At 35.9% G+C, this 57,671-nt stretch carries 60 protein-coding genes, 4 tRNA genes and 4 pseudogenes (2 of these 68 only partly in view); 33 read left to right on the plus strand and 35 right to left on the minus strand.

Annotated features, from left to right (window positions below; all coding sequences use genetic code 11):
- From R0F62_RS02385 to R0F62_RS02425, 6 genes and pseudogenes are all read left to right on the plus strand, one after another.
- Positions 1–300, plus strand: the 3' portion of a protein-coding gene (locus R0F62_RS02385; protein ID WP_274979247.1) for a hypothetical protein. It extends 66 nt beyond the left edge of the window; 300 of the gene's 366 nt are visible here — the last part of the coding sequence; its start codon lies off the left edge, out of view; the stop codon is at positions 298–300.
- A 397-nt stretch (positions 301–697) separates the two neighbouring features.
- Positions 698–1,342 carry an alpha/beta hydrolase gene (locus tag R0F62_RS02390; RefSeq protein ID WP_316660070.1) on the plus strand — a complete coding sequence of 215 codons (645 nt, stop codon included), beginning with the start codon at positions 698–700 and terminating at the stop codon, positions 1,340–1,342.
- 5 nt (positions 1,343–1,347) lie between these two features.
- Positions 1,348–2,154 (plus strand): SDR family oxidoreductase, encoded by an 807-nt coding sequence (locus R0F62_RS02395; protein WP_274979249.1) that lies wholly within the window; start codon positions 1,348–1,350, stop codon positions 2,152–2,154.
- A gap of 232 nt (positions 2,155–2,386) precedes the next feature.
- A pseudogene (locus tag R0F62_RS06745) lies at positions 2,387–3,473 on the plus strand (IS3 family transposase).
- Positions 3,474–3,644: 171 nt separating this feature from the next.
- On the plus strand, positions 3,645–6,221 hold the full coding sequence (gene polA, locus R0F62_RS02420; protein ID WP_274979127.1) for a DNA polymerase I: 2,577 nt from the start codon (positions 3,645–3,647) through the stop codon (positions 6,219–6,221).
- Between the two features lie 50 nt (positions 6,222–6,271).
- Positions 6,272–7,291, plus strand: coding sequence for a hypothetical protein (locus tag R0F62_RS02425; RefSeq protein WP_274979126.1), 1,020 nt, complete (start codon positions 6,272–6,274; stop codon positions 7,289–7,291).
- Positions 7,292–7,317: 26 nt separating this feature from the next.
- On the opposite strand, the gene R0F62_RS02430 is transcribed toward R0F62_RS02425, so the two are convergent.
- From R0F62_RS02430 to R0F62_RS02445, 4 genes are all read right to left on the minus strand, one after another.
- The gene (locus tag R0F62_RS02430; protein WP_010962977.1) at positions 7,318–8,097 is read right to left on the minus strand and encodes an exodeoxyribonuclease III; all 780 of its coding nucleotides are present in this window, start codon (positions 8,095–8,097) and stop codon (positions 7,318–7,320) included.
- The gene (locus R0F62_RS02435) at positions 8,097–8,804 is read right to left on the minus strand and encodes a uroporphyrinogen-III synthase (RefSeq protein ID WP_010962976.1); all 708 of its coding nucleotides are present in this window, start codon (positions 8,802–8,804) and stop codon (positions 8,097–8,099) included. The genes R0F62_RS02430 and R0F62_RS02435 overlap by 1 nt, the downstream gene beginning before the upstream one ends.
- Positions 8,805–9,057: 253 nt before the next feature.
- Positions 9,058–9,555, minus strand: a complete 498-nt coding sequence (locus tag R0F62_RS02440; RefSeq protein ID WP_010962975.1) for a hypothetical protein — start codon at positions 9,553–9,555, stop codon at positions 9,058–9,060.
- Between the two features lie 70 nt (positions 9,556–9,625).
- A tRNA-Leu gene (locus tag R0F62_RS02445) sits at positions 9,626–9,710 on the minus strand.
- 62 nt (positions 9,711–9,772) lie between these two features.
- Between R0F62_RS02445 and tldD the strand changes: the two genes are divergently transcribed.
- The 3 genes from tldD (at position 9,773) to R0F62_RS02460 (ending at position 12,725) form a co-directional block, all read left to right on the plus strand.
- Complete coding sequence (gene tldD, locus R0F62_RS02450; protein ID WP_010962974.1) at positions 9,773–11,191, plus strand: metalloprotease TldD; 1,419 nt, start codon at positions 9,773–9,775, stop codon at positions 11,189–11,191.
- 55 nt (positions 11,192–11,246) lie between these two features.
- Entirely contained in the window at positions 11,247–11,387 is a 141-nt protein-coding gene (locus tag R0F62_RS02455) for a hypothetical protein (protein ID WP_153296798.1), read from the plus strand.
- Positions 11,388–11,477: 90 nt separating this feature from the next.
- The gene (locus tag R0F62_RS02460; protein ID WP_010081919.1) at positions 11,478–12,725 is read left to right on the plus strand and encodes an IscS subfamily cysteine desulfurase; all 1,248 of its coding nucleotides are present in this window, start codon (positions 11,478–11,480) and stop codon (positions 12,723–12,725) included.
- Positions 12,726–12,759: 34 nt separating this feature from the next.
- On the opposite strand, the gene R0F62_RS02465 is transcribed toward R0F62_RS02460, so the two are convergent.
- From R0F62_RS02465 to R0F62_RS02505, 9 genes and pseudogenes are all read right to left on the minus strand, one after another.
- Entirely contained in the window at positions 12,760–13,560 is an 801-nt protein-coding gene (locus R0F62_RS02465; RefSeq protein WP_317051404.1) for an Rpn family recombination-promoting nuclease/putative transposase, read from the minus strand.
- On the minus strand, positions 13,557–13,742 hold the full coding sequence (locus R0F62_RS02470; RefSeq protein ID WP_084741732.1) for a hypothetical protein: 186 nt from the start codon (positions 13,740–13,742) through the stop codon (positions 13,557–13,559). Before R0F62_RS02470 ends, R0F62_RS02465 begins: the two co-directional genes overlap by 4 nt.
- A 15-nt stretch (positions 13,743–13,757) precedes the next feature.
- Positions 13,758–15,104 (minus strand): group II intron reverse transcriptase/maturase, encoded by a 1,347-nt coding sequence (ltrA, locus tag R0F62_RS02475; protein ID WP_316659861.1) that lies wholly within the window; start codon positions 15,102–15,104, stop codon positions 13,758–13,760.
- Positions 15,105–15,141: 37 nt separating this feature from the next.
- Positions 15,142–15,285, minus strand: a complete 144-nt coding sequence (locus R0F62_RS02480) for a hypothetical protein (protein WP_173862902.1) — start codon at positions 15,283–15,285, stop codon at positions 15,142–15,144.
- 454 nt (positions 15,286–15,739) lie between these two features.
- Positions 15,740–15,985 (minus strand): annotated as a pseudogene (locus R0F62_RS02485) (PD-(D/E)XK nuclease family transposase); the annotation flags it as partial.
- Between the two features lie 279 nt (positions 15,986–16,264).
- Positions 16,265–17,428 (minus strand): 1-deoxy-D-xylulose-5-phosphate reductoisomerase, encoded by a 1,164-nt coding sequence (dxr, locus tag R0F62_RS02490; protein ID WP_070356952.1) that lies wholly within the window; start codon positions 17,426–17,428, stop codon positions 16,265–16,267.
- Positions 17,429–17,500: 72 nt separating this feature from the next.
- Positions 17,501–17,998, minus strand: a complete 498-nt coding sequence (locus R0F62_RS02495; protein WP_010082318.1) for a hypothetical protein — start codon at positions 17,996–17,998, stop codon at positions 17,501–17,503.
- A 320-nt stretch (positions 17,999–18,318) separates the two neighbouring features.
- Entirely contained in the window at positions 18,319–19,020 is a 702-nt protein-coding gene (locus tag R0F62_RS02500; RefSeq protein ID WP_015589314.1) for an ABC transporter ATP-binding protein, read from the minus strand.
- A complete protein-coding gene (locus R0F62_RS02505) occupies positions 19,013–19,795 on the minus strand; it encodes an MlaE family ABC transporter permease (protein WP_038199265.1) in 783 nt (260 codons plus the stop codon). The genes R0F62_RS02500 and R0F62_RS02505 overlap by 8 nt, the downstream gene beginning before the upstream one ends.
- A 910-nt stretch (positions 19,796–20,705) precedes the next feature.
- Between R0F62_RS02505 and rpmF the strand changes: the two genes are divergently transcribed.
- The 4 genes from rpmF (at position 20,706) to R0F62_RS02525 (ending at position 23,167) form a co-directional block, all read left to right on the plus strand.
- Positions 20,706–20,888 carry a 50S ribosomal protein L32 gene (rpmF, locus tag R0F62_RS02510; RefSeq protein ID WP_010962967.1) on the plus strand — a complete coding sequence of 61 codons (183 nt, stop codon included), beginning with the start codon at positions 20,706–20,708 and terminating at the stop codon, positions 20,886–20,888.
- 10 nt (positions 20,889–20,898) lie between these two features.
- A complete protein-coding gene (gene plsX / locus R0F62_RS02515) occupies positions 20,899–21,936 on the plus strand; it encodes a phosphate acyltransferase PlsX (protein WP_038199264.1) in 1,038 nt (345 codons plus the stop codon).
- Complete coding sequence (locus R0F62_RS02520; protein ID WP_274978972.1) at positions 21,929–22,885, plus strand: beta-ketoacyl-ACP synthase III; 957 nt, start codon at positions 21,929–21,931, stop codon at positions 22,883–22,885. Before plsX ends, R0F62_RS02520 begins: the two co-directional genes overlap by 8 nt.
- Positions 22,886–22,996: 111 nt before the next feature.
- Positions 22,997–23,167 (plus strand): hypothetical protein, encoded by a 171-nt coding sequence (locus R0F62_RS02525; protein WP_010082311.1) that lies wholly within the window; start codon positions 22,997–22,999, stop codon positions 23,165–23,167.
- Positions 23,168–23,727: 560 nt separating this feature from the next.
- Here R0F62_RS02525 and R0F62_RS02530 read toward each other — a convergent pair.
- From R0F62_RS02530 to mnmE, 3 genes are all read right to left on the minus strand, one after another.
- A complete protein-coding gene (locus R0F62_RS02530; RefSeq protein ID WP_274979260.1) occupies positions 23,728–24,744 on the minus strand; it encodes an NAD(P)/FAD-dependent oxidoreductase in 1,017 nt (338 codons plus the stop codon).
- A gap of 168 nt (positions 24,745–24,912) precedes the next feature.
- Positions 24,913–25,000 (minus strand) — tRNA-Ser (locus R0F62_RS02535).
- A gap of 47 nt (positions 25,001–25,047) precedes the next feature.
- Positions 25,048–26,574 (minus strand): tRNA uridine-5-carboxymethylaminomethyl(34) synthesis GTPase MnmE, encoded by a 1,527-nt coding sequence (gene mnmE, locus R0F62_RS02540; RefSeq protein WP_274979259.1) that lies wholly within the window; start codon positions 26,572–26,574, stop codon positions 25,048–25,050.
- A 131-nt stretch (positions 26,575–26,705) separates the two neighbouring features.
- Between mnmE and nuoI the strand changes: the two genes are divergently transcribed.
- The 5 genes from nuoI to infC are packed head-to-tail and all read left to right on the plus strand — an operon-like array spanning position 26,706 to position 30,016.
- A complete protein-coding gene (gene nuoI / locus R0F62_RS02545) occupies positions 26,706–27,188 on the plus strand; it encodes an NADH-quinone oxidoreductase subunit NuoI (RefSeq protein ID WP_274979258.1) in 483 nt (160 codons plus the stop codon).
- Positions 27,188–27,310 (plus strand): hypothetical protein, encoded by a 123-nt coding sequence (locus R0F62_RS02550; RefSeq protein WP_255322257.1) that lies wholly within the window; start codon positions 27,188–27,190, stop codon positions 27,308–27,310. Before nuoI ends, R0F62_RS02550 begins: the two co-directional genes overlap by 1 nt.
- Positions 27,304–27,591 carry a hypothetical protein gene (locus R0F62_RS02555; protein ID WP_010962961.1) on the plus strand — a complete coding sequence of 96 codons (288 nt, stop codon included), beginning with the start codon at positions 27,304–27,306 and terminating at the stop codon, positions 27,589–27,591. The genes R0F62_RS02550 and R0F62_RS02555 overlap by 7 nt, the downstream gene beginning before the upstream one ends.
- Entirely contained in the window at positions 27,584–29,485 is a 1,902-nt protein-coding gene (gene thrS / locus R0F62_RS02560) for a threonine--tRNA ligase (RefSeq protein WP_010962960.1), read from the plus strand. The genes R0F62_RS02555 and thrS overlap by 8 nt, the downstream gene beginning before the upstream one ends.
- Before the next feature lie 12 nt (positions 29,486–29,497).
- Positions 29,498–30,016: a translation initiation factor IF-3 gene (gene infC, locus R0F62_RS02565; protein WP_006279610.1), complete on the plus strand. Its 519-nt coding sequence runs from the start codon at positions 29,498–29,500 to the stop codon at positions 30,014–30,016.
- A gap of 28 nt (positions 30,017–30,044) precedes the next feature.
- Here the strand turns inward: infC and nuoF are convergent, their stop codons facing one another.
- Positions 30,045–31,298, minus strand: coding sequence for an NADH-quinone oxidoreductase subunit NuoF (gene nuoF / locus R0F62_RS02570; protein ID WP_010962959.1), 1,254 nt, complete (start codon positions 31,296–31,298; stop codon positions 30,045–30,047).
- A gap of 19 nt (positions 31,299–31,317) precedes the next feature.
- Positions 31,318–31,390 (minus strand) — tRNA-Lys (locus R0F62_RS02575).
- Between the two features lie 341 nt (positions 31,391–31,731).
- On the opposite strand from R0F62_RS02575, the gene R0F62_RS02580 reads away from it, so the two are divergent.
- From R0F62_RS02580 to R0F62_RS02595, 4 genes are all read left to right on the plus strand, one after another.
- Positions 31,732–31,807 (plus strand) — tRNA-Ala (locus tag R0F62_RS02580).
- Between the two features lie 212 nt (positions 31,808–32,019).
- Entirely contained in the window at positions 32,020–33,495 is a 1,476-nt protein-coding gene (locus R0F62_RS02585; protein ID WP_274979256.1) for a magnesium transporter MgtE N-terminal domain-containing protein, read from the plus strand.
- Between the two features lie 41 nt (positions 33,496–33,536).
- On the plus strand, positions 33,537–34,022 hold the full coding sequence (locus R0F62_RS02590; protein WP_274979255.1) for a hypothetical protein: 486 nt from the start codon (positions 33,537–33,539) through the stop codon (positions 34,020–34,022).
- Between the two features lie 97 nt (positions 34,023–34,119).
- Entirely contained in the window at positions 34,120–34,494 is a 375-nt protein-coding gene (locus tag R0F62_RS02595; RefSeq protein WP_010082372.1) for a hypothetical protein, read from the plus strand.
- Positions 34,495–34,566: 72 nt separating this feature from the next.
- On the opposite strand, the gene ccmE is transcribed toward R0F62_RS02595, so the two are convergent.
- The 8 genes from ccmE to R0F62_RS02635 are packed head-to-tail and all read right to left on the minus strand — an operon-like array spanning position 34,567 to position 41,683.
- On the minus strand, positions 34,567–34,959 hold the full coding sequence (gene ccmE, locus R0F62_RS02600) for a cytochrome c maturation protein CcmE (RefSeq protein WP_010082373.1): 393 nt from the start codon (positions 34,957–34,959) through the stop codon (positions 34,567–34,569).
- Positions 34,943–35,080: a CcmD-like small membrane protein gene (locus R0F62_RS02605; protein ID WP_010962957.1), complete on the minus strand. Its 138-nt coding sequence runs from the start codon at positions 35,078–35,080 to the stop codon at positions 34,943–34,945. The genes ccmE and R0F62_RS02605 overlap by 17 nt, the downstream gene beginning before the upstream one ends.
- Complete coding sequence (locus R0F62_RS02610) at positions 35,077–36,120, minus strand: biotin--[acetyl-CoA-carboxylase] ligase (RefSeq protein ID WP_010082374.1); 1,044 nt, start codon at positions 36,118–36,120, stop codon at positions 35,077–35,079. Before R0F62_RS02610 ends, R0F62_RS02605 begins: the two co-directional genes overlap by 4 nt.
- Before the next feature lie 17 nt (positions 36,121–36,137).
- Positions 36,138–37,502, minus strand: coding sequence for an NADH-quinone oxidoreductase subunit N (locus tag R0F62_RS02615; protein WP_095742783.1), 1,365 nt, complete (start codon positions 37,500–37,502; stop codon positions 36,138–36,140).
- Entirely contained in the window at positions 37,499–38,941 is a 1,443-nt protein-coding gene (locus R0F62_RS02620; RefSeq protein WP_010962955.1) for a complex I subunit 4 family protein, read from the minus strand. Before R0F62_RS02620 ends, R0F62_RS02615 begins: the two co-directional genes overlap by 4 nt.
- A 3-nt stretch (positions 38,942–38,944) precedes the next feature.
- The gene (gene nuoL, locus R0F62_RS02625) at positions 38,945–40,792 is read right to left on the minus strand and encodes an NADH-quinone oxidoreductase subunit L (protein WP_022626390.1); all 1,848 of its coding nucleotides are present in this window, start codon (positions 40,790–40,792) and stop codon (positions 38,945–38,947) included.
- 4 nt (positions 40,793–40,796) lie between these two features.
- A complete protein-coding gene (nuoK, locus tag R0F62_RS02630; RefSeq protein ID WP_010962953.1) occupies positions 40,797–41,105 on the minus strand; it encodes an NADH-quinone oxidoreductase subunit NuoK in 309 nt (102 codons plus the stop codon).
- Positions 41,096–41,683, minus strand: a complete 588-nt coding sequence (locus R0F62_RS02635) for an NADH-quinone oxidoreductase subunit J (protein WP_010962952.1) — start codon at positions 41,681–41,683, stop codon at positions 41,096–41,098. The genes nuoK and R0F62_RS02635 overlap by 10 nt, the downstream gene beginning before the upstream one ends.
- Positions 41,684–41,895: 212 nt before the next feature.
- Here R0F62_RS02635 and R0F62_RS02640 point away from each other — a divergent pair, with 212 nt between their 5' ends.
- Both R0F62_RS02640 and R0F62_RS02645 read left to right on the plus strand, forming a co-directional pair.
- A complete protein-coding gene (locus tag R0F62_RS02640; RefSeq protein WP_274979253.1) occupies positions 41,896–42,324 on the plus strand; it encodes a WD_0964 family protein in 429 nt (142 codons plus the stop codon).
- Positions 42,325–42,451: 127 nt separating this feature from the next.
- Complete coding sequence (locus R0F62_RS02645; RefSeq protein ID WP_264338041.1) at positions 42,452–44,368, plus strand: ATP-dependent helicase; 1,917 nt, start codon at positions 42,452–42,454, stop codon at positions 44,366–44,368.
- 223 nt (positions 44,369–44,591) lie between these two features.
- Here the strand turns inward: R0F62_RS02645 and R0F62_RS02650 are convergent, their stop codons facing one another.
- Complete coding sequence (locus R0F62_RS02650) at positions 44,592–44,735, minus strand: Putative reverse transcriptase (protein ID WP_022626389.1); 144 nt, start codon at positions 44,733–44,735, stop codon at positions 44,592–44,594.
- A gap of 4 nt (positions 44,736–44,739) precedes the next feature.
- On the opposite strand from R0F62_RS02650, the gene R0F62_RS02655 reads away from it, so the two are divergent.
- Complete coding sequence (locus tag R0F62_RS02655) at positions 44,740–44,901, plus strand: hypothetical protein (protein WP_237357334.1); 162 nt, start codon at positions 44,740–44,742, stop codon at positions 44,899–44,901.
- Here R0F62_RS02655 and R0F62_RS06570 read toward each other — a convergent pair.
- The 4 genes from R0F62_RS06570 to R0F62_RS02670 form a co-directional block, all read right to left on the minus strand.
- The gene (locus R0F62_RS06570) at positions 44,898–45,209 is read right to left on the minus strand and encodes a transposase (protein WP_081420825.1); all 312 of its coding nucleotides are present in this window, start codon (positions 45,207–45,209) and stop codon (positions 44,898–44,900) included. The genes R0F62_RS02655 and R0F62_RS06570 overlap by 4 nt on opposite strands.
- Entirely contained in the window at positions 45,152–45,280 is a 129-nt protein-coding gene (locus tag R0F62_RS02660; RefSeq protein ID WP_255317429.1) for a hypothetical protein, read from the minus strand. Before R0F62_RS02660 ends, R0F62_RS06570 begins: the two co-directional genes overlap by 58 nt.
- 33 nt (positions 45,281–45,313) lie before the next feature.
- Positions 45,314–45,517 carry an IS5 family transposase gene (locus R0F62_RS02665; protein WP_007549940.1) on the minus strand — a complete coding sequence of 68 codons (204 nt, stop codon included), beginning with the start codon at positions 45,515–45,517 and terminating at the stop codon, positions 45,314–45,316.
- 91 nt (positions 45,518–45,608) lie between these two features.
- Positions 45,609–46,775 carry an aspartate kinase gene (locus R0F62_RS02670; RefSeq protein ID WP_010962950.1) on the minus strand — a complete coding sequence of 389 codons (1,167 nt, stop codon included), beginning with the start codon at positions 46,773–46,775 and terminating at the stop codon, positions 45,609–45,611.
- A gap of 135 nt (positions 46,776–46,910) precedes the next feature.
- Here R0F62_RS02670 and R0F62_RS06750 point away from each other — a divergent pair.
- A pseudogene (locus R0F62_RS06750) lies at positions 46,911–47,087 on the plus strand (WPE palindromic element domain-containing protein); the annotation flags it as partial.
- A 114-nt stretch (positions 47,088–47,201) separates the two neighbouring features.
- On the opposite strand, the gene R0F62_RS02680 reads toward R0F62_RS06750, so the two are convergent.
- On the minus strand, positions 47,202–48,668 hold the full coding sequence (locus R0F62_RS02680; protein WP_274979252.1) for a hypothetical protein: 1,467 nt from the start codon (positions 48,666–48,668) through the stop codon (positions 47,202–47,204).
- A 135-nt stretch (positions 48,669–48,803) separates the two neighbouring features.
- Here R0F62_RS02680 and R0F62_RS02685 point away from each other — a divergent pair, with 135 nt between their 5' ends.
- Entirely contained in the window at positions 48,804–50,078 is a 1,275-nt protein-coding gene (locus R0F62_RS02685) for an APC family permease (RefSeq protein ID WP_316659847.1), read from the plus strand.
- A gap of 213 nt (positions 50,079–50,291) precedes the next feature.
- Here the strand turns inward: R0F62_RS02685 and R0F62_RS02690 are convergent.
- A pseudogene (locus R0F62_RS02690) lies at positions 50,292–51,252 on the minus strand (IS110 family transposase).
- Between the two features lie 320 nt (positions 51,253–51,572).
- Positions 51,573–52,025, minus strand: a complete 453-nt coding sequence (locus R0F62_RS02695; protein WP_015589289.1) for a hypothetical protein — start codon at positions 52,023–52,025, stop codon at positions 51,573–51,575.
- Positions 52,026–52,165: 140 nt separating this feature from the next.
- Here R0F62_RS02695 and R0F62_RS02700 point away from each other — a divergent pair, with 140 nt between their 5' ends.
- Positions 52,166–53,200 (plus strand): aspartate-semialdehyde dehydrogenase, encoded by a 1,035-nt coding sequence (locus R0F62_RS02700; RefSeq protein ID WP_010962945.1) that lies wholly within the window; start codon positions 52,166–52,168, stop codon positions 53,198–53,200.
- Between the two features lie 402 nt (positions 53,201–53,602).
- Positions 53,603–53,734: a hypothetical protein gene (locus R0F62_RS02705; RefSeq protein ID WP_010962944.1), complete on the plus strand. Its 132-nt coding sequence runs from the start codon at positions 53,603–53,605 to the stop codon at positions 53,732–53,734.
- A gap of 348 nt (positions 53,735–54,082) precedes the next feature.
- Here the strand turns inward: R0F62_RS02705 and R0F62_RS02710 are convergent, their stop codons facing one another.
- A complete protein-coding gene (locus tag R0F62_RS02710) occupies positions 54,083–54,583 on the minus strand; it encodes a Smr/MutS family protein (RefSeq protein ID WP_010082340.1) in 501 nt (166 codons plus the stop codon).
- A gap of 92 nt (positions 54,584–54,675) precedes the next feature.
- Between R0F62_RS02710 and rlmB the strand changes: the two genes are divergently transcribed.
- The 4 genes from rlmB to R0F62_RS02730 all read left to right on the plus strand — a co-directional run.
- A complete protein-coding gene (gene rlmB / locus R0F62_RS02715) occupies positions 54,676–55,440 on the plus strand; it encodes a 23S rRNA (guanosine(2251)-2'-O)-methyltransferase RlmB (protein WP_038199241.1) in 765 nt (254 codons plus the stop codon).
- A gap of 79 nt (positions 55,441–55,519) precedes the next feature.
- Positions 55,520–56,242, plus strand: coding sequence for a Bax inhibitor-1/YccA family protein (locus tag R0F62_RS02720; RefSeq protein ID WP_010962942.1), 723 nt, complete (start codon positions 55,520–55,522; stop codon positions 56,240–56,242).
- Positions 56,243–56,779: a cytochrome c oxidase assembly protein gene (locus tag R0F62_RS02725; protein WP_274979226.1), complete on the plus strand. Its 537-nt coding sequence runs from the start codon at positions 56,243–56,245 to the stop codon at positions 56,777–56,779.
- A gap of 170 nt (positions 56,780–56,949) precedes the next feature.
- A protein-coding gene (locus R0F62_RS02730; protein WP_038199239.1) for a quinone oxidoreductase family protein crosses the window boundary here: on the plus strand, positions 56,950–57,671 show its 5' portion. Its footprint extends 256 nt past the window's final position; 722 of the gene's 978 nt are visible here — the first part of the coding sequence; the start codon lies at positions 56,950–56,952; its stop codon lies beyond the right edge, outside the window.

Genomic DNA, 57,671 nt, shown 5'->3' on the forward strand with positions numbered 1-57,671 from the left:
GAAAAATTAGCCAAGGATCCTGAATTGCTTAATCAGACTTTAAAACCATTTATGCAAATATCTCAGCAGCTTATGGCTGGCGGTATGTTAGAAGGCGCTATGCCTAACATGATACCTGATTTGGACAGCATGGATGCTAACAAGATGATTGCTCAGATGAAGGAAATGATTGACTACATAAGAGGTAACTATAAGGAACTAATGAAAGAGCGCAGCTCGCAAATTCAAGAGCTTGATGAATCCAGTAAGAAGCTAAGAGGTTTAGTTAAAAAATTGATAGAAAAGATCGAAAGTAAGTAAATAACATCTGGATTTCTGTCATTCTATATACAACTTTCTAGTTGGACGGTAAGTCGAGGTCAATTGTTGATGTCATGCAAGTAGTGTAGCTACTTGCATAGCGTTTATACCAGTTTTCGTAAATAAATAAGGTACGTTGCTTAAGGCTGCAGTTATAGTGAGGTATTTTTTCTAGTTTGTTTTCTTATTTCTGAGGTTTATAGCTAAGGTTTTCCCTACGTCATACCGCGATTCATTCGCGGTATCTCAGCCGCTAACGAGTAGCGGAATGACGGTTTTTCAAATCGTCGATGAACCTAAGTCACTTTATCTGTAGTATCGGGAACGTAATTGCACATTGGTTTTACAAATTTGAAAATTAGTGTTAAATAAAAATATAAACGCAAAAGGAAAAGAAATGATTGAACTTAAAGGCCCAGAAATTTGTGCAGGCGGAAATAAGAAAAATTTGATTATTTTTTTACATGGTTGGGGCTCAAGTGGCGATAATTTCATTCACCTTGCTAAAGTTATGAGCAAGTTTTTACTGGGTTCATATTTTACAGTACCCAATGCTCCGTTTGAAAGAGAAATAGGTGATGGTTATCAGTGGTTCAGCTTGGAAGATCGTAGTGAGGAAGCGCTATATAATGGAGTAAAAAATGCTACATCAATTGTAAATCATTTCATTGATACAAAATTAAAGGAGCTTAATTTAAAAGATACGCAACTTTCTTTAGTTGGATTTTCTCAAGGAGCAATGCTTGCAATACATACAGCTCTCACCCGCTCTCAATCCTGTGCATCAGTTGTTGCATACTCTGGTAAGTTTCTTTCACCTTCAAAAACTGCACCAGAGGTCAAATCAAAACCTAACATATGTGTTATCCATGGTGATGCTGACGACGTGGTACCTTTTTCGTCCCTCGACTTAGCGGTTAAAGCTCTGAAAGAAAATGGAGTAAATGTTGAAGGACACCCAATTCATGCATTAGGGCATATTATTAATGAAGAGGGAATAAAATTAGGAGTAGAATTTATCAAGAAGAATTTTAAAAATTAATTTTCATGCACTTGTTTTGCTTTGGTTATGGATATGTAGCTAAATTTTTATCGAAAAAATTACTGAACTTAGGTTGGAAAGTCAGTGGCACATCAAGAAGTAAAAATATACAAGATGTAATCCTCTTTAATTATGAGAAAGTTAGTCAAGATCTGCTTAAAAGCGCAACGCACGTTTTAATTTCTATTCCTCCAGATGGCGATGATGTTGTGGAGAGATACGGTGATTGCCTGCAAAATGTAAAATGGTTCGGTTATTTGTCTGCAACTAGCGTCTATGGTGATCACTCTGGTAATTGGGTGAATGAGGAATCTGAAACAAAACCTATAGAAATCAGAGGAGAAAAGCGCCTTAGATCTGAAAAGAGGTGGCTGAATAGCAGATTGCCTGTACATATTTTTCGTTTAGCTGGAATATACGGTCCTGGTAGGAACGTGTTAATTGACTTGCAGCTTTGCAAAGCAAGGAATGTGAAAAAAGAAGGGCATTTTTTTTCTCGTATTCACGTTGAAGATATATCAAATATTTTATTTTCTTCCATGCAAAACATAAAACCTGGTGAAATATACAATTGTGCAGACGATTTACCCACTACACAATCTGAAGTGGTAATATATGCGACCAAACTTCTCAATGTTAGCCCTCCAGAACCAATTGAGTTACCAGATTATGCACAGAGTTTTTATTTAGGATCAAAGAGAGTAAGTAATGTTAAAATTAAAAAAGATCTTAATGTCTCTCTAATTTATCCTAACTACAAGGTGGGATTAGAGAGTTTGCACGTAAACAAAACTGAAATCACATCAGAATGATAGATAGGCTTATTGTCACTGCCATTAAGTTAAGGAAAGAATGGTTAAAAACTGAACTAAAAAGTCAGAAATAATTAAGGATTTATGACAAATGCTGAAACAGAATAGAGTAAACTTTAAAGCAGATAAACTCTGAAGTGTAAATTACTTAAGAAATAGTGACCTTACCCAGAAAAAGTGGAGAGAAAGAAAAGAGTTTTTTTGGGTAAAATAAAATTTTGGAGGATTAGAAATGGTAAGAGAATATACAGCAGAATTCAAATTGGAAGCTGTTAAACTGGCAAATGAACAAAGAAAGGCAGGTCAAACAATTACAAAAACAGCAAAGGATTTAGGAATAAAGGGTGGTTTATTAGGAAAATGGATAAAGAAACACAACGAAAAAAAGTCGGCAGCAGATGCATTTCCAGGTAGAGGTAACATGGCTCCTTACGACAAAGAGAGGTTTGATTTACAAAGCAAGAGTAACAAGGGAAAGAGACATTTAAAAAAAAGCCCTGGCCAGTCAAAAAGAGTAAAATATTTTTTTATATAGTAACTGCTATAAAGTACAGGAATTATGTAGGATTTTCTGCTAGTGGCTACTATAAGTGGACCACAAGAAAAATAAGCAGTAGAGAATCAGCAAATAAAGAGCTACTCGCAGCTATTCAAAAAATATATCAAGTTTCTAAATGTAGATATGGAGCTCCTAAAATTCATGCTGAATTGAAGGCTTTGGGTAAAAGTTGCAATTTGAAAACGGTGCAAAGTATTATGCAGAAAAATGACATCAGGGCTATACTGAGAAGAAAGTTTAAAATTAAAAAACAACAAACAGATAATAGAGCTGTAGCTCCCAATATACTAGATCAAAACTTTATTGTTGATCAACCAAATAAAGTATGGGATTACTTACATCAAAACCAAGGAGGGATGGCTATATTTGGCAGCAATAATTCTCACGTATGGTAGTTAATGAGTAGTGCAATAAATAAACAATTGGTTATGAACTCTTTATTAATGGCCATTAATAGGCGTAAACCTGTTAAAAATCTACTGCTGCACAGTGACCAAGGTTCACAATATACTGCGCAAGGGTATCAATATCTCTTAGCTGTAAAGAATATAGATGAGTAATAAAGGCTGTTGTTACGACAATTCTGTTGCAGAAAGCTTCTTTAGCTCATTGAAAAGAGAAATACTTATTGATACTTCACAACACTCTGCTCAACAAACTAGAACTGCAATATTTGAATACATAGAAATTTTTTATAACAAACAACGTCACTATTAACTATTGCATTCCAGAACAATTTGATGCATCATTCTTTTTGTAAAAAACATTCCAAACTTTCTCTCCACTTTTTCTGGGTAAGGTCATATGTGTACATCCCCATCATGAATGCTATTTTCGGTAAAATCTCTTACAACGCTCAAAAGCAGAAAAACAAAAACTTGATTTTCTCAGCTAAATAGTGGACCATCAAAAGCACGCATAAATATCTACAATGAAAGAAAAAACTTTCACAATCATCGATGGCTATGGTTTTCTTTTCAGAGCTTACTATGTACTACCTCACTTAATTACCACAACAGGAATGCCAATAGGTGGTGTATATGGCTTTCTGAATATGGTTCTTAAGTACATTGCCCATTCGGACTACTTAACTATAGCACTTGATGCAGGGAAAAAGAATTTTAGGCACAATTTATATCCTGAGTACAAAGCGAACAGAGTAACGCCTCCTGAGGATCTAACTCCACAGTTCACCATACTGAGGGAAGCGGTAGAAGCTTTTAACCTCAGCTATGAAGAGATTGAAGGTTATGAAGCAGATGATATAATTGCAACACTAGCTGCAAAATACGCCAACCACCAAGACTTTAAAGTGGTAGTCGTTTCATCAGATAAAGATTTATTTCAACTCTTGAACCACAATATTTTAATATTCGACCCCATTAAAAATATATATATAGATGAAAAACAAGTAATAGAAAAATTTGGCGTAAACTCACACAAGCTTCTTGATTTATTTTCTCTAACTGGTGATGCATCTGACAACATTCCAGGCGTTCCGGGAATAGGTCCGAAGACTGCAGCTAAATTACTAGATGAATTTGATTCATTGAATAATATTATAGAGAACATTGATAACATCGAGCAAACGAGGATTCGTAATATTCTTGCTGAACATAAGGAAAAAGCGCTAATTTCAAGAGAACTTTTATCACTATGCGAAAAAGTAGACCTTCAACATGATATTGCAAAATGTGAAGTTCGCCCTCCAAATATGGAAAAACTATTATCCTTTTTAAAGAAGTATGAATTCAATTCCTTGATAGGGAAAGTGGAAAAGCTTTTTTCCTATAGTGGGTCTAGCACAGAAGAAAAAATAGAGTATAGTAGTGAAGAGTTAGAGAAATTTTTAGAGCATTGTAGATATGAAGGCAAAATTGCAATTCATTACCACCTTGAAAACAATGTATTAAGTCTATCTTATAGCGAAAGTAATATTTTTTATATAGAGCAAGACAGCATACAAGATGCACTCATTATAATTAACTTAACTTTGCTCTCAAATGGAGTGCTTAAAATAATACATAACATTAAAGAGATCAGGAAAATCTTCCCTGCAATAGAGAAGATGTTAGATTCAGTTGATGATTTGATGATAATGTCATATAGCTTGGATACAGGAAAGCATGATCACAGTATTCCAAACATAGTTGCGCATAATTTGAGTGAAAATGCAGAAATTTTCTCGGCAAAAACTTTAATAGCAATTCATGAAAAGCTAAAGCAAAGGTTATTTCAGGAAAAATTGCTCACAATTTACGAGCGCTTCGATAAGCCACTTATGAAAGTAATATTTGATATGGAGAAAAATGGGATATTACTGAACATACAAAAATTACAGGAGCTGTCCGATAAATTTCAGCAGGTAATTGCTGTGCTTGAAGATGAGATATATAATTTGGCAGGAGAAAGATTTAATATTGCTTCGCCAAAACAATTAAGTGATGTTTTATTCAACAAAATGGGGCTTAATAAAAAGAAAAAGTCAAAAAAATCTGGATCGTATAGCACCAATTATGAAGTTCTAGAGGCACTCGAAGAAGAAGGGGTAGAAATCGCAAGTAAAATCTTAAATTGGCGACATTTAAGTAAATTAAAAGGCACCTACACTGATGCATTAATAAAGCAAGTTGATCCACTTGATGGTAGAATACACACAAGCTTTTCAACGACTGCAACTGCAACTGGAAGGCTGAGCTCCAGCAATCCTAATTTACAGAATATTCCTATCAGAAGCGAAGAGGGAAATCTTATCAGACAAGCATTTATTGCGCCAAAAGGGCATAAGATAATTTCTGCTGACTATTCGCAAATAGAATTAAGACTCCTGGCACACGTTGCAAACGTTGCAGCATTTAAAGAAGCTTTTGCAAACGGACAAGATATTCATGAGATCACCACAAGGCAAGTTTTTGGAGTGCAAGAAATAGATGAGCAATTAAGACGCAAAGCAAAATCCATCAATTTTGGAATTATATATGGCATTAGCCCATTTGGTCTTGCAAAGCGGCTTGGAATTACCATTGCGGAAGCTGCTGAATACATTAATTACTATTTTTCCTGTTACCCAGAAATAAAGGCCTATATGGAAAAAGCAGTGTCTATCGCAAGATTGCATGGTTATGTAGAAACTTTGTTTGGCAGGAGATGCTTTGTAAGAGACATAAACAATACAATTCCTTATATAAGACAATTTGCAGAAAGGGCAGCAATAAACGCACCACTGCAAGGAACCGCTGCTGATATAATAAAACGTGCGACAATTCAGCTTTTTGACCAATTGAAAGTAGGTAAAATAATCCTCCAGGTTCACGATGAACTACTGGTTGAAGTAGAAGACGAAAAGGTGCAAGAAACAGCAAAACTTATAAAAGATATAATGGAAAATGCAATAGAAATTTCTATACCACTTGAAGTAGAAATAAAAATTGGCGACAACTGGGGTCTAAATTCCCTTAATTATGACTTAAACATCGTGAATTCTAGGAGTATAGATTATTTGAATTAATATGAAAAATATGCTACAATTGAAGTATAGTAAATGTGAGTAACTCAGTTATGACAAAAATATTAACTCCACAAACAAAGAATTTGGAACCTTCAAATCAGGTAACTAACAAAGATGAGAAAATTTTTGAAAAAGAGGAACATCAGGTAATCTATGATTACTTTGTAAAAGTATTAGAAGGTAAAGCCGAATTAAAGGAGAACAAAGAAATAACTGATTATTTTATATCAGCTTATAAGGACATACTACTTAATAATGTCAATCCAAAAGATATAAAACCACTCAGTGAAGAGAATTTTTCTCAGTTTTTACTTTCTATGTTTAAAGAAATTAGAGAGCAAGGCTTAGCTAGAGAAGAGAAATTAAATAATGATAAAATACAACAAATAATAACCAAGTGTGTAGCTGATATACGTGGTACAGAAGCTAAAGATTCATCCATAAAGTTTGTATTGGAAATGCTGCTGCTGCTAATTGGAGGGATCAAAATAGACCCGAAAAATATTTCTGGCTCCTTTATGGATGGGATGAAAGAAAAAATACCATTCTTAGGTAAAGACAAGAAAGAAGAGGATGAACCACCACTCAGTGATGAAGAGATGGTAACAACGTTCTTAAGCAAGATCTTTTTTCCTGTCCTTCTTTCCACTATTCCAATGTTAATTTTTGGTCCTACTACACTCGGAGTAGTTCTTACTGCTATCGGCACAATATTTGCCATAAAAGGAGGAGTGGAGGTTCTTTTTTCAAATAACAAAAAAGGTACTTTGTATGACCCTAGCTCACAAGATAAAGATGATACAGAAAAGAGAGCAAAACTGAATGGAAAAATTCTCGAGGGCATTGATGATATTTTAAAAACCCCAGTTACAGAAGTTGAGAAAGGCACCTCTGTTTCTGAACAAAATTCCCAAGGAAAAGAAAAGAGTGAACAACAGCCTGTTCCTGAGCAAATTTCCCAGGTGGGAAACGAAAAAAGTGAGCAGCACGATCAATCTTGGACAGGAAAGGAAAACAAACGAAGGGAAAAACCACAGAGCAGCAAAGGTAAGACTACTCAGGTTTGCTAAAAGTGAATTGTGTAAGAGATCTGCTATTATTCTATAGCACATACAACAGGAGTATGGTCAGACGGATTTTCTAGCTTACGCAATCTATCATCTATGTAGCATGTTTCCAATTTATCTACAGCTTGTGGTGATAACAGCATATAATCTATTCGCATTCCTTGATTATTTCTGAGTGAATTGCCTTGATAATGCCACCAAGTGAATTGTTGCAAATTTGGGTGAGATATTCTAAACGCATCTTTAAACCCAAGATTCAAGATCGCTCTTAACTTCTCACGTTCTCTTATATGAAAGCACACTTGGCCATTCAATAAGTTTGAATCAAAAACATCAATTTCATCCGGTGCAATATTATAATCGCCAGCTATAATAGTTAACTCTTCATTCTTCAACAAAGTGCTCATCCTTTCATATAGGTTATCAAAAAACTTGAGTTTATATTCAAATGCGTGAGAGTCCGGGCTTTGACCGTTTGGCACGTATACACTTCCTACCCTTATCTTACTATTGGTATACTTTATCACGCACTCTATATAACGTGCTTCTTGATGACTTTCCACAATGTCAATTTTAAACTTCTCCAGTATCGGATATTTAGATAAAACACAAACGCCATTTCTTGCAACTTGTCCATAGATAGCATATTCATATCCTAACTTTTCTATCTCCGCATAAGGAAATTGCTCTTCCGTACATTTTATCTCTTGCAGCAAAACTATATCTATCTGACTATCAACTATAAAACTACAAAGTTGGTTAACTCTTTTACGTATGGAGTTTACATTCCAAGTTGCAATCTTTAGCATCAGCAATCCTTATTAATTATATCAATTAAACTCTCCCCAGTAGGCAACCTCGATGTTATAATTTTTTTCCACTTGATTAACTTTAAACTATCAGCAATGTTTTTACTCATGGTATATGCAACTGTATTATTCATCACATGAGATAGCCCACTTTTTAGAACTAATGAACAAAATACCCTTGCTGTCTGTGAGGAAAAAAAAGCAACACTACCAATTTTACCATCCAACAGTAAATTTTTACACCTATTAGTTAGACTCCTTTTAATGATTGTTTTATAGAGTACAACTTCTCTTACGTTAAAATCTTCTTCAGATAATCTCTTTTTTAGGTCACATGATACTTCTTGTCCTCTTATATATAAGAACTTTATTGCACTTGAATAGTGAGCTTTTATGAATGATATCAGACCATCAACGTTGCTGTCTGCTGAGATTATATCAGAAAATCCCAAATTTTTTGCAGCCTGCATGGTTGAATTACCAACTGTAATAATCGGAAAGTCATCCACTTTGCATATTTGACTAAAAGCCTTTACACTGTTTTTACTTGTGGATATTACAACGTCAAATTCGTGTGCAGATATATCAGGATTTAAGTACTTTATTGTGAATACTGGTTCTATATAAACTTTGTATCCATACTTTCTCAATATATTTCTTGTATTGAACGAATCCAATAAAGGCCTCGTTAATAAAATAGACTTCATTCTGATTTATTTCACTACTAGTAAAATAGTACCCTTTATACACAAATTACTGAATAAAAACTTTTATTTTGATAGCTTGAGCAATTATTCAAGTAATTTATGTGGAAGTAGGAGTACTAAGCGCTCCTACCCCAATAAGCCCACAATTTCTGCTTACACTTTTTTGACGCTAATTACATCGAACTCTTTTGAATGGCTTCCTTCAGTGGAATTATATAGCTAATATTCCTGTATAAGTTAAATAAGTTAATACTTAAGCTTGTACTCTTGCAGTATTTGAAGAGAGATTCTCAAGGACGTTTTTTGTCTGTGGTTCACTAATCATAGTTTGAACGATATTAGCTGCCATAATAACACAGCCTAGAATAAAAAAAGGCGTAGAAACAAAATAAATAACAGAAGACTCAAAAAGCGACATAGATGCAATACCTCCTATTAGAAATGAAGCACTGGATGCTATATCAAGATAGATCTTTGTTAACTTTTTTTGTCCTGGAGTGTTTTTTATGCCAGATTTCTTATTAAGATTCTGTTGTCGGGAATGATCATTTAGTGACCATATATTTAAAGCAAACGAAAGTGCACTGAATATAGTGCCGGCAATACTAAAATACAGACTTAAGACAGGAATATTCAAGACCAATGCCGCTATGTATCCAATGAAAGAGATAGTAGATAGTGTAGTAACTAAGCGTTTCGAGTAAGTTCGTACCTTCTTTCTGTAGGCTAACTTATCTTTTTCGCCATACATAGCATAAATATTACCTAATATGTTATATTATAACATTAATTAATTCAATAAGCAATATGGAAGCTAAGAGTGCCCGAGAGAAGACTTGAACTTCCACAACTTAAAAAGTTACTAGCACCTGAAGCTAGCGCGTCTACCAATTCCGCCACCCGGGCTTTTTATAGTTTACTATGTTAAAGTTAAATAGTATACTTAAACAATTTTTAGTTCAAAGGTAATGCCAAACCTAGATCAAATATTTTTTGCTCAAAACAATGTTAATATTAATAACGTATATAAAATAGTCAATAACGCTTTGAGCAATAGCGATGGTGGTGAGCTGTTTCTAGAATTTTGCCAGTCGGAGTCCCTGGTTTTTGAGGATAACATATTAAAACACATGGACTTGAATACTAGAAGGGGATTTGGTTTAAGGTCTTTTTGTGAAGATAGTACATCTTTCGTTTGTTCTTCTGAGATCAGCGAAAAAGAAATTAGTAATGCTGCTTCTATGGTAAAAAGCTCAGTGTCTTTAAACAAGACAAATTCAATAAATTTAAACGAAGAGACAAAAAGCCTATATTCGAGGATTAACCCTATAAATGAAATGGATCTGAATTCAAAGATTAAGCTACTCAATGAGGTTAATGAGTATGTAAGGTCCAAAAATAACTGCGTGAAGCAAGTAAAAATAACTCTAAGTGGAGAATGGCAAGTTGTACAAATAATAAAGGGTGATCACAGATTAAGCGATATCAGGCCTCTGGTACGTTTTAATGTGCTAGTCATTGTAGAAAAAGATGGCCGTACCGAAAGAGGTTCTGCAGGGCATGGTGGAAGGGACTCTTATAGTAAGTTTATTTCTGAGAAAAAGTGGAAAGAAGTTGCAAACCAAGCGTTAGAACAAGCACTGGTAAATCTTGAAGCAATTCCAACTCCAGCCGGAGAAATGACAGTCGTTTTAGGTCCAGGCTGGCCAGGAATATTGTTACACGAAGCCGTGGGTCATGGACTTGAGGGCGACTTCAATCGCAAAAAAGTTTCAGCATTTTCAAATTCTGTGGGTAAACAAGTAGCAGCTAGTGACATCACAGTAGTTGATGACGGAACTCTGCCCAATTTGCGCGGCTCTATCAGCGTAGACGATGAAGGCACTCCACCCAGTTATAATATATTGATAGAGGATGGGATCCTAAAAGGATACATGCAGGATCATATGAACGCTAAACTCATGGGTGTAAGCCCAACTGGTAATGGTAGAAGAGAAAGTTATAAAGAAGTTATTATGCCGCGCATGACAAACACCTATATGTTGCCCGGAAAGTATACACCGAAGGAAATAATATCTAGCGTAAAGAAAGGTCTATATGCAGTAAATTTCGGTGGTGGGCAGGTTGATATAACGTCAGGAAAATTTGTTTTTTCATCTTCGGAAGCTTACCTAATAGAAAATGGCAAAATTACACAGCCAGTAAAAGGAGCAACACTAATTGGTGACGGTCCAACAGTGTTGAAAAAAGTATCTATGGTTGGTAATGACTTAAAGTTAGATCCTGGTGTTGGCACATGCTCGAAAGATGGACAAAATGTGCCCGTTGGAGTTGGTCAGCCGACACTCAAAGTCGACGCAATAACTGTTGGTGGAACTGAGATATAGATAAGGGCTAAAACGGATTCCAGCGCACGGCGCACAGCTGTACAAACATTATGATTTGGAAGCAATTGCCACCAATAGGGTGTCATCCCAGTGTCTGGGCACTGCCTTTGTGTTTGAGGCAAAACTGGCTATAACATTTAACACACTGCTTTCGCAAATAAATGTTCGTACAGTTATGTGTCAGCTACTTGGATGACACTTTTGTACTTGATGCAAGATTATATCTTGAAAAAATTAAGTTTTAATGCTATAAAATAATTGTAAATTTTGTCTCCGTGGTAGCTTTATGAATGTTGAAAGTAAAAAAATACACGATGCTAAAATAAAATTACCAATATTTCTTGATTATCAATCTACTACTAAAGTAGATCCCCGTGTTTTAGAGGTGATGATACCTTACTTTGGTGAGTTCAGCAATGCACACTCTCGCAGCCATTCATTTGGTTGGACTGCTGAAGAAGCAGTGGAAAAAGCAAGGAAACACATCGCTGATCTGGTGAACGCAGATAGCAAAGAAATTATCTTTACCTCAGGTGCAACTGAGTCAAATAATACGGCAATCAAGGGCGTTGCTCACTTTTATAAAAATAAAGGAAATCATATAATCACTGTCTGCACGGAGCATAAGTGTGTTCTGGATTCTTGTCGGCATCTGGAAAATGAAGGCTTTAAAGTTACATATTTGCCTGTTAAGCAAAACGGAATTATAGATTTATCAAAGCTTGAGGAAGCAATTACTGATAAAACAATTTTGATTTCAGTAATGATGGTAAATAATGAAATCGGAGTAATTCAGCCTGTAAAGGAGATTGGTAAAATATGCAGAAAGCATAATATATTTTTCCATACAGATGCAGCTCAAAGCTTTGGAAAAGTTCCAATTGATGTTAATGAGATGTGCATTGATCTTATGAGTCTCTCTAGCCACAAAATTTATGGACCTATGGGAATAGGCGCATTATATGTACGTAGAAAGAATCCTCGTGTTAGGCTGATACCACTAATTAGTGGTGGTGGACAGGAAAGAGGCATGCGTTCTGGAACAGTTCCAACACCTCTTGCAGTTGGTTTTGGTGAAGCGGCACGTATTGCTAGAGAAGAAATGAAAAAAGAAACAACTAGAGTGGAAGAATTAAGGGATATTTTGTATAACAAGATAAAAGAAGCGTTTCCTGATATCGTTTTAAATGGTGATTATGAAAATAGAATTCCTGGCAACCTAAACTTGAGCTTTCCCTATGTTGAGGGTGAGTCTCTCATCATGGCAATCAAGGATTTAGCAGTAAGTTCTGGTTCTGCGTGCACGTCTGCGTCTCTTGAGCCTTCCTATGTAGTACGGTCGCTAAATAATGGCCATGACCTTGAGCATTCATCAATTAGATTTGGCCTAGGCCGATTTACAACTAGAGAAGAAGTTTTGTATGCAGCAGATCTTGTTGCTAAAAATGTTGGCCGACTGAGAGAAATGAGCCCACTTTGGGAGATGGTACAAGAAGGAGTAGATTTGAACACCGTGAAATGGGACTCTCATTAAATGTATCCGTTCCAACTGCAAATGCACTTTGAAATTACTCTGTACCGTTCACACTTAATTCTTCAATCTCACTAATAGAAAGGCCAGTAAATTTGACAATAGTGTTGACATCAACATTGTTAGCCAGCATTGCTTTTGCGACTTCGATTTTTCCTTCAATTTTCCCTTCCTCTTTACCGATTTTGATGCCTCTTTCTTCGCCAATTTGGATGCCTTTTTCAGTAGCAAGGTCAAGTCTGTATTCAAGAATGGCTTCTTCTTTGAGTAGATCCATTATCCTTTCTTCATAGGCTACTAAATCTTTTTCGTTCCAACGAAACTTGTCTAATTCATCATATGCTAGCTTTATTATTGGCGCTTTTTCTGCTATCTCTTTTAAGTCCTCTTCTGTTGTTTCTTCTGCGTATTTAAAAAAGAAACACCACCTTTCTACTATACCTTCTAACTGCTCTACTTTATTTTTTGCGAATTTAGGCAACTCAATAAAGACAAACTGAAAATCTTTTAAGTAATGGCCGTTAGTTTTTATATCACGTATATTGTGAGTAGAAATATAATCAACTTCTTCAGGAAGTAAGTTACAATTTGATATAGCAATAAAGAAGACTTTCTTTAAATCAATGTAGTTGCCAGATTTATCTAATTGTCTTGAGTAGGCTTTAGCGGCATATAATTGAGCGCGTTTTTCGAAGCCCTTGTCTCTAGCGAGCTGGTTAGGTAAGGAAGTAGTATTGCTACTACTCCCTCCCTTAGAAACGCAGCATGCAGGTTTCCCCACACTACGCTTGAGCCCCTTATCTAAGTCCTTCTTTTCTCGAACCGGCTTGTCCTTCATGATTCCTCAGAAAACATCATTCTTAATGGTGACACCAACAGTAGAGAACCTTCTCTTGAGAAAGAGCTTGCTAACATTTTTGTTTGTTTCACTCTTTCATCAAAATACTTTTTCCATTTTAAGTCAAGTGGATTTGCATCCGCCCTGATTTTAACATGTCGTCTGATAGGTATATCAATCAACCTAAGCAGTCTTAATTACCTTATCTCTTTCGGTTTGTTCTTGCATATGGGTGCAGCAAAGACCCATTGGCGTTGTTTCATTACCTTGAAGTAACGATTCTTTATCCAACGTAATCCTTTACGAGGATGTCTTTTCTTTGCCCATTTCCATAGAGCACACATAATTTCATGGTCTATTTTGTTAAAAGCTCTTTTCGCACACACATGGCTGTAGTAATTTCCCCATCCCCTTAATAGGGAATTGAGCAACTTGATTAGTACGGCCTGAGTGTTCGCTATGTTTGCCTTTATCAATGTACGTGCTTTATTAAGAAGTTTCTTAATACTTTCTTTTGAAGGTTTTATAATTAACTTCTTATTATACCTGCGTACATTACAACCAAGAAAGTCAAACCCTGTTGTAATAGATGTAATTTTTGTTTTCTCTTCGGAAAGGATAAGACCTCTCTCCTGAAGAAAGGACGATACTAGAGGTTTTACTTCATTTTCCAGTACTTCACGTGTGATTCCTGAAATGATAAAGTCATCTGCGTACCTGATTACATTTACTCCACTTCTGATTTTGCTTCTTCTTTTACTGCCAAGTTTACCAAATTGACTTTCCAATGATTTTTCAAGTCCATTTAGGGCTAGATTTGCTAGTATTGGAGAGATGATACTACCTTGTGGGGTACCTGCAGTTGTGGAATACAGAGTTTTTGATTCTAGGAAGCCAGCTTTTAACCAGCTATGAAGAATTTTCTTCTCCATAGGAATATGCTTCATGAGCCATTCATGGTTAATGTTATCAAAACACCCTTTAATATCACCTTTGAGTATCCATTGTAGTTGGTTACGGCTTGCCAGTAACAAGTGACAAGCCACAGTAGCGTCTGCGCAGGATCTTTTTGGTCTCAAACCATAAGAGTGACGATCACTGATCGTTTCAGCTATCGGTTCCAAAGCAAACAAGTATAATGCTTGCATGGCTCTATCTTTTATCGTAGGGATTCCAAGAGGTCTTCTTTTGCCATTAGACTTACTGATGTATATCCGTTTTAGCGGAGAAGGTTTGTATCCTCTTTGTTTTAATAGCTTTATTCCTTGAAATTTTGTGTTGCAAGTTGACCATATTTGACGATCTACACCTGCTGTGTTTTTTCCTTGGTTTTCAGTTACTCTCTTAACCGCCAAAGCTTTGCCGCTAAAAGAGCGTGTGAGAAGGTGTTGTAAAGTTTTCACCTTACCCCATCTGCCTTGTTGGACAGCCTTAACAATACGCCTCTGTAGCCTCATAACAACTTTTTGGCATTTCTTCCAGGGTAACTGGTTCCATGCTTCGGAGTTATTGGTAGGTGCACTTACAGTTGTACTTGTAATCATCTGCTTTCCTACCTTAAGTGGTTAACAAAGTTTCTTGTCATGAGGGACCAAATGGAAGTCTGCTCGTTTTCACGCGAATTAATGTTACAAATTCTATCCATTTCGTTACAAAATGGCATTCGCTTTCTCCATTATCCTTTACCTGCACATCCATCAGCATTCCTTGCGGGTTGCCTGCCATATAGGCGAAAATACAGGCTTATCCTGTTCCTTTTGTCATACAATAGTGGGTTAGGTGGCTTCTCTATACCGGTGGAATTATTATTTGCGTACCTCCAGAAATGAAAAATGTAACTCATCCACATTACCTTTTGGTCGGAGCTTATCAGCATCTTTAGCTCTTTAATCGTTACGATACTTATGAAGCTTCACTTACGTTCACCATACCACTAAGCCTAGCCCTCCAACCACATGATGCTTGTAGTTTATGCTTTCTCTCACGATTGAGCATCTTCTTTATCAAGAGGAGGTTCATTGTCCGCGTCGCTCGGCACCAACTGGTTACCCAATTCGCACTGATGCGTAGACTCAGATGGCAAAACATCTGGTTCAATAAGCTTTAGAATCCTTTCAGTTTCTTTCTGAATGAATTCCTCTCCTTTTAAACAATATGACCGAAGGCTTTCAGGTCGCACCATTTCAATCACATACCTAGCCCCACTAGAGTCCCTGCAAAGAACATCAACTATACTTTGCTTATCAGAGGCAATTTCAGGATCCATTATAGTACTGAGGAATTCCACTTCTTGTATAGTATTTATCTCGGTAAACCCTAAAATATCATTCAAAAAATGTATGAGAATATTCTTATTTTTTTCAGTGCCAAATATTTTTTTGAAGGTTAAATCCAGCTTAGGGTCGAGAAACTTAGATAAAGCCATAGCCAAAGTGCTTAAAAATATTAATAATTATACACTATTATTAACAATTATTCAACCATATTTTTGAAGATAGCTATGCCGCCGCGAACCGTCATACCGCCGCGGTATCTCTAGATCCCGCTAACAAGCAGCGGGATGACGAATTACTTAACCGTCATACCACCGCGAACCGTCATACCGCCGCGGTATCTCGGCATAGATTCCGCTAACAAGTAGCGGAATGACGATTGTGTATCGTGTTTTGCTAAAAATCACAGAATGCAGTCTGGTTACATTACTCTAGCTATACGCAACAACTTTACTTTCAACAATTTTGTGAGCAATAATACGACTTTCATAATCAATATTTATTATATCAGATAGTGAATTAATATCAGTATAACTACCAAAACTTTCCATTGTTGATTCCACTACCTCTACTATTTTTAAAAAGCCGATTCGTGACTTCAAAAATTCATTAACAGCTATTTCATTTGCAGCATTGAGCACAATACTGTTTGTTTGTGGAGCAGAAGAGTTTAACACTGCCATGCTAAGCTTTAGCGCAGGAAAACGCTTATGGTCTGGTTCTTGAAAGGTCAATTTTCCTTGCTTTGTTAAATCTAATTTACGATTTAAAGCTGATCTTTCCGGCCAAGATAGAGCATATGAAATAGGAATTGCCATGTCAGTTTCTGCAAGCACAGCAAAGTTGAACCCATCCTTATAAGTTACAATTCCATGTACTATTGACTCAGGATGCACTATTGCTTCAATTTTATCCGGGCTGATATTAAACAAGTTATGTGCTTCTATTATCTCTAGTGCCTTATTCATCATTGTTGCGCTATCAACCGAGATTTTCTTTCCCATATTCCAAGTGGGGTGACTAAGCGCCTTATCTACCATAACATTTCTTAATTGCTCAAGGCTATAATTTAAGAATGGTCCACCAGAAGCAGTAAGTATGATCTTTTCTACGCATTTGTCGTCATTTTGCAAAATTTGAAAAATTGCATTGTGCTCAGAGTCAATAGGGATTATTTGTACATTTTTTTCTTTAGCTTTTTTGAGTAATAACTTTCCACCGCAAACAATGCTTTCTTTGTTTGCCAATGCAATGACTTTGGTACCGCTTTCTATAACTTCCATAACTGGCCCAAGGCCTGCAATGCCAACTATTGCAACAACTGAGAGATCAACAGGTATGGTAGCAATATTTGTAGCACCAATTGCTATTTTTACATCTGTACCAAGTAAACTTTCTTTCAAATCTTTGTAAAGCCTTTCATCGGAGATAGCAACATATTTTGCATTTAGCAGTTTTGCTTGGTGTGCCAGTAGAGCAAAGTTCGAATGGGCACTTAGTGCTTCCACTTGGTATTCTTCTTTTCTCTTTGAGAGCAAATCTACAGTCTTTTTTCCAACACTTCCTGTTGATCCCAAAACTGAAACCTTTTTCACTAAGACAAACTCATAACAACAGCAACTTTTCTTATTAGGCCTTCTTCCAACTATTCAATAGTTTTTAAGTGTTTAACCAAGTTCATGTCCGTGGTCATCGCCAACAGATGGTGAAGGACCAGGTGAAAAAGATTGACCATGGTGATCACCTGCATCATGCATGTCTTGCAAACCATCAGCATTATGAGCTATTTCGTTATTGGCATGAGGGTAATCATCTGAGTGATGTCCATCATCACCATGAGCCATATCCATTTCTTCTGATGGCATATCTTCCCCACCTCCACCTGAAAAATATTCTGCAAGGCCTTCAAGAAGTTTTATGCCAAACATATTACCTGACTTTCCAAACAATGTTACTAGACTACTGCCACTCACCAAACCTTCAAACACGTTACTATAAGCAGCAATTGCTCCTTCATGAAAGTTGAACAACCATTTCATTCCATCGACAACTGTTGAAACAGAGTCACTATGACCAAGACCAAAACCACTTTTCTCACCAGCAGCCTCTTGGTGTTGCTGCTGCGCTTGCCATTCTGCAATGTTTGGACCTTGAGCTTCACTCATAAATTTTTACTCTCAACCTTAAGCTATTATTTTATCACAAATATTGCAAAATATCAATAGAGCTTTTGAATATAGCTAATACAAACAATTTCTGTCATCCTATATATAGCTAAACTGACTTACGACAATTTGAAAAACGACAAATTCGTCATTCTGCTACTAGTTAGCGGAATCTATGCCGAGATACCGCGAATGAATCGCGGTATGACGTGTTAGCTATAGGATCCAGTTTGAAAAAAATCTGAATTCCAATGTTCACTACCTTTTACAAAGTTAAAACTTAAAAATATGACTGTTAGCAATAGTGTATATATCTTTAGCTATATATAATGAATGAATTTTTTTATATATTCGTTATTAGTATTTTGTATTTCCTGAACAGTTCCATGGGAAATGATCTCCCCTTCATATAATACTGCTATTTTATCAGCTATTTTAAATGCGCTATGAATATCATGTGTAATCGTGATAATTGTAGGGTTAAGATCTCTAGATAATTTTATTATTATCTCGTTTACTATATCTGACATAATTGGGTCCAATCCTGAAGTTGGTTCATCCAAAATAATGATTTCTGGATTGTGTGCAATCGCCCTTGCAAGTGCCACTCTTTTTTTCATTCCACCTGATAGCTCTATTGGAAACATATCTGCTATGCTTTCCTCCAGTCCAACATCATTTAACTTCTCGATTGCTAGCTGTTTTGCCTCTTTTTTGCTGATATTAAAGCGCTTTTTATAATTAAAAGATATATTTTCCCACACTGTAACGTAGTCAAATAAAGCGGAATTTTGAAATAAACCCCCAAATTTATTTTTGCTTTTACTATTTATTTTAACAGACCCTGAGTCTGGAGCAAGCAAGCCGATAATTGTTTTTGTTAATACAGATTTGCCGCTTCCTGAGCCACCAAGTATGACTAATGATTCCCCTTTTAATATATCAAAATTTAGATCTTTTAGTACTGTCCTATCATCAAAAGATAAGCTTAAGTTCAATATTGATATTATGGGGTTACGCATGTATCAAAGTAATCATGTAGTTTGCTAAAATGATCAGTATGGACGATAAAACAACAGTTGATGTTGTAGCAACACCTACTCCTCGTGCACCTTCTTTGCAATGGTAACCGTAATAGCAGCTTGAGACAGAAATTATGGCGCCAAATGCAGTTGCTTTTATTAGCCCAGTTATAAAATCATACGTATTAAAGAACTGAGCTGTGTGTTTAATGTATATATTTAAATTGTGGTTAAATTCGAAGACTGCAGTGATGCATCCTCCAAATATTCCTATTAAATCTGCACATACTGTAAGTATGGGAAATACTATGATTGACGCTAAAATCCTTGGTGCAATTAAATATTTGAAAGGGTTGATGTTCAAAGTTGTAAGGGCATCTATTTGCTCGGTGATGCGCATCGTACCAATTTCTGCTGCAACTGATGATCCAACCTTTCCTACCATTATTAAGCTGATCAAAACTGGTCCTAACTCTTTAATGATAGTGATCGTAACAAGTTTGGGTATTATCTGTTCTTGGTTAATTAATGGGTCACTCAAGCTACTTTGTAAAACTATCGCCGCTCCTATAAAAACTCCAGTGAGCCCAACAATTGGCAGAGAGAAAAAGCCTATCTCTATAATTTGTCTTGCTATGTTGCTAAAATAATATGGTGGCACAAGGCAGTGGTATAGAGATTGAATAAAAAATATGAATGCACTACCAAGCCTTAACAAAAAATTGATAAAGTACCTACCAATTATTCTAACACTATTTATATCAAAAAAGCTCACTTTGTATTCATTTTAGCTAGAGGTTAGTCTTACTGATTTTATTAAAATTTTTATTAACTTTATCGCAAAGTATAGCTGAGATATGTTTTAAGTTCAATATACTTGATGTTTTAATTTAAAGCTTAACCCAAGAAAGGTTTCCCTACGTCATACCGCCACGGTATCCACAACTGTACGAACGTTGTAGTTTGGGAGCAATTCCCACCAGTGGGCCAGTGCCCAGACACTGGGATGGCTTTGTTGCATCGCTACTTATGAAAGGCTAACTATAATTAGGATTATAAGCAACTTATTGAAAATCTTGTTTTTTTGCAATCAATCTGATCAAATTTAAGAATAGTAATTTGTTATTTATATTAATAAATTTAATTCTATTGAAAATAGCTAAAGCATTGAAATTCTTGAATTTTAGCCAGATTAGTGAGTGGTAGTGAAATTTCTTTTACTCAAATTTAGGTATTCACTGACCGTTCTTGTTATAAATACCAGAATAATAAGCTACTGATATTCCCTATCTTTTTTATCTTTAATCCATCATAGCTAGCGATGCAACAAAGCCCACTGGGATCCAGCTTCTATGCAACTTAATTAAAAACGTTTGTTTTAGCATAAGACAACTACCTTTAGCTCATCAGCTCAGTTATAAGCAAAATTTCTGGATTCCAGACTGGAATGACATCATCTGTTGTGCAATTTACCTTCAAAAATGAATGTTCGTACAGCTATGGATTCATTCGCGGTATAGATTCCGCTAACGAGTAGCGGAATGACGGTTTTTCAAATTGTAGAGCCACTTTAGCTATAGAACTCAATTACATAAGCAAACCTTACTTATTTTACTATCCCTGTTTACTTCCTGTAAAAAACATGTTACTAATGAATTGAATTTTGTAGTAGAATGGAGGAAGTTTTGGCAGTTCCAAAAAGAAAAAAGTCAAAGTCAAGGCGTAATATGCATCGTTCTCATCATGCTATTGAGCCTAAGAATGTTGTGGTATGTTCAACAACTGGGGAATTCATGTTGCCTCATAACGTAGCAGTTGATGGCAGTTACAAAGGAAAACGGGTTTTCATCAAGCAACAGGCAGAGTGACTATTATGATATGTTATCTACGGTCAATAATAATATAGTTATTGCACTTGACGCTATGGGGGGCGATTTTGCGCCTCTTTCCGTAATTCATGGTGCTGGTTTTTTTTTAGACAACCTTGTTGACCCAGGCATTAAAGTTTTTTTTCATATTTATGGAGATAAGGAAGAAGTATCTCCTTTGCTTTTGAAATATAAAAAAGTAAGTAACAATTCTGAATTTACTCATTGTTCTGACAATGTCCTTGCAAATGATAAGCCATCTTTTGCGCTGAGACATCGTAAAGACTCAAGTATGAAAGCTGCAATTGTTGCAGTGAAAGAAGGTAAAGCTTTCGGAGTGGTATCTTCAGGCAACACCGGAGCGTTGATGGCAATTTCCAGATTTATTTTAGGAACATTACCAAACATTTATCGTCCTGCTATTGCCTCTATCTGTCCAACTAAGACAAAAAGCTTCGCTTTGCTTGACCTTGGTGCAAATGTTGATTGTAATGCCGACTCATTATTTCAATTTGCGTTAATGGGTAGTATATTTGCAAAAATAGCATTAAAAATTGACAATCCTGAAGTTGCTTTGCTAAATATCGGCACAGAAGAAGTTAAAGGTAATGACTCAGTGCGCGGCGCTTTTGAGTTGCTTAAAAACGCTCCAGGCATTAATTTCAAAGGGTATATAGAGGCAAGTGAATTTTTAGAGGGTAATATAGATGTGATTGTTGCTGATGGTTTTGTTGGCAATGTAATGCTCAAAACGGCTGAGGCAACCGCTAGTACCTTTATCAATCTAATAAAGCAGGAAGTATTCAATTCGTGGATAGCGAAAATGCTTGTTGGTATATTGTTAAAATCCAAACTAAATAAAGCTTTAACGCGTTTTAATCCCAAAATTAGAAGTGGAGCTATGTTTTTAGGGCTGAATGGTATCATCATTAAAAGTCATGGAAATTCTGATGCTATTTCTTTTGCCCATGCCATAAAATTTGCAGTAAATGCAATTAGTGAAAATTTAAATCAAAAGATAATTAACGGGGTAAGTCATATTGAATAAAAGTTTCATATTAAGCACTGGATCTTACCTACCAAGAAAAATGTTGAGTAACAACGAAATTGCATCGATAGTTGAGACGAGCGATGAATGGATAAGGCAGAGAACAGGAATAGTTCAAAGGCATATAGCAGATGAAGGAGAACTAACGTCAGATCTAGCTGTAAATGCAGCAAAAAGTGCTATAGAAAAAGCTAAAATTTCAGTAGATGAAATTGACTTGATTATAGTTGCTACAACAACTCCTGATAAAACTTTTCCTAGCTGTACAACGATTGTACAAAGTAAGTTAAAATGTAAAAACGCATTTGCTTTTGATGTACAAGCAGCATGCTCTGGTTTTATATATGCAGTTACAGTTGCTGATTCGCTCATAAAATCTAACAATAGAATTAAATATGCATTGGTTATAGGTGCTGAAATAATGTCTAGGATTGTTGATTGGGAAGATAGGTCAACTTGTGTACTCTTTGGTGATGGTGCTGGTGCAGTGGTGATGAAATCAGAAATGGGTAGAAGCGGCATCATATCAACAAACTTATACTCTGACGGCAATGTGGACATACTATGTACGAACGGAGGGATATCCTCAACTGGTGATTCTGGAAAAATATGCATGAATGGAAGAGAAGTGTTTAAACATGCAGTGGATAAGTTAACAGCCTCAGTAGAGGAAACTCTGAAATGCAATAATTTGAAAATCACTGATATTGACTGGTTAATTCCCCATCAAGCAAACATTCGTATTATTGAAGCAGTAGTAAAGAAATTAGATTTTCCTATAGAGAAAGTGATTAATACCGTTGATAAGCATGCAAACACCTCAGCGGCATCAATTCCACTGGCCTTAGACTATGCAATACAAGAATCAAAAATAAAATCAGGAAATCTGGTACTGCTGATTTCAATAGGTGCAGGCCTGACCTGGGGTTCCGTGTTGCTGCACTATTAGACTTCCTGCATTACCTCCTGTCATCCAAGTACCCTCTTTGTCATTCCAGTGCCTCTTTCTCCTGTCATCCCAGTGCCCTGACTACTTGGATCCAGAAAAAAGAATGGTGTCATGAAAGTAGCTGATACTGGTTTTCATCCAAGAGGGTGTCATCTCAGTGCCCTGACTACTTGGATCCAGGAAAGTTTGCTTGTAAGCAAGCAAACTAGCACAGAAAGTGGTTACAACATTTTCGATGAGATTATATGGAAAACTAGATCCCAGTGTCAAGCACTGGGATGACAAAAAAAGGAGCACTGGGATGACAGCAGTCCTACGTCATACCGCGATTCATTCGCGGTATCTCTAGATCCCGCTAACAAGCAGCGGGATGACGGTTGTCGTTTAGCCATAAATATTTAAGAAATTTACCAAATGAAAAAAAAGGCAAAAGAAGCCCTGGGGTTATTATCCGCTTTAAAATATTGGCGTTTTTTATGTTTTAAACGCTTGACAAGCGAGATTAAGCTGCTTTTAATTGCAACTAACTTACGCTGCAAACGTTTAAGAAATTTACTAAGCAGAAAAAAAGACAAAGAATCCCCGAGTTAGCTAGTCTTTTACTATCTCTGTCGAGTATTGGCATTTTTTGATGTCTTGTAACGCTTTGTAAGCGCGTTCAGCTTATTTAGATAAAAATCTAGATGTAGATGAAGTTTTGTAAAGACATACAGTATCTATATACTGCAAAAAATTGAACATAAGACGCCGATACATTAAGTAATCCTTACCTTTTAATCTGCAGATTGGCGAAAGCAAATACAATAGCTTCAGTTTCATGATAAGGGAGCTGGCGAGGTTTGTCAAGGAAGTTTTTCTTTTCCGTGAATTCCCTTTGAGGTTGAATATTGAAAATTAACCGGAGAGTTGTGGATTACTTTGTATATGTCATAACAAGCCATGGCGCTCTCAGCAAAACCATTTAGTATTAATTTTAGTTTGCCTGAATAAATAGCTATATCTCCGATTGCATATATCCTATCTCTACTGGTTTTAAGTGTAGCTGGGTCGACAACTATGCGGCTATGTTCTAACTGTATACCCCAATTGTTTATTGGACCAAGATTCATTGACAATCCAAAAAATGGCAGCAAAAAATCAGCGGATATTTCTTTTTCTTCCTTAGAGGCAATGTTTTTTACTATCACTGCGCTCAACTGCCCATTACCTCCTGCTAGTTCGTGTAATTGATATGGCACTACCAGTTCTATTTTTCCATCAATTTCAAGTGATTCTAATTTATTTCTAGTTTCAGGAGTGCAGCGAAATTCCTTTCTCCTATGTATCACATAAATTTTCTTCGCAACTTTAGAAAGTTCTACAGTCCAATCAGCCGCAGAATCACCCCCACCTGCAATGACTATAGTTTTGTCCTGAAAATCAGAAATTTTATTTACACTGTAAAATACAGATTTATTTGCATATTCTAATATACCACTTAAGGGTGGACGGTTAGGTTCAAACATTCCGTTACCTGCAGCAACAATAACGGCTTTGCATTTTACCTCTGTACCTATGTTCGTTATGACAGTAAAGCTTTCACCTTCGTTATTTGAAATCTTTTCCACTTTTTGACTTAAATGGTAAACAGGCTTAAATGGCGAAGATTGCTCCATTAGTTGCTCAATTAATTTTTGGGCAGTGATTACAGGATAACCAGGTATATCATATATTGGCTTTTCTGGGTAAAGAGCTGTGCATTGTCCTCCTGCTTGATCCAAAACATCTATTATATGACATCTCATATCAAGCATTCCCGCTTGAAAAGCAGTGAATATTCCAACAGGTCCTGCACCTATTATTACTATATCGGTTTTCATATTCAGATGGTGATCTATTTATAGATATTAGCTTTCTTTGCTAACAAGGTCAATTTACAAAGGGATGTATTTTTAAAAGATGTGGCTAGATTAGACAAGATTTCCAGCGTTATGAACCACATAGTCCAAATAAGCTCTAAAAATCAGCTAGCATAGCGAGATGCTGTGCGGACGGAATGGGATTCGAACCCATGGTACGCTCATCACGTACGTCAGTTTTCAAGACTGGTGCCTTAAACCGCTCGGCCATCCGTCCATTTCTTTTCTATCACAACATTTGATTTTAAGCAATCTATAAAAGCTTTACTTGCCCACGCAAAAGTTGCTAAACACACTACTCAATATTTCCTCAACATCAATAATTCCAATCACCGCACCAAGTTCAAATGCAGCAAGCCTCAAATCTTCAGATATCAACTCAATTGGATTATCGATATTAAAACGTTGTAAATGTTCCAGTGCTTTCTTCATGTGATTCCTATGTCTTTGCCGAGTGATTACAGGAGTGTCTCTATCATGCCCAAATTTTTCCTCTGCCTTCTCTTTTATGAGAGAGATCAATTTGTTTGTACCTATTTCCTTTAGAATAGAAATGGGTAAAAGATCTATGCCATTAATTTTTATATTGTGATTATTGATAACATCGTCAGCTTTGCTCAATACATAAATGGTGTCATTTTGGTCTGATGTCATGCAAGTAGCTGACACTGGAATCCAGCTATGAACATTGTTTTCAGCACATGTTTCTAGAATCCATTGTCTATTGCATAATTTGCAAGTATTTTTATATCTGGATCCCAGTGTCAAGCACTGGGATGACACCGTTTGTTGATTACAATATTTGCATAGTTGTGTGTCAACGACAGATGGTATATTGCCTGTGGCTTGATAATTGACATCGTGTCGTTGTTCAAAAGGAAATAGCTCTATTCTTAAATCAGCTTCAAAAGACCTCTTTTTCGCTCGACTTATACCTTCTAATTCTATTGGATCTGAACTTTCACGAATTCCAGCAGTATCAGAGAGAATGATTGGGTATCCGCCAATGTCAATATGAGCTTCAAGTATATCTCTTGTTGTGCCTGCATATTCAGAAACAATAGCAATATCACGCTTGGCTAAGAAATTAAACAGAGTTGATTTACCGACATTTGGTTCACCAGTTATTACAATATGTAAACCCTCACGCAACCTTTCGCCCCGTCTATTATCATTTAAATGCTCTTGTATCAACTGCACGAGAGATTGCACTTCATTATTAATTTTTTCCAATTCACTTTTTTCTGCCCAAATGTCCTCTGGAAAGTCTATATATGCTTCGATTTTGGATTGTATCGTTATTAATCTTTGCCTCCAATTGCTGTATAGTCTCTCCAATTCTCCTGATATCTGCTTAATCGCTTGTTTAGCTTGCATTTTCGTCTCAGCATCAATTAAGTCTGCAATCCCTTCTATTTGCGTTAAGTCAAATTTACCATTTAGAAAAGCCCTAAGTGAGAATTCTCCAGGCTTGGCCATAACGAAAACTTTTGATAATTCCTCCAAGATGATTTTTATAACTGCCTTGCTTCCATGCACTTGTAACTCTATAACGTCCTCGCCAGTGAAACTGTTTGGAGCAGGGAAATAGATGATTATTCCATTATCTATCAATTGACTGGAATCATCATATAGATCAACTAAAGTAGCAAATCTTGGTTTAATTTCTTTCTTAATATGAAAATGATTTAAAACTTTAAGCGCGTAGTTGCCTGAAATTCTGATTACTGCAACTCCTGACTTACCAAATACGGTCGATAAAGCGAAAATAGTTTCATTTGTGTTTGTCATTATTTATATAAACTACTTAGCAATATTACACTTAAGAAACCAAAATACCTAAAAAGTCACCCAGGTGAAAATATTTATTTTGAAAACTGATAATATGATTTATAATGACTGACACAAGTTTTAAATATTTTATGCTCAAGAAATTAGCTTGGTACTGGTCTTTTGTAGAGTTAATTAAAGGGTTTGTTATTACATTAAAATATATGTTTAAGCCAAAGGTTACTTTGAGGTATCCTATGGAGAAGGGCCCTTTAAGTCCAAGGTTTCGTGGTGAGCATGCGTTGCGTAGGTATCCAAACGGTGAAGAACGATGCATAGCTTGTAAATTATGTGAAGTTATCTGCCCTGCTCAAGCAATAGTTATTGAAGCAGAGGAAAGAGAAGACGGTAGTCGCCGCACCACGCGCTATGATATTGATATGACAAAATGCATATACTGCGGACTTTGCCAAGAGGCATGTCCAGTTGATGCAATTGTTGAAGGTCCTAACTTTGAATTTGCTACTGAAACAAGAGAGGAGCTAATGTACAATAAAGAAAAGTTATTGCGTAATGGTGAAGTTTGGGAAGACGCAATTGCACTCAGGTTAAAAAAGAATAGCCCTTATTATTAATGTTCAGAGCTTATAACCCTGTTATCCATTATGATTTAGGGGCAGTGCCCACTAGGGGTGGTGTCATCCCAGTAGCTGATACACAACTGTACGAACATTTGTTTGCGAGGGCAGTATGTTAAATGTTATAGCCTGTTTTGCCTCAAACACAAAGGTGTCATCCCAGTGCTTGACACTGGGATCCAGTAAAATTGATTGTGAACAAGCACACTATGCAACATTTTCAATGAAATTACAAAAAAGCTGGATTCCAGTGTCAAGCACTGGGATGACACCATTTGCTGTGCAATTTACCTTCGAAAATGAATGTTCGTATGGCTATGTGCGTGACACTGGGATGACACCGTTGGAAGAAGCAAACCGCCTTCAAGCTACATGTCCGTATAGGTTTATTTATGGTTAGGGTTACTTTTTCAACCGAACAAAAAGTAAAAGAATACAGTGGTAAAGTCACTGGCTTTGATATATTACAACCGGATGCTTTGAAAGAAGTAGTTGCATTGAAAGTAAATGGTGAGCTATATGACCTCTCACGTGAAATTGAAGCTGATGCAGAGATAGAGGTGATACAACTGAGTGACGAAGTGGGTTTAGATATAATAAGGCATGATGCTGCTCATATAATGGCGCAGGCAGTGAAAGAGCTATTTCCTAATACTCAGATTACTATCGGCCCAACAATTCAGGACGGTTTTTACTATGATTTTGCTACAGATCGTACCTTCACTACGGACGATCTTACCGCAATAGAAAAGAAAATGAAAGAGATTGTAAAAAGTAACCACAGATTTGTTCGAGAAGTTTGGACTCGCAAGCAGTCAGTTGATTTCTTTAGTGGTATAGGCGAAAAATATAAGGTTGATATTATCTCATCCATACCAGAGGGTGAAAACCTAACTGTTTATAGGCAAGGTGATTTTGTTGACCTATGCCGTGGTCCGCACTCACCATCAACCGGTAGAGTTAAAGCGTTTAAACTTATGAAAGTAGCGGGTGCATACTGGCGTGGTGATTCTAAGGGCCCAATGTTGCAGCGAATATATGGCACAGCATGGGGAAATAAGGATGAATTAAACGCTTACCTTGAGTGCCTCAAAGAAGCAGAAAAACGTGATCACCGCAAAATTGCTAAGGATATGGATTTATTTCACATTCAAGAGGAAGCTGTTGGGCAGGTTTTTTGGCATGAACAAGGATATATTCTATATAATGTTCTTGAGTCTTACATCAGAAAGAAGCTAATAAATAATGGCTATTTTGAGGTAAAAACTCCTATTTTAGTAAGTAAAGAGCTGTGGGAAAGATCTGGACATTGGGATAAGTTTCGTGAAAATATGTTTATTGTTGACGAATCTGAGAATAAAAAGTTAGCAATAAAACCCATGAATTGTCCTTGTCATGTGCAGATTTTTAATTCTCACACCAGGAGCTACCGTGATTTACCAATACGTATGGCAGAGTTTGGCACATGCCATAGAAATGAAAGCTCAGGCTCATTGCACGGACTGATGCGAGTGCGTGGTTTTACGCAAGACGATGCACACATTTTTTGTATGGAAGAACAAGTGAATTCTGAGACTATAAAGTTTTGTGACCTTTTAAAAGAAGTATATTCAGAGCTTGGATTTAATGAAATTTCTGTGAAATTTTCAGACCGTCCAGATATTAGAGCAGGTAATGATGAAGTGTGGGATAGAGCTGAAAAAGCGCTGCTTGAAGCCGTTAAAGAAGCGGGCTTGAGTTATAAACTTAACCCTGGTGAAGGTGCATTTTATGGTCCAAAGTTAGAGTTCGTTTTGAAAGACGCAATAGGCAGAAATTGGCAATGTGGAACATTACAAGTTGATTTCATTTTACCAGAACGTCTGGGAGCTTTTTATATAGGGGCAGATGGGCACAAGCATCACCCTGTCATGTTACATAGGGCAATTCTTGGGACTTTTGAGCGTTTTATCGGAATTTTGATAGAAAATTATGCAGGAAAATTTCCAGTTTGGCTTGCTCCAACGCAACTTGCTATTCTGACCATTACAAATGAAGCTGACGGTTACGCCACAGAAATTAGCAATATTTTAAAAGAACAAGGTGTGAGAGTCAAGACTGATTTGACCAATGAAAAAATTAGTTATAAGATACGTTTGCATAGTTCAAACAAGGTTCCTATATTGTGGATTGTAGGCAAAAATGAAGTTACAAGTAAAACTGTGTCAGTAAGAAATTTAGGATCGGAAAGACAGGAGTCTTTTTCTTTGGAAAAGGCTAATGAATCGCTGTTAAAAAGTATTAATTTGAATTAAGGGAGTTAAAGTTTGCAAGTTAAAAAGAACAATAAAAACAGAATTAATGGATTTATCACAGCTAAGGAGGTACGCTTAGTTGATCATAGTGGTGAAATGGTCGGAATCGTGCCAATAGAACGAGCTTTGGAATTTGCACAGGGTGTTGGTTTAGACTTGGTGGAAATTGCACCTGATTCAACCCCTCCAGTATGTAAAATTCTGGATTATAGCAAGCAAAAGTATGATATAAAAAAGAAAGCAAGTGAAGCAAAAAAGAAACAAAAAACATTAACTATAAAAGAAATTAAACTGGGTCCCAATATTGGTGATCACGATTACGGAACAAAATTGCGTCAAGCAAGAGACTTACTTGCCCACGGACATAAAATTAAAGTCACAATGAGATTTAGAGGGAGAGAGCTTATAAACACTGAAGTTGGACTGGAAAAATTAGAACGGCTAATTCGAGACACTGAAGATATCGCAAAGGTAGAATTGGCACCTAAAAGAGAAGGGAATCAATATTTTTTAGCTCTGGTTGCTAAGTAGCAAAACGGCTTAAGAAGTATAAGTAAAGTTAAATTATCGCTCTCTCTTTGATAACATGGCGAAAATGTCTTATTAATCCTTGAATCGGCCAAGCTGCAGCATCGCCAAGTGCGCAAATTGTATGTCCTTCTATTTGAGTTGTAAGGTCAAGCAGCTTATCTATTTCATCAGGCTTAATATCTCCTGCCACCATCCTCTTCATAATCCTCCACATCCATCCAGTACCTTCACGGCATGGTGTGCATTGTCCACAGGACTCATGCATATAAAAGTGTGATAACCTCTCTATTGCAGCTATTATATCAGTTGATTTATTCATCACTATTACAGCAGCAGTACCAAGCCCTGATTGTGCAGTTCTTAATGAATCAAAATCCATTTCAATAGTATCACATATAGATTTTGGAATTAATGGCACTGAAGACCCACCAGGTATTACAGCAAGTAAATTATCCCAACCTCCTCGCACTCCACCTGCGTATTTTTCAATTAATTCACGTAATGGAATTCCGAGCTCTTCTTCAACATTACACGGGTTGTTTACGTGCCCTGAAATACAAAAGACCTTGGTACCAGTATTATTTGGTTTACCAAGAGATGCAAACCATTCTCCTCCGCGATTCAGAATATCTGGAACCATGGCTATAGTTTCAACGTTGTTTATTGTGGTTGGGCAGCCAAAAAGTCCAACACCTGCGGGAAATGGAGGCTTCATGCGAGGAAAGCCCTTTTTTCCTTCAATTGATTCGAGTTGAGCTGTTTCTTCCCCACATATGTAAGCTCCTGCGCCCCTATGGATAAACACATCAAGATCATAACCTGATTTGCAGGCATTTTTTCCAATTAAACCTTCTTTATAGGCTTCCTCAAGTGCTTTTTTTAGAACTAAATATTCATTATAAAATTCACCCCTGATATAAATATATGCAACTGATGCGCTGATCGCTTTGCCGGCCAGGAGAATTCCCTCAAGTAACTTATGTGGCTCATATCGCAATATATCTCTATCTTTACATGTACCAGGTTCTGACTCATCTGCATTGACTACTAAATATGCTTTTGGGAGATTTTTGGGCATAAAGCTCCACTTAAGGCCGGTGGAAAATCCTGCACCCCCTCGACCTCTCAAACCAGATTTCTTTACTTCATCAATGATCTTTTCTGATCCTAAATCCAGTAATTCCTTTGTTTTTTGCCAGCTACCACGTTTTTTTGCACCCTCAAGTAGTGGAGTTCCTTTACCATTTAGGTTGGTGAATATTTTGTCTTGTTCTTTTAGCATGTTTTTCAAAATTTGTGAGTGATCCCGACGCGATTCGAACGCGTGACCCACTGATTAAAAGTCAGTTGCTCTACCGGCTGAGCTACGGGATCATTTCATTTTTCAGCTATACTAAACATCAATACAGTTTTTATCCGTTTTAATCAAACTAAAATTTTCATGTGTGGTTAAATAAATTATATAATATACTGCGTTAGTGATAATTTAGTTAAAAAATCTATGAATAATTTAAAAAAATTTCCAAAGGAAAACTTCTTGTTAATTTTCAGTTCACAGATTTATTTGGATGGTGTGACGTATAACGCTAAGGAGACAAAAAAATAGAGAAGTGTGTACACCCTGCAGAATTTGTACACTATTTGGCAATAGCCTAATAGATAAATATTTCTTGCATTTCAGCCTGAGTGATTTATGCTTTAAGCAAGAATTACCTGGGGGTATAGCTCAGCTGGTAGAGCATCTGTTTTGCACGCAGAAGGTCAGCGGTTCGATCCCGCTTGCCTCCACCAGTCTATACAGCTCTAGCCGCCACAAAACCTGTCAAAGCAGCTTATTTTAATCTATGAGGATTTTATACTATTTCCCTGAAAATCTCTATTTCTTTTCGTAACTTTTCTCTACACAAGTAATGTTGGTTATTACAATTGTAATATATACTAACTTAACAATAAATTAATCAATAAATGTTAGAATACTAACAATTAATTTATTGGTAACGCCTATGAGTGGAAAAAAGCATGTTTTTAAGATGATACCTGGAAAAGAGGTGTTTAGAAAAACCCCGACTACAAGGATAAAGTGGCCTGAAGGTAATGATCCTACAATGCCTATTAAAAAAGTTGAGCTTGTATCGCTGGATGATAAAAACGATGTAGTACTAGGCTTATTGCCTATAAAACTTTGCAGCAGTTCTTGCCTAGACAGTTACATATGTCTGGAGGAAGAAAATGAAGGAAATCTGGTAGCCAAAGATTATAAAAGTGATTCTAACTTAGATTATGTAAAAAGTAACCATACATTTGTATATTACGGTAATGAGTTGGCTAAGTTATCATATACAAGAGAGCTTGTGCAGCCTTTCAAAACTATGTGTAGCAGTTCTATTAAATCAAAAAAATTGGAATACAAATATGTAACATGGGAAGATTCAGATACTGGCAACAATAAATATTATTTTTCAGACGAGGCAGGAAATATAATCGATTCACCTGACAATGAGGTATTACAAGACATTATGTTATACTACGGTGAGAGACATATAAGAGATGTGCTACTGTTGCTATCAAACGCGTTTACTAAAGTTTTTATTCAGGGCCTAACAGACGGCCAACTAAAAACTCTTGCCAATACTCTTAGTAACGAGCAACTGCAAAAAATAATTCCTGAACTGAGCTCAAGCCAGTTGCAGGCCTTAGCAGAGAACTTAACAGATGAACAACTCCAAGCTTTAGTGGATCATCTAACCAATCACCAGCTAAAAACCCTCGCTCAGGAACTAAATCCAGAAAAGTTACAAATAATTGTTCCTATTTTAAATGATACTCAGCTTGAAGCTCTAGTGAGAAAATTAAATTCAGAGCAAGTAAAAGAAATTTTACCTCACTTAAAAGTGGATCAGTTCAAAGCACTTATTAAAACTTTAAATGACGAGCAATTTACAGTGCTTGCAAAAGACTTGGCTGAGCACCACTTGACAATACTCTCCAAAGAATTAGAAGGTGATCAGTTGAAAGCTTTAGTAAATAGTCTGCAAGAAGAACAACTGAAAGACTTAGTTAATAAGCTTGATCCTGAGAAACTCGAAGCAATTGCTCAGGATTTAACTGATTCTAATAAGATTCAGATTATCATTAAGTCTTTAGTTGACACCCCAGACAAACTTCAAGCTTTTGCTCGCAATATGTCTAATGAGCAGTTTAAAGAACTTTTGGATAACGTAGGCGCAGAAGAGCTTAAAGACATCATTCACAAACTGCCTTATGAGAAAGTGACAGCTGTGATCGGTGATCTCAGCAATCAAGATCAGTCTAAAGCTATTATTGATGCATTAAAAGGGAAACTTGACGAGCAGAGTAAACAGAACAAGGAAATGATTGAGATGCTCAAGCAAATCAAGGACGATATGCCAGGCATTGCAGAAGCTCCAGATTTTACAATAGTAGAAAACAATAACGATTCAATGCTACTTGTATGGTAGCAATTTATGAAAATCAATTTTTTTATAGGAGGTAACTTATTATGAGTAAAAACAATGTAGAATTATATTTTGGTGACGAGCCTTCAGACCAAAGTAAATTACTAAAACTTGAGAGCCCGGTTTTTACAAAACCAGATTTTGTAAAACCAAGTATAGATTCAGTAAAAATTCAGAATAAAGAAAAAGGTGCTAAGGAGTTAGATTTTGATATAAATCAGCCACTGGAAAAAATACCTATAGCGGAAATGAAGCAAACAGCCGCAGCTATAACATACCTTAAAAAGGGTTATGATGGCTTGATAGACAGTATTAATGAGTATAACACAAGTTTAAGCAGTAACATTACAACTGGCATAGTGGAGCCACTGTCAACAACTATATCAAATATAGGGAACAATACAACTGAAATAAAAAGTCAACTTCAAACTCTTCGAGATGAGCTTCAGGAATTTCGTGATGATCAGCCAGGCATTGCAGAAGCTTCCATATTCCCTCATGCTACTAGCGAAGAGAACGGGTTGCTTTAATAAAAAAGGTAATAGCTTGCTAGCTGTTACTCTTTCCACATACCACTTCAATGTAGCTGAATTGATTTTAAAATTATAATTTTTTATAGGAGTTAGCATGAATAATAGTAAACAAGAAAGCAAAAACGAACTTAAAGTAATAAGCAAAATAGAAGTTAACACCAAACCTAAAGGTTATGATGAAACAGTTGCGCGAAATCCAGCGCAGCTTGGTTATGTCCACAAAGCTTTAGATAAATTAATCGCAGAGCTGAACACGAAATTCGTTCCTGAATTGGATGATGTATTGCATAACAATAGCAACTCTATCAGTCAATTAAATGACATGCTAACAGAAGAAAGGAGTAAGCTTGACGAGCTAATTACAAAGGTTGGTAATGAAAATAGTGGTTTAGTACAGAGCCTGAATAACTTACAGACAAAAGTAGAGGAATTAGAAAACAATACCATTAATGAACCAGATTGGGGTTAAACTGGAAAGAGTAATAGTCTCTAGGCTGTGACTCTCTCTACATACCGTTTCAATACAGCCAGGTTAAGGAATCTATTTTAAAACTTTTGGCATATAGTTCTCATCATGTTTTGCAAACACTGTATCTGCAAGAAAAGTACTATTATCAAACATTTTACCTTGCACAACAACACCACTTTTTTCTGAAAACATTGGTGGAAGTATTCCCTGATATTTCACCATAACGCTCTTATTAAAATCTGTCATTTGAAAAATCACTTCACTTTCGTTGCGTATCACGCTATTTTCAACAACCATTCCACCAACACGGATTAGTTTTTGACCATTTGGTAAAACTATTGCCTCACTTACTGTATAGAAAAATGAGATATTTTCTTTGAGCGTTGTTAAAATAAAAAAAACTGCACAACTTAAAAAGCAGAAAATTCCTGAAGTTATAAGTAATCGCTTATGTTTCTTCTTCATGATTATCTTTCAGGCTTTCTAGAATTTTTTTACTTTTAGTATAACAAGAAATGGTAAAAATTAGCTCTCCAGCAATCAGCGTGAAACTAATAAGGTAAGCAAAAATTACATATGTATTCATAATGCATTATCAATAAATAACTCACCTGCATCAAAATAAATTAAGCTTCCATCCTTTTGCTGCAACACCAATTTACCACTTTTATCTATATCAGCAAAAATTCCTTCATACAATTTGTCAGCTAACTTTACACTGATTTGCTCATTCATTTTGAATGCTTTTTTTAACCACATTTCTCTTATAGCATAAAACCCATCAAGTAGCCATTGCTTTCTTAGCTTATTAAAATTTATTATTAATTTCTTTAACAGATCTATGTTAGACACAGACTCACCGTAATTGCTAATGCACGTTGTTCCTGGAAGTGGTGCATGACTGACATTAATTCCAATTCCTATAATGAGCCAATTCGAATTGGATCTTTTTTCAAGCAATATTCCACTTATTTTCTTGCCATCGATTAGAATGTCATTTGGCCATTTATACTGGAGATTTAGACCATTTATAAATGACAGTATAGCATTTCCAACAGCAAGAGCAGTAACAAAAGTCAATTCTGTTAATTTGCTAACTTGATTCATTAAACCTCTTTCTATCATCCCAGTATTTTCCCCAGTGCTTGACACATAACTATGCGAACATTGCAATTTGCAGGTGGTATGTGGTGTCATTCCAGTGCGTGACACTGGAATCCAGTTCTTATTACACAGTTGCCTGATGTGCCCATTTGTAATTAAGTTTTCTGGATCCCAGTGCCAGGCTACTCGGATGACATCATCCTTGGTGGGAATACCACAACGTTTGTACAGTTGTGTGCTTGACCATTCTTCTTGATTTCTAGATTCCAGCGTCACGCGCTGGAATGACACCGAAAGCTGGCTTTCATTCAGATAATCGTTAAAGAGGTTTATTACCAAACTTGCATAAAAATTACCCTCTGGAGAAATCCAGTTTTTTCCGGTGCGCCCCCTGCCTTCTGTTTGTTTATCAGCAACAATAATAGTTTCATTTGATATTCCTTTATCAATTAAATCCAACGCTTCTTTATTAGTGCTTGAAACTTTTTTGTAATGATGAATATGAAAACCCTCAGGGGTCACCTTGTCAGCCCTTTAGTTCAATGAGTGAGTAAAACGTACAAGAAAAGAACGAGGTTGATCAGCGAAGCCACCGAAGTGATAATGAATAGGCCCTTAGAATAAGCAACCTTATTACCACTAGCTTTATCGAAATACATAGCTTTTATAATATTTAGATAATAGTAACACGATACAACACTCGCCACCACAAGGGTCAAAGACAGGCTGATAAAGCCAGAATTTATTAAACTTTTGAATATAAAAAATTTAGCGATAAAACCTGCAAGTGGAGGTATTCCCGACATCGAGAGTAACAGTACAGAAAGATGAAATGCTACAATTGGGCGTTTCTTCCCTATACCAGATAAATTTGCAATATCACAATCTTCATCGTCAATTTGTACAAGATATGAGAATAGCCCTATGCTTGTGATGATATATATCACCAGATACATTAAGGCACTATCTGTTCCTGCTTGTGTAAAAATAGAAAGTGAAGCAAATATAAAACCAATGTGACCAATTGAACTGTAAGCAAGCAGCCTTTTTAAGTTTTGCTGACGTAAGGCCCCAAAAGCTGAGATAAGAACAGACAATGCTGAAACGTATAAGAAAATAGGCTGAACATAACTTTTTACATTTACTAACTCTTCATTCATCAATCGAATTAAAAATGTTACAAGTGCAGCTTTTGGGGCCGTAGAAAAAAACGCAGTTACTATGGTAGGTGCACCTTGATAGACATCTGGAGCCCACATATGAAAAGGAGCAATAGCAAGCTTGAAACACAAACCAATTAGGACAAAGACTAACCCAAAAACTATTCCATAAGTTATCTGATGGTTTTGCAAGAATGAACCGAGCTCAGAGAAATTGACTTGTCCTGTATATCCATAAAGCAGCGACATTCCATATAGCATAATGCAGGAAGATAATGCACTGAGTGTAAAATATTTCACTCCTGCTTCGCATGAATAAATCGAATCTTTATTAAAGCTTGCAAGAACATACAAAGATATACTCATCAACTCAAAAGCTAAATAAAAAGAAATCAGACTATTTGCTGAAACCAAAGTTATCATGCCAAATAGCGCAAAAAGAATCAGCATTGAAAATTCATACTTATAGTCATATTTTGATAAATTCAGCATCAAAAGTATTAAAATTCCTGTGCTGAGAATTAACCCTTGGGCTGACCTGATGTATAAATTGAGTTTTAACAACGAATTAAAGAGAAAAATTTCATTGTTTTCTGCCGAAAGAATTAAAATAATCAAAGTTACCACTGTGCAGCCAAGTGCTAATAAGTTGATAGTTCTGCGGTTAAATATAATCCCAAGCAGCAGCAACACTAACGAGGAGATAATAGAGAACGTTTCCGGCAATATCTGTATATAATTCATAGCGCATTATATTTGACTAACAAATTTGCCATACATGGCTTCAAATAATTCAGTGCAAGGGTTGGGTAAAATCCAAGCAAAATAACAAACACTGCAAGCAGAATTAAGACAGAAAATTCTATGCTATCCAAACGGTTATTTAATAATTTAGAATAGCTAACCCCCCATATTATTTGCTTACATAAATTCAGCATATAAACTGCGCTTAAAATAGTGCCAAGTGCGATAAATCCTGTAAAAAACCCTATGCTCTTAAACATTCCAACCATAGCCAAAAACTCACCTGCGAACCCAGATGTTCCAGGTAGCCCTATTGAAGCCATTGAAAATAAAATGAACATAAAACCAAATTTTGGCATTGTGTTTACTATGCCAAAATATTTTGCAATCTCCAAAGTTCCAGTTCGAGTATATAGCATTCCAACACATAAAAATAAAGCAGCAGAAATAAGGCCATGACTAATCATTTGAAATATGCTACCCAGTACTCCTTCCTCACAAAATGAAAAGAGGCCAGCAGTAACGATCCCCATATGTGCTATTGAAGAATAAGCTATTAACTTCTTTATATCATCTTGAGCAAACGCAACTAGAGAAGCATATATCACCGCAATAATGCTCAGCACAACAACGAAATTTGAAAAATACAAACTTGCCTGAGGAAGCATTGGAATAGAAAACCTTAAAAATCCATATCCCCCCATTTTAATAAGCAAGCCAGCTAAAATCACAGATCCAGAAGTTGGTGATTGCACATGTGCATCAGGAAGCCAAGTGTGAAATGGAAACATCGGTACTTTTATTGCAAAAGAAATAAAAAATGCAATCCACAGCAATGACTGCACTTCAAGATCAAGGCTTGGCACTAATGTAGCTAATTTTTGTATATTAAACGTTCCAAAAATGTTATAGATGTAAACCAATCCAAGTAGAAATAATAATGAGCCAGTTAATGTATAAAGAAACAACTTAAACGTTGCATATACCCTGTGTTTTCCTCCCCAGATGCCAATAATAAAGAACATTGGTATTAAAACAGCTTCAAAAAACACATAAAAGCTTATAGCATTCAGTGAAACGAAAAAACCGACTACAAAACTCTCAAGCAGTAGAAACAATGCCATATAGGCTTTTAGGGTCGTATAACTCATTTTGCAGTTGTAGAGTATACAAATTACAAACAAGAAAGTTGTAAGCAGAAGGAAAAGCAACGATATACCATCTATCCCTATTCCAACATTTCTAATTGGGTAGCTGACAAACTGAAAGTCCGCATTGTTATAATCAAATTCTATACAAGCTACAATGCTAAGCAAAAATGGAAGTACAGCAAAAAATAGAGCAAGGAATCTTAAGTGTATAGATTGATGATTAATCCTGATTAAGGATAAAATCAACGCTCCTATCAGTGGAAGCAAGAATATACTAAGTAACAACACCTTCTATTTAATTCCAATAATATATAAAGCACCGATTATTAGAGTAACAAACATAATAAATGCATAATCAAATATATAACCAGTTTGTAACTTTATAGAACTTTTTGAACATTCATTAACCAACCTTACAACACCATTTGGTCCAAATGAATCAATAGCCTTAACATCAAACTTCCATAGAAGCCTAGATATAAACCTTATCGGTGCAATTATAACAAACTCATACACCTCATCAAAGTACCATTTATTCTGCAAAAACTTAAGTAAAAATTTACTCTTAATTTGCCTAATTACTTGATATTGGTAAATTAGGTACGCAAGTGCTATTCCACTTAGGCTTGCTAAGGTTGGCAGTAGTTTTATAAAGAAATTATGAACTCCATGCTCATCAATCATCACTAAACTTGATTTCCAAAACGCATTACTAGTTATGTTCAAAATATTTGCTCCCCATATTCCAGAAAATACTGATCCAAAAGCGAGTATCAGTAATGGTATAAGCATAATCTTTGGTGCCTCATGTATATTAATTTTACTTTGTTTTTGGCTGTGGAACACAAGAAGCAATAACCTCCAAGAGTAAAACGCTGTGAAGAATGCAACAACTAAGCTTATTACAAAAGCAAAGCTATCCGTGCTATAAGCATGTTCAATTATCAAATCCTTTGAATAAAAACCTGCAAATGGGAATATCCCAGAAAGCGCAAGAGATCCAATCCACATGAGAGCGTAAGTGCAAGGGATTTTCTTCCAGCAATTTCCCATTTTCTGAATGTTTTGCTCATGATGCATTGCATGAATCACATTGCCAGCACCAAGAAATAGTAGAGCTTTAAAAAAAGCGTGTGTCATTAAATGAAAAATAGCAACATTGTAAGCAGAAAGCCCACATGCCATGAACATATAACCAAGTTGACTGCAGGTTGAATAAGCAATTATTTTCTTTATATCGTTCTGAGTAATTGCAACGGTGGCTGCAAAAAAAGCAGTGAGTGCTCCAACGATAACTATTAATTCTCGTGCCACATTTGATAACTCAAACAATGGAGAACACTTTGCTACTAAAAATATACCTGCTGTTACCATCGTTGCTGCGTGAATAAGTGCAGAAACAGGAGTTGGCCCTTCCATTGCATCTGGCAACCAAACATGTAAACCAAGCTGTGCAGATTTACCCATACAGCCAATAAAAAGTAATATGCATATTATATGAGTTACTTTGAATTCACAGCAGAATGCCCTAATGTTCTGCGTGCCAAGAAGATCAGTTGTGTCAAAAACTTCAGTAAAATTCAAAGAGTGAAATGTATAATAAATAAGAAAGATTCCAATCAATAGTGCAAAGTCTCCTACCCTATTCACAACAAATGCTTTAATTGCTGCATTATTTGCAGAATATTTTTGGAACCAAAATCCTATGAGTAAATAAGAACATAGGCCAACCCCTTCCCAGCCAAAAAAAAGCTGCACGAAATTATCGCTTACAACCAGCACAATCATGCAAAACGTAAATAGCGATAGGTAAGAAAAAAACCTCGACTTCCCCTTATCATGCTCCATATAACCGATAGAGTAGAGATGTACTACCAGTGAAACGGTGGTAATAACAATAAGCATTAAGGATGAGAGAGCATCCACACTAATTGCCCAATTTACTTTTAAGATGCTCAATGAAAACAAAGGAAATAAACTCAAGTGATAATTTTCAGAGAAGGTGAGAAAAACATACCAAGATAAAACTGCAGATATTCCAATCCCTGCCGTTGTAACTAACTGACTTTTTCTAAAAAGTGCTGCAAATAGCGAACCAAAAAGTGGCAAAAATACTATTAATTTCAGTATATCCATCATACTTTCATTCTTTCATTAAATTTGCTTGTTCAACATCTATATTGCCACGGCTTCTATAATATACAACCAATATTGCAAGCCCAACTCCTGACTCTGCTGCCGCAACAGTCAACACAAACATCACAAAAATTTGCCCAACTATATCATTCATAAAGGCAGAAAAAGCAACTAGATTGATGTTAATCGCCAACAATAATATTTCTATTGATAACAATATATTGATTATGCTCTTACGGTTGATGAAAATACCGCACACCCCAACAGTGAACAAAATAGCAGCAACTATCAAAAAATGATTTAATCCTATTTCCATTCCACTCCTTTTCCAAATTTAGCCTTAACCAATTTTACAGATGAAGATTGCGTCAATTGCTTTAATACATTCTGTTTTTTAACTCCTTTTTTCTTGTCCTGCAAAGTAAGAGCAATTGCACCGACAATTGCAACAAGTAGCAAAATTCCAGAAAGATGAAAAGCGTACATGTAGTCAGTGTAGAGCAAATTACCGATAGCTTTCACGTTATTGGCATTATAGTTTATAACATTACTTATATTCAGCGTTGAGCTGCGGATTACAAAACTGATAATCAAAAAAAACACACCACACAATATAGCACCAAGAGTGAAATGCTTCGCAAAACCCTGGCGCAATCTTATGTAGTCAATATCGAGCATCATAACTACAAAGAGGAACAACACTGCAACTGCACCGATGTATACTATCAGTACCATCATAGCGATGAATTCAGCTCCAAGGAGAATGAAAAGCACTGCAGAGTTAACGAAGGTGAAAATTAAAAATAATACTGCATGCACAGGATTTCTTACACTAATTACGCATACAGCAGATAAAATGCTAAGAATTGCAAAAAAATAAAAGAAAAAAGGCATTGATACTTTAACTGCAACAATAGTTACTAATTTAAAGTGACTATCGTTGTAAAGTCAATATTATATTAAACGTTTGAAAACATTGTACTACAAAGCTCCAGCTCCATTTTAAATTATTATACAGAGCGCTTTCTAAGTGCTTAATCAATACACTAAGTCCTTAATTTATCAATATATAATATGTGTATGTTAGTAATTAATGGCGGCTCAAAATGTACAACATATTTGGTTATTTTAAAAGCAACAATAGTTCTAACGCACAAAGTAGCAGACTAGATGGAGAAAGTTATCAATACACCACAAGAGACTATATGACAATTTACTTTAATAACACACTAGCAAGTTTCAGTAGATCATTGAGAGAATTTAAAGAAAAAGCGTATGGATTTATGTATGATATCGGAACTTGGTTGAAAGAAACATATGAAAATCTCACTGAACGACCTGCAACGCATAATCGCTATACCCCAAAAGAAAAACCCCTTGTTGAAGTTGAAGAAATAGAAATGAAGGAACTAAACTGTACATATAAGCCATTCCAAACTCCACTTATCCACCCAACAAGCAGAAGTTCTGGTGCCAATACCTCAAATCAAGTTGTTGTTACTCGACATACACCTGAAACTACTAAAACAAAATAGATGTAAAACCTACGTTTAAATATGTAGTACTTGAGTGAAGCATTCTTTAACTGTTCTATTCAATAAAACCTTTACAATATTTCAATCATAGGTTTAACTTTACGAAGTTATAATCTATAGGGCTACGATGAACGATTATCTCTCACTGCTCAATCCAGAACAACAATCAGCTGTAACTAACATAGATGGACCAGTTTTGATACTGGCAGGAGCCGGGACGGGAAAAACAAGAACGATTACTTCAAGAATAGCACACATAATTAGAAACGGTCACGCTTATTCTGATGAGATATTAGCAGTTACATTTACAAATAAAGCAGCAAATGAGATGGTATCAAGGGTACTTGAGCTAACGGGTACAAACATACCATGGCTTGGCACTTTCCATGCAATTGCAGCAAAAATCTTGCGCCTGCACGCAGAAATTGTGGGCTTAAACCCCAATTTTACAATCATTGGTGTGGATGACCAATTACAGGTAATAAAAAATATTATCAATGAAATAAATCCTGATTACCTATCAGAAAAATGTAAGACCATTATGAATATTATTCAGCAATGGAAAGAGAAGTGCTTATTGCCATCTGAAGTGGAAGATATTCAATCATTTAGGCCAGTATATGTAACTGCACTCAAAGTCTATCACCAGTATCAGGAAAGGTTGAAATTCCTTAATTCTGTCGATTTTGGTGACTTATTGCTATATAACATACAGCTCTTTAATCAAAAGACCGAAGTTCTGTCCTACTACCAAAACAAGTTTAAATATGTTATGGTAGATGAATATCAAGATACAAATGCGATACAATATCTTTGGCTAAAATACCTTGCAAAAGAGCACTCAAATATTTGCTGTGTAGGAGATGATGACCAGTCGATATATAGTTGGCGTGGTGCAGAAGTTGAAAATATTTTGAAGTTTTCTGATGATTTTAAAAATGCAAAAACCGTTAAACTAGAGTGTAACTACAGGTCAACATCCCACATACTTGCAACTGCGTCATATGTTATCAATCACAATAAGACTCGCTTAGAAAAAAAATTGTGGACAACAAACATTGAAGGGGAAAAGGTAAATCTAATAAAATTATGGGATGGGAAAGCTGAAGCAAGGTTCATAAGCGAACAGATATTGAAACTCAATAAATACAGATTTAGTGACATTGCAGTGCTGGTAAGGGCCACTTTTCAAACTAGAGTTCTCGAAGAGTATTTTATAAAATATTCAATTCCCTACAAGATTATAAGTGGCGTAAAATTCTACGAACGTCAGGAAGTCAGGGATATAATTGCATATTTAAGACTTGTTACAAACAATAACGATGACTTAGCTTTCGAAAGAATAGTAAATCGGCCAAAAAGAAGCATAGGAGCTACAACTCTAAAGAAAATATACACGACTGCTCAGGATAACAAAATTTCTTTTTTTGAGGCAGCAAAAATATTAGTTAATAGTAATCAGGTAACCGAAAGAATTAAACTCTCACTCAACGATTTTTTAAATAAAATTAAAGCTTGGGAAGAAATAGTAAGCGTAAAACCACTGCATGAATTCGTTAAAATCGTAGCAAACCAATCAGGATATATTGAAATGCTTGAAAATGAGGAGGTAACAGGCTTAGCACGAATAGAAAATGTTAAAGAGCTCATCTCATCTTTAAAAAATTTCGATAATGCCACAACTTTCTTGGAGCATATAAGTCTGGTGATGGAAGTGGATAATATGAATAACGATGACACCGTATATGTTATGACTCTTCATGCAGCCAAAGGACTTGAATTCCCGTGCGTGTTTCTACCTGGTTGGGAAGAGGGATTATTTCCTCATCAAAGATCTTTTGATGACAAAAGTGGTAAAGCTTTAGAAGAAGAAAGGAGACTCGCATATGTTGGCATAACCAGAGCCAAAGAAAGGTTAATCATTTCATGTGCAGATAGGAGGGAAATTAACAACCAGTGGCAACCGATGCGCACTTCTCGGTTCATTAAAGAATTGCCAAGAGAAAATGTTGAGGTAATTAAAAGCAACATTGCCTACTGTTGAAGCTATAATTGCAGATAAACATATCTTACAAATCTGAATTACTTTAACTATATGTTTCTCCTGGCAAAAATTCTGTAACCGTTCACACTTAATTCTTCAATCTCATACCAATTTCTATTACATAACAAACAAATAGACAATAGAAGTGAGCAGGTTATACTAAGGCAGTATAATGATGGAGTTTTGGAATGGCATTGGTATCAGGTTGCAATTTTAGCTTACATTATGCCAATCTTTCTTCAATTGCTGCTCGCATAAATTCTGCCTGTCTTTTAGTTCTGCAGTGCACTATCGCATCATCCACATATCTTTCAAATGGTACTGTTGGGTGATTTTGTTTCATCCATATATCAAATGCATGGTGCATAAATATGTTTGAAATGATTGGGCTTATTGAACCTCCTTGCGGAACTCCTTTTTTCCCTAACTACCTTACTGCCATCTGCTTGCTGAATAGGGGATTTCATCCACCTTTCAACATACAGTATGACCCATTTGCAGTCTGTGTGCTTCTTGATAGCCTGCAGTGCTAAATTGTGGTCCAGATTGTCGAAAAATCCTGTAACATCAACAGCTTTCTTGGTAATCGTATCCTGTCTCCAATAAACAGCGGTTTTGCTATGTATCCTTGATCAGCAAAAAACTTACGTAAAGTTGGAGCCTTGTATTTAGCTTGAGTGAAAAGATTTAGAGCACCATCACGATCTTGAACACTTGCACTATGAACATCAGCCGCAATAATTAAGCCCACTGTATCTACAACAATATGACGTTTTCTACCCTTTATTTTTTTTTCAGCATCATATCCTCTGGATCCCCTTTTTGAGTGGTTTTTACTGATTGACTGTCAATTATTCCTACTGAAGGTGTTTCATTTTTACCAAACATTTTTCTTACCTCTTTTACTAGCATATTATGTATTTTTTCCAATTTGCCATTACTACGTCACCTGAGAAAATAGTCATACACCGTCTTCCATGGAGGAAAATCTTTCGGCAGCATTCTCCATTGACAACCACCTCTCATTATATACCTTATTGCATTAATAATTGTTCTGATATTGTGCTTTCTTGGCCTCCCTATCTTTCCTTGTGCAACATGTGGCTCCAAAATTTCCCATTCCTTATCACTTATATCACTTGGATACAATTTTCCCTCCTATTTTTTACTTACACTATCATATTTTTTTCCTCATTCCTTTTTAAGACATACTCTTAGACAACTGGACGTCAAGCCTATCCTAGTGCTGCATATCAAGCTCATACTCAGTATGTAAATCTTTGACTAAAGCTACAGCGCATTCTTTTTGAACAATTATACTGATTTTGATTTCAGATGTTGTGATAGCAAGTATTTCTATCTTTTTTTCGCTTAAAACCTTGAGTGTGCGGTGCATCACTTCAGTGTTAGACATAACACCAATACCAATTATTGAAATTTTAGCTACATTATCGTTTATAGCATAATTTTCATTCTTATTCAGTAACTTTTCCATTAAATCAATATCAAATTTGGAGATAACAAAACTTGACCCATGTATCATATCAATTTTAACGTTTGCTCCTGCTATATCTCTTAAAGTACGCAAGTTATTTGCAAGGTTAGTGAAAGTTACAAGAGCTTCATTAGTGCTATAAGTTATTCCAGTAATTAAGTATCTCTCTAGTACATCCCTTTTGTGTAGCACTGTGGTGCCTTCTACTTCCTTAAAAGTGGATAGCACTTGCACTTTAATGTTATGTTTCATTGCAAGTTGTACTGAACGATTATGCAGTATTTTAGCACCAGATGACGACATTTCCAACATTTCATCGTAAGAGATAAATTTGAGCTTGCGTGCCTTTGGAACAATTCTCGGGTCTGCTGTATATATTCCATCAATATCAGTAAAAATTTCGCAAGTTCTAACACCAAAGGCTACCGCGAAGGCAACTGCTGATATATCAGAGCCTCCTCTTCCAAAAGTAGTGATTCTATCATCATTTATACCCTGAAAACCAGCAATGATCGCAGCAGTATAACCCTCAGCAAAAGATCTTTTCACACGTTCAATCTTTATTGTTTTTATTTTAGACTCAGAATAAAAATCATCAGTTACAATTGGTAACTGCCAGGCAAGCCACGATTTAGCATTAACTCCGATCGATTGGAGAGTGATAGCTAATAGACCGCAAGAGATTTGTTCTCCTGCTGAAAGCATAACGTCATACTCTGATAACTCTTGTCTATAACTTAAATTTGAGATTTGCCTAGCCTGAAAAACCATTTGGTCAGTAAATCCTGCAACAGCAGATACAACAACGATTACATTACAACCTTTCTCAATATCGTTTTTTATCAAATTTGCAACTCGGTTTAAATCAGTTAGCGAAGTCCCACCAAATTTTTTTATGATTATTTTGTCCATAGTTACAATATAACTCTCTTCTGAAGAAAAATATAGTTTTTGTAGAGATAGCAGCTTGCAAGCCATTCAGAAAAGGGAAGACAAAGCTATAGCTAACGCGTCATACCACGATTCATTCCATAGCTGTACGAACATTCATTTTTGAAGGTAAATTGCACAGCAAATGGTGTCATCCCAGTGCCTAGACACTGGGATCCAGAAGACTTAATTTCAACCAAGTGGCTGCATAATAAAGGCTGGATTCCAGTGCCAAGCACTGGAATGACACCCTCCCTTGTGGAAATTGCTCTCAAATCACAATGTTCGTACAGCTATGGATTCATTCGCGGTATAAATTCCGCTAACTAGTAGCGGAATGACGAATTTGTTGTTTTAAAATTGTCAGTAAATCTAAGTCAGTTTAGCTATATAGCACGAACTAAACCACTAAGCAGCAGAAGACCTTGCATGACCTCCAAAAAATGTTTTTACTCTTTCAAGATAAGTAAGTGGTTCTGCAGGAATTTCTATCTCGTCTATCTTATAAGATATTGCTGCATCTATGACTTCATCTGTTATTAATTCTCTTAGCCTTTGTTTTATTTGCCCTCTCCGAATATGTTCTCCATAGTCGTTATAAAACTTTACATATAATTCCTTAAACACAAATTCTTTTATAGCATCTCTTGTATAAGAAATGCCATCCTTTACTTCATCACTCACGCTGCTCAAATCCACCCCAGAACTTGGTGAATACAAATTATCAAAATTTTCTTTCAAAACTTTTATTTTATGGTAGTGCTTATCCACATATTTCTCAAGAAATCTTTTAGTAGCATCACTAGCCAACTTTCCTATTGGCTGAGGCTCTAGTTGAGCTGCAAAATTATTTTCCGCTTTAAGACCACTTAATGCATAAATGATACGGTTGAGCATTCCAGGACCACATTGGCGATTACTTTCCTCAAAGCGAACCAGTAATATAGACTTCAATAATTCTATATCTGCATTTTGCTTTCTTGCCGTAATTAAAACTAAATTTATAGCCTGTGTCAATGTCAATCCGGTTTGTGAATCTGCCCAATTTACCCACTCCCCAGTTTCATAACCATCCAATCTTAGATAAGGTTCTATCATTCGTTTTTGCTGACTTGTTAAACCGCTTATATAACTTTTAAACTCTTCATCCAACTCATTTAACGGCGTACCATGTTCTTCCTTTAATTTTTTGGCACATTCAATAACGCTTTGCTGAAAACTTCTAGTATGAACGCTCTGACTACTAGTACCCACATCACTTACATTAAACAAAAAGCTTAGCTGCTTTACATTCAAACCCAAAGGTGAAAAGAGTTTTACTGATGGATATTTTATTAACTCAAGAAGTGCTACTGGAATTAGCAGTGCATAATTTAACAATAATAAACCAAAATTAAATATAAGAAACCCACGTAGAGCTGATACCTTTGATGCAATATACAAAAATGGAAGCTGTAGGTAATATATCAAGTGTATACTGAAGAATAAGATTTTGTCCTTTAATTTTATTGTTGGATCTTTATAAACCTCAAACAACATGCTATTGCTATCAATATTGTTGTTTTTAAAGGAGGTATAGTTGTTTATGATCTTCTCTTGCAAGGGAAGAAGCATTTTATTCAGGCAAATAAACGCAGCAATAACAATAAAACCTGTAGCCAAAAATGCTAGTGCAGGGCTAGAAGTGCTTGTAGATAAATAGGCATAAAGACCATCAACAATTAAGTTTTTGTATAATCTTTCAAAGGGACGAACTAGAATCGGGTCAAGGATATAGTTAACAAGAAGATTTAAATAATACATGAGAAACAAAAGTGCAATCAGAAATGCAATAATACTACAAACAACCAAAAATGCTTTTAATCTCGGATTCATAACCCCCTCTTAATAATCTGTTAATATAATCTATTTTAGGAATAAATTGAAAAAAATGCAAGTTTTTATGTTAAAAGATCAATTGAAATTTCTGAGTTTAGGGTATATTGTTAATCTATTTAGATAAGAATTATTGTGTCAAATAAAATAGGTTTTTGGGCTATTTTTGCCTTAGTGATTAGCAGCCAAATTGGCTCTGGAATTTTTATGCTTCCAATTAGCCTTGCTCCATATGGCATGTATAGCCTTATAAGCTGGATAATATCAGGGCTTGGTGCTATATCTCTTGCTTTAGTTTTTGCCTCACTCTGCGCAAAATTTCCGGAAACGGGTGGCCCTCACGTCTATGTAAAGCATGCTTTTGGCCCTGCTGCAGCTTTTTTTGTTGGTTGGACGTATTGGGTGATCTCATGGGTTAGCACAACAGCCGTAATAGTTGTGGGTGTTGGTTATCTTACACCATTTTTCCATGAAGATATTCAAAACGTACATCTGTTTTTAGAGATGTTATTACTTACAATTATTACACTAATAAATTTTAGAGGAGTAGCTACTGCTGGACGTGTTGAGTTTTTATTGACGGTGATAAAAATTTCTGTATTGCTTGTAATACCTATAGCAGCATTGTTTTTTTTTGATAGAAATAACTTCATCATAAGTGAAGCAATATCAAATCTTACAACATCGCAGATTCTTGCCCGTTCTACACTTATTACTCTATGGGGTTTTATTGGAGTTGAATTGGCAACAGCACCTGCAGGGTCAGTTGATAATCCAGCTAGAACAATACCAAGAGCTGTGGTACTTGGAACAATCTCTGTTGCTGTTGTGTATTTTATCAACAATCTTGCAATTATGGGATTAATAAATGGCAATGATTTAGCAAGTTCAAGAGCACCATATGTTGACGCAATAAAAATTATGGCCTCTGGCAATTGGCACTTGATTATTTCTATAACTGCGTTCATTTTTTGTGTTGGTACTTTAAACGCTTGGGTACTAGCTAGTGGACAAGTGGCCCTTGGCCTTGCAAAAGATAAACTGATGCCACAGTTTTTTGCTCAAAGAAACAAGCACGGTTCTCCTTTCTGGGGCATAACAACTAGCTCAGTTGGAACTGCAACTTTACTAATCCTCACTTCAAGCAACAATTTTGCTAAGCAGATCACATCAATTATCGACTTTTCTGTAGTTTCATTTTTATTTGTTTACCTTGCATGCAGTCTTGCTTTTCTCAAAGTTATTGTGCAAGAAAAGAGTTGTTACAAATTTTTAATTGGCAGTATAGCAACAACCTTTTGCTGCTGGGTAATATTTGAAACTTCTGTGAATACCTTGCTGATCGCAAGCTTATTCACTGCAAGTGGCGTACCTCTTTATTTATTTTGGTATCGCAGAGTTTCTGTATAGCAAATGTTATGTATCTGTTCAGCAGAGTGGCAAAATAAGGTAGACGAGAAAAGACAACTATAGGAAGAAATGGGTGTCATGCCAGTGCGTGACACTGGCATCCAGTTCTTTCGCGCAGTTCCATCAAAAACGTTGTAAAGGATTAATCGCTTTCGTGTTTACCAACTTAGTGCCCAATCTGGATCCCAGATACTGTCTCTGCTGTCAAACAAATTATCCAACAAAATTACAATTAAATGGTTGATTATTTTTAAGAATACCAAAAAAGACATGCATTAATTTTCGCATTAACGCAAGAACTATGACTTTTGGACATTTGCCTTTACTTGCTAGACGCTGACAAAACTTTTGAAAATGATTATTATGGTTTTTGACTACTATAGCTGGCATATAAAGAGCTTTTCGAATACGCTCAGATCCTATTTTGCATATGCAACTTCTCTTACTTACTGACGATCCCGATTGATAATGTCCTGGATTTAGACCAGCAAAAGCTGTAAATTGTTTAGCATTGTCAAAGTTATCAACTGATGGCATTTCTGCGACAACAGCAACAGCAGTAAGATATCCTATACCTTTTATAGTCTTAAGGTTTTCCACCATATTTTTTAGATGTGGATAGTTATTTATATGCTCATTAATTTCTTTTTCGAGAACAATAATTTGCTCCTCTATTGCCAAAATTACTTTAGATATAGCTTCTTTGCAACTGGAATGCATATTTTTGTTTTCCAAGCGATTTGTCTGTTGCACCTTATCATCTTTTAGCGATTGCATGCAACGGTAAAGCTCCCTCAAATGCCTCATTTCAGGTGCAATGGGCTTCCAAAGAGCAGGTTTGTTGGCGATACAAAATCTAGCTATCATAGCTGCATCTGATTTATCTGTCTTATTTCTGAGCAGCTCACTTTTGCCAAAAGCTTTCTGGGTTTACTATACTGACATTATGTCCTAAATCGTGCATAAAAGTAGCCAAATCTTCTCCATACCAACTAGTTGCTTCAAGACATAAATGAGTAAGATTTGCTCCATGGCCATTGCACCAAACTACAAGTTTTGCAAAACCATCTTGATTATTTTGAAAGACTTTGTGTCGTTTTTTTACTGTCCACTAACAAACAAACATCAAATTTCTTTTTGAAATATCCACACCCAAAATAGCATTTACTTGCATAAAATTGCCTCCAAGACTATAAATAAACTGAGAGTTTAGACTAACCTTGTAATACGGGATATAATTCCAAAAGATACTGTTCAGTCTTTAACTCTATGGGAGGGAAGCAAAATCTGGCTTAATGGCATTAGTGTCGCATCAGCTTCACCCTCCCTGTGAGGTATTTTAGCTCTAATGCCTCACATCATAAAGATACAAGTGTCACGCACTGGGATGACGAGAAAGGAGCACTGGAATTTTTGTTTCAATATTTGTACATGAGCCATGCATCTGAACAGATACAATGTTATAACTAGAGATAATTTTTAAATGATTGATATTTATGAACTACGACTTTTCTTGTTGTCCACTTGTTCAACATTACCCTTCTCAAGTTTACTATCTACTTCTTTTGTGTGTTCATCATCTATACTAGTTTCATCTTTTATCTTACTAGGGTAATCTTCCTGCGATTTTTTATATGCTTCCATGTTGTCATATATAGGGTTACTGATGATTTCTATTTTTTCAGGTGTGAAAATCCTTGCTAAAAATCTCCTTATTATTGGTATTGACCTTAAGAGATCTCTTAGCTTTGAAGATTCTTGTCTTTTGTTTAGAGACTGTTGGTCTATTTTAGAGGTTTTTACACCATACTTTTTATCATCAAAATTTATTGTAGGCTTTCTTTTATTCGAAAGAACACTTTGGGCCTTTGATCCATTGGTTCCTTCAGGCCCTTGAGGTGTAGACATTGCAGGTTTAACCTTAGTTTCATCGTATTCCTTACTCATCTTTTATTTCATTATGTAACATTACTAATATTGCATAATAATAGCTAAATTACAATTAATTGCAAGGTAAAAATATGAAAACAATTGTAAATTTTGTCAGTAAAAATATAATAGAACTTTAAAATTAGAGGTTCATCTATATGAGATACAAAATTGCTGTTATTGGAGCAACCGGAAGAGTAGGGCGTGAGGTATTAAGCACGCTTGCTGAATTTCAAGATGAGGCGATAGATTGCGTTATTGCACTTGCATCGAAAAAATCAGAAGGGAAGAAGGTGAGCTTTGGTGACAAAGAGTTAACAGTTTTATGCCTTGAGGATTATGACTTCGTTGGAACTAATGTAGCCATTTTCTGTGCTGGATCTCATGTTTCTGAAGAGTATGTACCAATTGCAACACAGGCTGGATGCATCGTGATAGATAACAGTTCCCATTTTAGAATGAAAGAGGGTGTGCCACTCATTATTCCAGAGATTAATAAAGAAAAAATTATGGAATATAAAAACCACAACATAATATCCAATCCAAACTGTACTACAATACAGATGCTGCTAGTACTACATCTATTACACCAAAAAGCAAAAATAAAGAGAATCGTTGCTTCAACTTATCAATCAACTTCTGGTGCAGGCAAAGCAGCAATGGATGAGCTCTATGACCAGACAAAAAAAATCTTTATGAACGAAGCTAAAAAACCCAAGATATTCTCTAAGCAAATAGCATTCAATTGCATTCCCCATGTAGGAGAATTCATGGAAAATGGCTCTACAGAAGAGGAATGGAAAATGCAAGAGGAGACAAAAAAAATTTTAGAGGAAGATATAAAAGTTACTGCAACTTGTGTAAGGGTACCCGTCTTTATCGGTCACGCTATGGCAGTAAATGTGGAATTTGATCAACATATCACTGAAGAACAAGCTCGTGAAGTGCTAAGTGAAGCCGAAGATAGTGGAGTTTTAGTGTACAACAGGCGTGAAGATAGTGAATACATAACTCAAATTGATGTTGTACAGGAGAATGCTGTATATGTATCGCGTATTAGAAGAGACAATACTGTTGAGCACGGATTAAATATGTGGATAGTGGCTGACAACCTGCGCAAAGGCGCAGCATTAAATATAGTGCAGATTCTTGAGATTTTGATAAGAGAGCATTTGTCAATCAAGTGCATATAGAGCGCACGTACGTTGTAATTCGAAGGAAATTGTATATCACATGGCAGCGCGTGACGCTGGAATGGCTTTGTTGCATCGCTACTTATGAAAGGCTAACTATAATTAGGATTATAAGCAACTTATTGAAAATCTTGTTTTTTTTGCAATCAATCTGATCAAATTTAAGAATAGTAACTTGTTATTTATATTAATAAATTTAATTCTATTGAAAATAGCTAAAGCATTGAAATTCTTGAATTTTAGCCGGATTAGTGAGTGGTAGTGAAATTTCTTTTACTCAAATTTAGGTATTCACTGACCGTTCTTGTTATAAATACCAGAATAATAAGCTACTGATATTCTCCACCTTTTTTATCTTTAATCCATCATAGCTAGCGATGCAACAAAGCCGGCTGGATTCCAGTGTCAAGCACTGGAATGACACCATTTGCTGTGCAGTTTACCTTCAAAAATGAATGTTCGTACAGCTATGGAATAAATCGCGGTATGACGGTTCGCAGCGGTATAGTAACTCGTCACCCCGCTATTTGTTAGCGGCTGAGATACCGCGGCGGTATGACGTAGAAGCTATACTTTTATACTCACCAACTCAGTATCCAATCTGGATCCAAGTAGTCAAGCTATTCGGATGACACCCTCATAAAGTGAAATGAGATCCCGCTAACACGTAGCGGGATGACGAGAAAGGGGCTACTCGGATGACACCCTCATAAAGTGAAATGAGATCCCGCTAACACGTAGCGGGATGACGGGAAAAGAGGTACTGGGAGACATCCTTCCTGGTAGACCCAAATCACAATGTTCGCACAGTTGTGCGTCACGCGCTGCCGAACACTGTATGGTTATACAAGAAAAATTAAGGCTTAAAAGGAATTTTAAGTATCAGGACTCAAGGTTTTTATTCCTTCTTAATAAAACATAAAAAGCCCCTTTACCACCATGTTTTTTCGTAGCTTGTTGGTAGTATAGAACCATATGCTGGATTTTAGTGTCATTTAACCATTTATTTAAGTTACTCTTTATAGTGTCTGTTTTGTTTGTTGCACTGCCGTATCCCGTAATTACCAATAAACATCTATTTCCTGCTCGATAATTTTTGATAATAAAATCTATCAATTTACAGTAAGCATCCTCTATATTATAGCCATGCAAATCGAGCTTATCGCTTATAAAATATTTACCCCTATCAACTTTTGATTTTGTGTTTTGGTCAAGACAAAATGATGAGTTACTATTATTGGTATTAAGAAAATTCCCTTGTAAGTCGGAGGTACCTTTATCAACCATAGACTTTATATTTACTTTATGATCAACTTTCAAAGTAACTTTTCCACATTTTATTGGCTTAACATTTTTTTGCCAATCCAACTCATCGTCCGACATAAACGCATTAATCGAATTGTATAATTTTACAACAATATTCAAACATAGTAAAATGTTGCTTATTCTATAAAAACCCGATTTTCAATAATACGATGAAATCGTCAAAAACGAATGAGAATTTTTGGCTGTATGGAAAGCACACCTGCATGTCAGCACTGAAGAATAAAAATAGGCGGTGTATAGAACTGTTAGTAACAGAAAATTTCTATAGAGAACACGAAAAAGAAATTAAGCAATATGCAAATAGTAAGGGCATTAAAGTTCGATTAGTAGAAAACAAAATACTTAATGACGTTTTACCCAAAGGTGCTAACCATCAAGGAATTGCTTTAAATGTTGCCCCTATTCTTTATAACTTAAGCATCGAAGAAGTAGCTGAAAGCTCAAACGACAGTTCTACTATAGTCATTTTAGATCAAGTCACTGACACGCACAATATTGGATCAATTTTAAGAACTTCAGCTTGTTTTAATGTCGACGCATTGGTTTTACCACATAACCATTCACCGAGTGAAAATGCATCTATTGCAAAAGCAGCAAGTGGGGCTTTAGATATTGTTCCGCTAATATACGTTACAAATATAGTAAAAACTATGCAGTATTTAAAAAAGGTCGGCTACTGGTGTTACGGGTTTGATTGCAATGCTAAAGAAAATATAGATGAAATAAAGAGTTTTGAGAAAAAAAGAGTAATTATTTTTGGTTCTGAAGAGAAAGGAATGCGGAGGTTAGTTAAAGAAAATTGTGATTATCTTTTAAAAATCCCAATGTCAAATGCAATTAACAGTTTAAATGTTTCAAACGCAGCAGCAATAGGCCTATATTCTATTTATATTAAAACAAATGCCAGCGCATAGCTGTTTATAATAAAAACACTTGATAAAAATATGGTTTTATATTATAATGTGTTAAGTAATGGATAAAAGGAGTTATATTATGTCTTATATGAGAAATGAACAGGATATTCGCTCTCAAGGCGTTTATTATAGTGCTGGGCTTAGAAGTTACCTAACTAAAGTATATAATTACATGGCTTTAGCTTTGGGCGTCACAGGGCTTGTTGCATTTTTAACAGTATTTTCTGGTCTTTTTCAAGTAATTTATTCTAATCCCGTTCTATCGCTTGTGGTAATGTTATCTCCGGTTGCATTGGTGTTCTACATGTCTTATAGAATTCAACACCTAAGTGCTCAGTCTGCCGTTACTATATTTTTCTCGTTCTCAGTGTTAATGGGGCTTTCCTTATCTTATGTTTTTATAGTTTATACTGCAGAAAATATAGCAAGGGCGTTTTTCATTACATCAATCATGTTTGGCTCTATGGCTTTATATGGCAATACTACAAAAAGAGATCTTACAAGTATGGGCTCTTTCTTGATTATGGGAGTTTGGGGGTTAATCATTGCGTCTATAGTAAATTTATTTCTTGGAAGTAGTCCTCTCCACTTTGCAATATCGTTCATATCAGTAATAGTCTTTACCTTAATGACTGCGTATGATGCTCAAAGAATCAAGGACGTTTATTATAAACATAATGACGGATCAGAAGTTGCTACTACTAAATTGGCAATACTCGGTGCAACTAATCTTTATTTTGACTTTATTAATATATTTCTCAATCTACTCAGGTTACTTAACTTGTTCAACAATAGGGATTAGATGTTTTCCTTTTTAAGGAAAGGCAGTAACAATTCTATAGTTTTCTTTTTAGTATCTTTAGTTGTGTCGATGATATGTCTTGCATATGCATCGGTACCTCTATATAGCATTTTCTGTAAAGCTACTGGGTATGGTGGCACAATAAGAAAAGTAACTAACACAACAACAAATATAACTAACCAAAAGATCAGGGTCCATTTCAATGCTGATATAATGTCCGATCTACCTTGGGAGTTTAAATCAGAAACTAACTACGTTGACGTAAACATAGGAGAACAAAGTTTAGCGTTTTATTACGCAAAAAATCTATCTGATCAGCCTTCATTTGGTATGGCGGTGTATAATGTTACGCCTTTCAAAGCAGGTAAGTATTTCAATAAAGTTGCATGCTTTTGTTTTGAAGAGCAAATGTTGCTACCAAAACAAAAAGCAGCTATGCCCGTATCTTTCTATATAGATCCTGAGATAATGCTTGATAGTAATACAAAAGATTTGGGCGAAATAACACTATCATACACGTTCTTTAAGCTTAAGTAACAGAATGTTTGCAAACCGTGTCATTTCAGTAATCAATAGGGTGTCATCCAAGTAGCTGACACTGGAATGACAGGAGGTAACGCAAGAAGTCTATTGATTGTGAAAACAATAACTTTGCAAAATATTAATTGTTAGATAACATAATCAAAGTTTTTATCTTAATATTCATCATGGTTAGAGCTATACAAATTAAAAAAACTGGGGGACCAGAAGTATTAGAATTTGTAGATAAGAGTATAGGTGAGCCAAAAGGCGAGGAAGTTTTAGTACGTCACACAACTATCGGCTTAAATCGTTATGATTTAGAGCACAGAAAAGGTACGCGCAAAATTAAAAATTTACCATCAGTGCTTGGGGTAGAAGCAGTGGGAGTTATTGAAAAGCTTGGTAAAAAAATCAGTGATGGATTGAAGGTTGGAGACAGAGTTGGATATTGCACAGCTCCTCCAGGGGCATATTGTGAAAAGCGCATTATACACCAGAAATATCTGATAAAAATTCCAGATGACATATCTGATGAAGTTGCTGCTGCAGTGCTGTTTAAAGGTATGACAGCTCACTATTTAGTTAATCAATCTTATAAAGTTAGGCCTGGTGCTTTCGTGCTAGTTCATGGGGCTAATGGTGGTTTAGGACAAATAATATGCCAATGGGCAAAGGATAAAAAAGGTGTAGTGATAGGTTCTGTAAGCTCTGATGAAAAAATGAAGATAGCTTTACAAAGTGGCTGCACATACGCAATAAACTACAATGATAAAGACTTCGTTTCTAAAGTTATGGAGATTACGCAAAACAGAGGAGTAGGTGCAGTGTATGACCCTATAGGTTACGCTACAAGCAAGCTTTCTTTTGAATCTTTAGGCAGGTTCGGCATATACGTTTCCTATGGGCA

The organism is Wolbachia endosymbiont of Drosophila aff. chauvacae BK-2020, from assembly GCF_032848195.1.
GTDB classification, from domain to species: domain Bacteria; phylum Pseudomonadota; class Alphaproteobacteria; order Rickettsiales; family Anaplasmataceae; genus Wolbachia; species Wolbachia pipientis.

Excerpts from the sequence above, each read along its gene's own strand:
- R0F62_RS02390 (WP_316660070.1), top strand. The coding sequence starts at position 698 with ATGATTGAACTTAAAGGCCCAGAAATTTGTGCAGGCGGAAATAAGAAA.
- R0F62_RS02395 (WP_274979249.1), top strand. The coding sequence starts at position 1,348 with ATGCACTTGTTTTGCTTTGGTTATGGATATGTAGCTAAATTTTTATCG.
- polA (WP_274979127.1), top strand. The coding sequence starts at position 3,645 with ATGAAAGAAAAAACTTTCACAATCATCGATGGCTATGGTTTTCTTTTC.
- R0F62_RS02425 (WP_274979126.1), top strand. The coding sequence starts at position 6,272 with ATGACAAAAATATTAACTCCACAAACAAAGAATTTGGAACCTTCAAAT.
- R0F62_RS02430 (WP_010962977.1), bottom strand. The coding sequence starts at position 8,097 with ATGCTAAAGATTGCAACTTGGAATGTAAACTCCATACGTAAAAGAGTT.
- R0F62_RS02435 (WP_010962976.1), bottom strand. The coding sequence starts at position 8,804 with ATGAAGTCTATTTTATTAACGAGGCCTTTATTGGATTCGTTCAATACA.
- R0F62_RS02440 (WP_010962975.1), bottom strand. The coding sequence starts at position 9,555 with ATGTATGGCGAAAAAGATAAGTTAGCCTACAGAAAGAAGGTACGAACT.
- tldD (WP_010962974.1), top strand. The coding sequence starts at position 9,773 with ATGCCAAACCTAGATCAAATATTTTTTGCTCAAAACAATGTTAATATT.
- R0F62_RS02460 (WP_010081919.1), top strand. The coding sequence starts at position 11,478 with ATGAATGTTGAAAGTAAAAAAATACACGATGCTAAAATAAAATTACCA.
- R0F62_RS02465 (WP_317051404.1), bottom strand. The coding sequence starts at position 13,560 with ATGAAGGACAAGCCGGTTCGAGAAAAGAAGGACTTAGATAAGGGGCTC.
- ltrA (WP_316659861.1), bottom strand. The coding sequence starts at position 15,104 with ATGATTACAAGTACAACTGTAAGTGCACCTACCAATAACTCCGAAGCA.
- R0F62_RS02480 (WP_173862902.1), bottom strand. The coding sequence starts at position 15,285 with ATGGCAGGCAACCCGCAAGGAATGCTGATGGATGTGCAGGTAAAGGAT.
- R0F62_RS02495 (WP_010082318.1), bottom strand. The coding sequence starts at position 17,998 with ATGAGTGAAGCTCAAGGTCCAAACATTGCAGAATGGCAAGCGCAGCAG.
- R0F62_RS02500 (WP_015589314.1), bottom strand. The coding sequence starts at position 19,020 with ATGCGTAACCCCATAATATCAATATTGAACTTAAGCTTATCTTTTGAT.
- plsX (WP_038199264.1), top strand. The coding sequence starts at position 20,899 with ATGTTATCTACGGTCAATAATAATATAGTTATTGCACTTGACGCTATG.
- R0F62_RS02525 (WP_010082311.1), top strand. The coding sequence starts at position 22,997 with ATGAAAGTAGCTGATACTGGTTTTCATCCAAGAGGGTGTCATCTCAGT.
- R0F62_RS02530 (WP_274979260.1), bottom strand. The coding sequence starts at position 24,744 with ATGAAAACCGATATAGTAATAATAGGTGCAGGACCTGTTGGAATATTC.
- mnmE (WP_274979259.1), bottom strand. The coding sequence starts at position 26,574 with ATGACAAACACAAATGAAACTATTTTCGCTTTATCGACCGTATTTGGT.
- nuoI (WP_274979258.1), top strand. The coding sequence starts at position 26,706 with ATGCTCAAGAAATTAGCTTGGTACTGGTCTTTTGTAGAGTTAATTAAA.
- R0F62_RS02550 (WP_255322257.1), top strand. The coding sequence starts at position 27,188 with ATGTTCAGAGCTTATAACCCTGTTATCCATTATGATTTAGGGGCAGTG.
- R0F62_RS02555 (WP_010962961.1), top strand. The coding sequence starts at position 27,304 with ATGTTAAATGTTATAGCCTGTTTTGCCTCAAACACAAAGGTGTCATCC.
- thrS (WP_010962960.1), top strand. The coding sequence starts at position 27,584 with ATGGTTAGGGTTACTTTTTCAACCGAACAAAAAGTAAAAGAATACAGT.
- nuoF (WP_010962959.1), bottom strand. The coding sequence starts at position 31,298 with ATGCTAAAAGAACAAGACAAAATATTCACCAACCTAAATGGTAAAGGA.
- R0F62_RS02585 (WP_274979256.1), top strand. The coding sequence starts at position 32,020 with ATGAGTGGAAAAAAGCATGTTTTTAAGATGATACCTGGAAAAGAGGTG.
- R0F62_RS02590 (WP_274979255.1), top strand. The coding sequence starts at position 33,537 with ATGAGTAAAAACAATGTAGAATTATATTTTGGTGACGAGCCTTCAGAC.
- R0F62_RS02595 (WP_010082372.1), top strand. The coding sequence starts at position 34,120 with ATGAATAATAGTAAACAAGAAAGCAAAAACGAACTTAAAGTAATAAGC.
- ccmE (WP_010082373.1), bottom strand. The coding sequence starts at position 34,959 with ATGAAGAAGAAACATAAGCGATTACTTATAACTTCAGGAATTTTCTGC.
- R0F62_RS02605 (WP_010962957.1), bottom strand. The coding sequence starts at position 35,080 with ATGAATACATATGTAATTTTTGCTTACCTTATTAGTTTCACGCTGATT.
- R0F62_RS02615 (WP_095742783.1), bottom strand. The coding sequence starts at position 37,502 with ATGAATTATATACAGATATTGCCGGAAACGTTCTCTATTATCTCCTCG.
- nuoL (WP_022626390.1), bottom strand. The coding sequence starts at position 40,792 with ATGATGGATATACTGAAATTAATAGTATTTTTGCCACTTTTTGGTTCG.
- nuoK (WP_010962953.1), bottom strand. The coding sequence starts at position 41,105 with ATGGAAATAGGATTAAATCATTTTTTGATAGTTGCTGCTATTTTGTTC.
- R0F62_RS02635 (WP_010962952.1), bottom strand. The coding sequence starts at position 41,683 with ATGCCTTTTTTCTTTTATTTTTTTGCAATTCTTAGCATTTTATCTGCT.
- R0F62_RS02640 (WP_274979253.1), top strand. The coding sequence starts at position 41,896 with ATGTACAACATATTTGGTTATTTTAAAAGCAACAATAGTTCTAACGCA.
- R0F62_RS02645 (WP_264338041.1), top strand. The coding sequence starts at position 42,452 with ATGAACGATTATCTCTCACTGCTCAATCCAGAACAACAATCAGCTGTA.
- R0F62_RS02650 (WP_022626389.1), bottom strand. The coding sequence starts at position 44,735 with ATGCACCATGCATTTGATATATGGATGAAACAAAATCACCCAACAGTA.
- R0F62_RS02655 (WP_237357334.1), top strand. The coding sequence starts at position 44,740 with ATGTTTGAAATGATTGGGCTTATTGAACCTCCTTGCGGAACTCCTTTT.
- R0F62_RS02660 (WP_255317429.1), bottom strand. The coding sequence starts at position 45,280 with ATGCTAGTAAAAGAGGTAAGAAAAATGTTTGGTAAAAATGAAACACCT.
- R0F62_RS02670 (WP_010962950.1), bottom strand. The coding sequence starts at position 46,775 with ATGGACAAAATAATCATAAAAAAATTTGGTGGGACTTCGCTAACTGAT.
- R0F62_RS02680 (WP_274979252.1), bottom strand. The coding sequence starts at position 48,668 with ATGAATCCGAGATTAAAAGCATTTTTGGTTGTTTGTAGTATTATTGCA.
- R0F62_RS02695 (WP_015589289.1), bottom strand. The coding sequence starts at position 52,025 with ATGAGTAAGGAATACGATGAAACTAAGGTTAAACCTGCAATGTCTACA.
- R0F62_RS02700 (WP_010962945.1), top strand. The coding sequence starts at position 52,166 with ATGAGATACAAAATTGCTGTTATTGGAGCAACCGGAAGAGTAGGGCGT.
- R0F62_RS02710 (WP_010082340.1), bottom strand. The coding sequence starts at position 54,583 with ATGTCGGACGATGAGTTGGATTGGCAAAAAAATGTTAAGCCAATAAAA.
- rlmB (WP_038199241.1), top strand. The coding sequence starts at position 54,676 with ATGAAATCGTCAAAAACGAATGAGAATTTTTGGCTGTATGGAAAGCAC.
- R0F62_RS02720 (WP_010962942.1), top strand. The coding sequence starts at position 55,520 with ATGTCTTATATGAGAAATGAACAGGATATTCGCTCTCAAGGCGTTTAT.
- R0F62_RS02725 (WP_274979226.1), top strand. The coding sequence starts at position 56,243 with ATGTTTTCCTTTTTAAGGAAAGGCAGTAACAATTCTATAGTTTTCTTT.